Origin of the sequence: Methylobacterium sp. NMS14P (assembly GCF_028583545.1) — a bacterium.
Lineage (GTDB): Bacteria > Pseudomonadota > Alphaproteobacteria > Rhizobiales > Beijerinckiaceae > Methylobacterium.
The window spans coordinates 57,672-115,342 of the sequence record NZ_CP087107.1 but is presented as its reverse complement, the minus strand read 5'-3'; the positions used below and the strand labels follow the sequence as shown (position 1 = coordinate 115,342).

Here is a 57,671-nt window from a genome sequence, read left to right as displayed (position 1 = left end):
CTGGCCGAAGCCGTCGGCCCGGACGCCAAGGTGCTGCTGCTGAAGGGCCTCGCCGACGACGATGCGACGGTGCGGGCCGCGGCCGCCAAGGCCCTCGACGAGCACGACGGGGCGGACGTCGTCGAGGGGCTGGTTCGCTCTCTGGAAGACGCGGATGCCGATGTCCGACGCGTCGCCGCCGATACGCTCGCCGACAAGAAGGAACCCGCCTGCGGCCCGCTCCTGATCGAGCGCGCGGCCCATGCCGACCCCTTCGTCCAGGCCGCGGCGCTGCGGGCCCTGCGCGAGCTCGTCCTGCCGGACGCGCTCGCCATCGCGCTCAAGGCCCTGCGCAGCCCTTCGGCGGAGGTGCGCCGGGAAGGGCTCGGCGTCGTCGGCTACCTCAAGGCGGAGGCGGCTCTGCCGGCTCTCATCGCGACCGCGGGGGATCCCGATGCGGGCGTGCGCCGCGCCACCATGGTGGCCCTCGTCTTCCTGCGCCCGGGCGGCCCCGGTGTCGCGACCCTGATCGCCGGCCTCCGCGACGAGAACTGGCAGGTGCGCGAGGAGGCCGCGCGCTCCGCCGCCAAGATCCGCCTGCCCGAGGCGATCGAGGACCTGATCGCGCGCATGGATGATCCAGTCTGGCAGGTGCGCGTCAAGGCGGCGAACGCGCTCGGCCGTATCGGAGCAGTCGAGGCCGTTGAGGTGCTCGGCCACGCCCTCGGCGCGGAGATTGGCAACCTCCGCAAAGAAGCGGCGGCAGCCCTGGGCGAGATCGCCGACCCGCGCGCCCTACCCGCTCTGGAAGCGGATTACGACGATCCCGACCCGGACGTACGCAAGTTGGTGCGCTGGGCGATCGGCCGCTGCCGTGGAACGTGAACGGCGCGCGCTGGCCGCCCGCCTGCAATGCGACGAACACCGACTGAACTAAGGCGGACGTTCTGTCCCCGACCCGGCCGCGCGGACCGCCGTCGGCGCTTCTCCGAAGCGGTCGTTCGCCGGCCGTCCGGCACCTTCGGCTCGGGGTGGGGAGCGGCGGTTCATGGTGCGACGACAGGCAGACATGACCCAGTCTCGATCTGGGTTGTCGGCCCTGATCTGGATCAGTTGACGGGATCGGCTACGCCAGCCTCTTGAAGGGGCATGACGCACATTGATCCGCGCTGGCCTCGCGGTAGCGACGCGATGGCCGCGCACATTCGCGCCTTCGACTGGACCGCGACACCGCTCGGCTCGACCGCCGCGTGGTCGGAACGCCTCAAAGTCATGGTGGAGCAGGTGCTCGCCAGTCCGCTCGTGACGAGCCTCGTGTGCGGGCCCGAGCGCGTCCTGATCTACAACGATGCCGCCGCCAAGCTCTACGGCGACCGGCATCCGGCGGCTCTCGGCCACCCGCTGGCGGAGACCTTCCCGGAGGGCTGGGCGACGGTGGCGCCGTTCTACGCGCGCGCCTTCGCGGGCGAGACCGTGCAGATAGCAGGGCAGCCGCTCGACACGCGCGGCGAGGGCGAAGCGACCGATGTCTTCGACGCCCTGCTGACACCGGTGCGCGAGGCGGACGAGCGCGTCGCTTTCGTGCACATGACAGGCTTCGAGATCGGCGCGCGGGCGCGCGTGGAGGCGGCCTTGCGCGCGAGTGAGACGCGCCACCGCCTCCTGATCGAGAGCTGGGCGCAGGCGGTATGGGAGACCGACGGGAGCGGCGTCGTCATCGCCGACTGTCCGAGTTGGCGCGCCTATACCGGCCAGACCCTGGAGGAGTGGCTCGGCTACGGTTGGCTCGACGCGATCCACCCCGACGACCGCGCCTATGCCGAGCGGCAATGGCGCGAGGCTGTCGCGGTGCGCGGGCTCGTCAACGCCGAGTTCCGCCTTCGCGCTCCCGACGGCGGCTGGCGCTGGACCAACGTCCGCGCCGCCCCCGTACTCGATGCCGGCGGGCGCGTTGAGAAGTGGCTCGGCATGAACATCGACATCGATGTCCGCAAGCGCGCCGAGGCGGCGCTGCGGGACAGCGAGGAGCGCTACCGCACCCTCTTCGAGTCGATGGACGAAGCCTATGCCGTGGTCGAGGTCATAAGGGACGAGGCGCACGCCTGGAGCGATTTCCGCTTCCTGGAGGTCAACCCTGCTTTCATGCAGCACACCGCGATGCCCTACCCGGTGGGCAAGACCGCGACGGAGTTGCTCGGCACCCCCAACCCGCGCTGGACGCAGATGTATGGGCGGGCGCTCGACACCGGCCTACCCTTGCGGGTGCAGGAACCCGAGCAGAGTCTCGGACGCACCTTCGACCTCAACATCTTCAGCCTCGATCGCGAGCGCAATCGCGTGGCAGTCCTCTTCTCGGACATCACCGAGCGGGTGCGCGCCGAGGCGGCGCTGCGCGCGAGCGAGGAGCGATTTCGCGCCTTCGTCACCGCCAGCTCGGATGTCATCTACTGCATGAGCCCGGACTGGAGCGAGATGTGGGCCCTCGACGGGCGCGGCTTCCTGGCAGACACCACCTGCCCGAGCGGCGAGTGGCTGGGCGCGTACATCGACCCGGCTGACCAGCAGCAGGTTACAGCTGCCATTCGGGCCGCGATCCGAGCCAAGACCGTGTTCGAGCTGGAGCACCGTGTCCGGCGCACGGACGGCAGCCTGGGGTGGACGTTGTCGCGCGCCGTGCCGCTGCTCGACGCAGCGGGTGACATCCGGGAGTGGCTCGGCACGGCGAGCGACGCGACCGCGCGCAGGAGCGCGGAGGAAGCGCTTCGACGCAGCGAGGCGCAGTTCCGCACGCTCGCCGACACCGCCCCCGCCCTGATCTGGCGCAACGACAAGAACGGCGAGAACCTCTTCATCAACGGCTATTTCATCACCTTCACCGGCAAGTCGGCGGACGCGATCCGCGGCGAGGGCTGGCACACGCTCGTCCACCCCGACGATGTTGACGACTACGTCGCGGATTATCTGGCGGCGGTGCATCGGCGCCGGCCCTGGCAGAACCGCAACCGGATCCGGCGCTACGACGGGGAGTGGCGCTGGTTCGAGAACTACGCGCAGCCGCTGTTCGGCGAGGACGGCACCTATCTCGGCCATATCGGCGTCTCCACGGACATCACGGCCAGCGTCGAGGCCGAAGCAGCCCTGCGCGCGAGCGAGGAGCGGCAAGCCTTCCTGTTGAGGCTCGGCGACGCGCTTCGGCCTCTCTCCGATGCCGTCGTGATCCAGGACGTTGCCTGTCGCATCCTCGGGGCGCATCTCGGCGTCGGAGCGGCCCAGTACAGCGAAATCGATATCGGCCGGGGCGTGATCTCCAACGCGCGAGATTCCTATCGCGGCGCCATGCCGAGCCGCGTCGGAACGCATGACCTCAGCCTGTACCCGGTTCATGCCGAGGCATGGCGCGCCGGGCGCTCAGTCGCCATCGACGACATCGCGGCTGACACCGTGCTGAGCGCCGGCGAACGTCACGGCCTCCTCGCCTACGAGGTCCGAGCTGCCCTGACCACACCTCTCATCAAGGACGGCAAGGTGGTCGCCGCCATGGCCGCGCTGAGCAGCGCGCCGCTCGCCTGGCGCGCATCCGACATCGACCTGCTGGAAGAGACCGCGGATCGCACGTGGGCAGCCGTCGAGCGAGCCCGGGCCGAGATGCGCCTGCGGGACAGCGAAGAGCGGCTGCGGCAGTTCGGCGAGGCCTCCTCGGACGTCCTGTGGATCCGTGATGCCAAGACCCTGCAATGGGTCTACCTCACGCCGGCCTTCGAGCAGATCTACGGCCTCGACCGGGAGGCCGCCCTGCGCGGCGACAATTTGGCTGGCTGGCTCGATATGATCTTGCCCGACGATCGGCCCCACGCGCTCGCGGCGATCGATCGCGTGCGCGCAGGCGAGCGCGTCTCCTTCGAGTACCGCATCCGGCAGCCCAGGGGCGGGGCCGTGCGCTGGCTGCGCAACACCGACTTCCCGATGCGCAACGCAGCCGGGACGCTGTGCTGGTTCGGTGGCGTGGGCCGCGACATCACCGAGGAGAAGGCAGCCACCCGTCGGCAGGACGTGCTCGTCAACGAGCTGCAGCACCGGGCGCGCAACCTTCTGGGCGTCGTCACCGCCGTGGCAGACCGCACGGTCAAGCAGGGCGGCTCGGTCGAGGCGTTCGAGGAGCGGCTGCAGGCGCTCAGCCGGGCGCAGGCCCTGCTCAGCCAAGCGGGCAGCGATACCGTCGAGGTCGGCGCGCTGGTCAGGGCTGAGCTGGCTGCGCACGCGAATGGAGCCTGGGACCGGCTGACGATCGCGGGACCGGAAGTCTCCCTGAAAGCGCGACAGGTCCAGAACTTCGCCCTGGCCCTGCACGAGCTGACTACCAATGCGGTGAAGTACGGTGCGCTGAAGGTCGAGACCGGCCGGCTCGATGTGACCTGGGAAGTTGTCCTCGACCGGCGCGGTCGTCGGCGACTGACCCTGAGCTGGGTCGAGAGCGGCGTCGCCATCGATCCGGAGACGACCACGCGCCGGGGCTACGGCACGGAGTTGATCCAGGAGGCGCTGGCCTACGCGATGGAGGCCGAGGTCGACTACGCGCTGGGTACGGACGGTGTGCGCTGCCGGATCGAGATGCCCATCACCTGATCGATGTGAACGCGGGCTCTCTCGGCGGGGTCAGCGCGAGGGATCAGGTGGATCCTCGCGGAGTGCCGATGTCCGACGCTGCCCAACCGCTCGACGGCCGGCGCGTCCTTATCGTCGAGGATGGTCCCCGGCGTGGGGCGCGCCTTCGGCCGGATCGCGGACGCATCCTTCGCGGGAGAGCCAGAAGGCCTCACTTCTCACGGAAAGCGCGTCGGGCCTGATCGACGAGCGGCTTCGTGAGGTAGGAGAGAACAGTCCGGTCAGCGGTCCGGATGAAGGCCTCCACCGGCATACCGGGCATCAATTTGGCCCCGTCCAGCCGATTCAACTCCTCCTTCGTCACGCCCAGGCGAACAAGGTAGTAGAAGCTGCCCGTTCGCTTGTCTTCGCTCACGTCCGCGGCGATCCGGACGACCCGACCGTTCAGTTCCGGCGTTGTACGTTGGTCGAAGCTCGGGAAGCGAAGTCCGGCGGCTTGACCGGTCTGCAGCCGATCGATGTCTTGCGGCGCGACCCGAACCTCCGCGACGAGCGAGTCCGCATTGGGCACGATCAACATGATCTGCTCGCCCGGGGAGATCACGCCGCCGCGGGTGTGGACCGCGAGTTCGTGCACGTAGCCGGTCTGCGGCGCGCGGATCTCGATGCGCTGCAGCTGGTCGAAGGCCGTGATCCTCTGCTCGGTCAGCGTCGCGGCCTTCGCGCGGTTCTCGGCCAGTTCCTTGGCGACGTCGCTGCGCAGATTCTGCTCCAGCTGGATGATCTGCAGCTCGGTCTCCGAGACCTTGCCCTTGGTCTGCGCGATGTTGGCGACAAGGACGCCGCGCTCGCCCTTCAGGCGGGACATGTCCCGCTGGAGGCTCGTGAGCCGGGTCAGCTGGATGAGGTTCTTCTTCCAGAGATCCTCGACGCCTTCGTATTCCCGCCCGATGATCGCGGTCTCCTGCTCCTTCGCGGCGGCCTGCTCGGTCAGACCTTTGATCTCCTCGTTCAGCTGACCGATCCGCTCGCGGAGCTGCGCCTTCTGACCCTGGAGCGCGTCCCGTCGGAAGTGGAACAGCTTGCGCTCGCCGTCGACGATCCGGGCCACCTCCGGCCCGGCTCCCTCGAGCTCGGGGGCGACGGCGAGGCTCGCGCGGCCGTCGCGCTCCGCCTCCAACCGGGCGTTGCGGGCCGCGATCTCCCACAGGCTCTTGGTGACGCTGTCGTAGGTGGCCCTGGCTGTCGTCGCGTCCAGGCGCACCAGCAGGTCGCCCGCCTGCACGCGCGCGCCCTCCTGGATCGGCAGTTCGGCGACGACGCCGCCGGTCGGATGCTGGACCTTCTTGATGTTGCTCTCGACCACCAGCGAGCCGGTGGCGATGATGGCGCCGGACAACTCCGTCGCCGCCGTCCAGGCTCCCGCGCCCGTGGCGACCACGATCACGGCGGCGACGCCGGCGACGTGCCGCCGCAAGGAGCGCCGCGTCTCGGAGGTCGGATCCGACCCCGGCCCGATGGGCGTGTGACCCGTCGTCATGCGACCCTCGTGGGCGTCTGCCGCGTCAGGGCATTGAGCTTCGACAGAACTTCGTCGCGCGGGCCGTGCAGCTGCACGCGCCCGTCCCCGAGGACCAGGATGCGATCGACCGCCGCCAGGGCGCTGGGCCGGTGGGCGATCACCACGACGATGCCGCCGCGGGCGCGGACGCCCTGCACGGCGGCCGACAGGGCACGGTCGCCGTCGAGGTCGAGATTCGAGTTCGGCTCGTCGAGGACCACCAGGAAGGGATCGCCGTAGAGCGCCCGCGCGAGCGCGATCCGCTGCCGCTGACCGCCGGAGAGGCCCAGGCCGCCGGAACCGACGCGGGCGTCGTAGCCGCCCGGCAGGCGGAGCACGACCTCGTGCACGCCGGCGGCCTGAGCGGCCGCGAGCAGGGCCTCGGGGTTGGGCTCGGGATCGAAGCGCGTGATGTTCTCGGCGATCGTGCCGTCGAACATCTCGATGTCCTGCGGCAGGTAGCCGACCGCGCGCCCGAGAGCATCGGGGTCCCACTGTTCGATCGCCGCGCCGTCGAGGCGGATCACGCCGCGGCTCGGGCGCGCCAGTCCGACGAGGGCACGGGCGAAGGTGGATTTGCCGGAGCCGCTGGCCCCGATCACGCCGAGGGCGCTGCCGGGGGCGAGGGCGACGTTGACGTCGTGGAGCACCAGGGTGTCGGTTCCGGGAGCCGCGATCGACAGGGCCGTCACGCGGACGCTCTCCCGCGGCGCCGGGAGCGGGGTCAGGGCGGCGGGCTCCCGCCGGGGCAGGAACGCGACGAGGCGGCCCCAGGCCTGCCGGGCGCCCGAGAACGATTTCCAGTTGGCGATCGCCAGGTCGACCGGCGCGAGGGCGCGGGCGGACAGGATCGTGGCGGCCAGCATCACGCCGGCCGTCGCCTCCTCGCGCACCACCAGGAAGGCCCCCAGACCGAGGATGCTGGATTGCAGCACCGTGCGCAGCAGGCGTGCCGTCGTGCCGAAGCCGATGGCCAGATCGTTCCCGTACGCCGTGACGTCGAGGTTGCGCCGGGCCCGGACCTGCCAGAGTTCCGCGATGCGGGACCGCATCCCGAGGGCCGAGAGCAGCGGTGCGGTCCGGTGCGCCATGTCGGTGAAGGACCGGCGCTCGCCGGCCGTCCGGACGGCGTCCTGGGTGGACGCGGACGAGGCCCAGTCCGTGAGGACCGTCAGCACGCACAGGAACAGGGCGCCCCCGGCCACCGCCGCGCCGAGCCAGGGATGGAACAGGAAGCAGACCGCGACGTAGAGCGGCACCCAGGGCAGGTCGAAGAAGGCGCTGACCGCCATGCTCGACACGAAGCCGCGGACGGTGTCGAGATCGCGCAGGGCCTGGGGCCCGTCGTCGCTGCGCGGCATCTCGGCGCCGCGCGCCAGCAGGGCTCGGAAGATCCGCGGCCCCAGGCGCTCGTCGACGAGGCGACCGAAGCGCGCCAGGATCCGGGCACGGAAGATCTCGAAGACGCTCTGGATCACGAGCAGCATCAGCGTGATGCCGGCGAGACCGACGAGCGTCGCGATGCTCCGGCTCGGCAGCACCCGGTCGTAGACCTGCAGCATGAAGATCGGGGCCGTGAGCATCAGCAGGTTGATGAGACCGCTGATGATCATCACGGTGATCAGGCAGGTGCGTCCGGCCCGGACCGCGGACCAGAACTCCCGGCGCCTCGCGACACGCAGCACGCGTTCGTCGGTCACGATTCGATCCCTCGACTCTGCAGGTCAGCGAAGCGGTTCAGGCCGACGCGATGCGGGCCACAGCGGTGGGGAAGCCCCCGCCGCGGAAGCGGCGGGGGCCGAGTCTCACAGGCCGAGCAGGTGCAGGCCGCTCGTGGCCGTGTGGGGCGTCGGGTCCGTGTGCTGAACCTCGGTGTGGCCGCCGAGATCGATCGTGGCGATGCCGAGATCGACGCTCACGCCCTGAGAGGCACCCGCCCCGGCCGGAGCGGCGGATGTCGCCGACACCGCGTCCGCGAGGTGGCCGACGAGGGAGTCGGCGCCGCCGCCGGTCTGCGGCAGGTGGATGCTGTCGCTGCCGAGCAGGTTCGCCGTGGCCAAACTCGGCTGATCGGCACTCACCGCGATCGCGCTCACCTCGACGGCGTGGGCCGGATCGGCGGAGGGCGTGAGCACGGCAACGTCCGCCACCGGGGTCGCGGTCGTCGGGCCCGCCGACACGTCGATCAGCGGGTGCGTCCCGGCTCCCGCCTCACCCGACGTGTTGCCGGTGAGATTGCCGAGCAGGTTGCCGACGGCGCCGCCCGCCGCACCGGTATCGCCCGCGCCCAGGACCGTGGCCACGGTCGCGACGACGCCGTCGACCGGAGTGCCCGTCGGGTGGCCGTCGCCGCCGGCCGCAGGAAGGATCCCCGCGACCGAACCCAGCACGCTGCCGGCCGCATCCGTCACGGATCCGAGATCGCTCGCGACCTGCGCCACCGCGGGCCCCCCGTCGCCGGCCAGCACCGCGCCCGGCAGGTTGACGATATCGGTCACGAGATTGCTCGACTCGCCGAGTTCTCCCAGGCCGACCGCAGTTCCGAGGTTGATCACGGCGTGGAGCGGGTCGTTCAGGGCCGGCACATCGTGGCCGACCTGTTCCAGGCCCGCGTGGACGCCGTCGATCAGCGTATTGGCCACATCCCCGACCGGCTGCAGCGGCGCGCTCGGCCCGAGCAGCGCGCCGGTCGCGCCGGAGCCCGTACCTCCGTTCAGGCCGCCCAGGAGACCGTCGAGGGCACCGGTGCCCTGGTCCCCCGTGAGACCGCCGAGCGCGGAGGTGACCGGTGCCAGGAGGCCACCGCCCGGCAGGCCGGATCCGAGACCGCCGCCAGCCGTGTCGAGGAGACCGGTCGCCGAGCCGACAACGCCGCCCAGCGCGTCCGCGACGTGCCCGAGATCGCCGACGACCTGAGCCACGCCTGCAGGACCGTTTCCGGTCAGGAGCGCGCCGGGCAGGTTGATGGTGTCGGTGAGCAGGTTGTGGGTGTCTCCGAGTTCACCCAACCCGACCGTGTTGCCCAGCCCGATCACCGCATGGAGCGGACCGTTGAGGATCGGCACATCGTGGCCGACCTGTTCCAGGCCCGCGTGGACGCCGTCGATCAGCGTATTGGCCACATCCCCGACCGGCTGCAGCGGCGCGTTCGTCCCGAGCAGCGCGCCGGTCGCGCCGGAGCCCGTACCTCCGTTCAGGCCGCCCAGGAGACCGTCGACCGCGGCGGTGACGGGGGCGAGGAGACTACCCGTGCCCGGTGCTCCCGCACCACCCAGGTCGCCGACGATGCCGGTGACGCCGCCGAGCAGGCCGCCGGCAGCGCCGGCCACCGCGCCGACATCGCCGAGGACGGGGGATAATGCCCCGAGCCCCTGGCCGCCCAGGAGGGCACCGGGCAGGGCCGCGGCATCCGTCAGCAGGTTCCCGCCCTGGCCCAGATGGCCGAGGCCGATGGTCTCGCCGAGATTGGTCAGACCGTGGACAGCGTCGTTGAGCAGCGGGATCTCGTGCCCGAGGTTCTCGAGGGTCATGTGAACGTCGAGGACGGCGGTGTTCGCGAGGTTCGTGACCGGGGCGAGGAGGCCGCCCGACGAGAGCAGGCCGCCGGCCGTCGCGGCGCCCGTGACGGCGGTGATCAGCGTGTCGGTCGCGCCGAGAACAGGACCGAGATCCGTGAGAACCGGACTGGCCGAGGCGAGGCCGCCGCCACTCAGTATCGACCCCGGGACGGCGAGCGTGTCCGTCAGGAGATTGCCCGCCGCGCCGATGTGACCGAGGCCGACCGTCTCACCCAGCCCGGTCAGGGCGTGAATCGGCGTGTTGAGCACCGGGATCTGATGGCCGACATCCTCCAACGTCGTGTGCAGGTCGAGGACGGCTTGATTGAGGATACCCGCCGCGGGCGTCAGAGTCCCGCCGGAGCCGACAAGCCCGTTGCCGGCGACGGGCAGTGCCGTGACCGTATTCAGCAAGGTCCCGGCCGCCTCGGCGACCTGGGCGGCATCGCTCAGCACCGGAACAAGGCCGCCGGCATCGGTCGGGCTGGCGACAGCGCCGGACAGGTCCGTGATCAGGTTGCCGGCCTCGCCGATATGACCGAGCCCGACCGTCTCACCGAGATTGGTCAGGCCGTGGAGCGGGCCGTTCAGCGCCGCGATCTCATGACCCGTGTTCTCGAGCTGCGCATGCGTGTCGAGGACGATGCGGTTCGCGGTGTCAGTCAGCGCGTCGGGGAGCAGCGACCCACCCGCGTCCGCGGCACCGACATCGACGGCACTCTCGACGAGAGAGGCAATCGGGCCGAGGCTCGTCAATTGACCGGTCGAGAGCGCGGTGGAGGACAACAGCGCGCTGGACCCGACGAGCCACTCGAGCGAGCGTGACGACGGGTTGAGCGCGGTGAGAGAGGACGATGTCATGGGCACCTCCGGTTTTGATGCGTAACCAGCAGTGCAATTATGGGTTGCAAAATCGCGTGTCCGTAGTGATTACCGAGCCGGCGACGCTCCGTTGCTGCGCGCTACCCTTCGGAATGCCGGCACACGAAGCGGGTCGACCATCTTGGTCTTCGGCCTCAGCTCGAGAATGTCCGCCTCCTCGACGACGGGTTTCACTCCTGCGGGACGTCGCCGACGGGCGCGCATACTTGAGAATGGCGAGGCGATGTCCGCGCTTTGAGCAATCGAGAGCGACGCCCGTCGCCGTCAAGCCCATGTCCGCGCAGCACTCAAGATCTAATATACGCTCACATCGTCGCGCCTGAACTTCGCCAACATCTCCGATGTCATGCGGTCGTTTACAGATCAGACCAATGCCCGGAGAACGATGAGCTCCACAGACAACGGATGCATCGATACAACAACGGCTTACTCAAATGCGCCATGTCGCCCCGCGCGCATCGACAGCGGTGCCCGGCGCGTCGCGCCGTCACCGAAACGGTGCGCAGCACTCACTGCCGGAACCGGCGCACGGATTCCGTATTGCAGCTTATGATTGTATCGTCCGGTACAGTCACTTCGGTGAAGGCGGCGAATGGGCAGGTGACCCGTGAGTATCGATCCGAGCAATCTCGCCCAGACAGCGACCCTCACGTACAGCGAGGACTTCGACACGCTGAGGCTCTGGGACGGCACCGCGGGTCTCGACACCTCGGGCGGCCCGCAATGGAGCATCCACGTCACGTCGACCGGAACGCTCCCCTTCAATCAGGAGCAGCAATGGTATGTCCGCGCCGATCAACCCGCCGGCAGCGCGCTCCCGAGCCCGTTCAGCGTGCACGACGGGATCCTCAGCATCACGGCCGCACCGTCAGACCCATCTCGGCTCCAGGATCTGGGGGACCAGCCCTACACCTCGGGGATGATCAATACCTTCCACAGTTTCAGCCAGACCTACGGCTACTTCGAGATGAGGGCCGAACTGCCCGCCGGTCAGGGTTACTGGCCGGCCTTCTGGTTGCTCCCGGAGGACGGCTCCTGGCCGCCCGAGATCGACGTGATGGAGATGCTCGGGCACGATCCCGGCACGCTCTACACCACGGTGCACAGCCTGGCGCCGGGCCAGACACCCGGCAACCACACGATGAGCCAGGGGATCTCCAACGTCGCCGACATGAGCGGCGGCTACCACACTTACGGCGTCGACTGGCAACCGGACACCCTGACCTTCTACTTCGACGGACAGGAGATCTACCGGACACCGACGCCGGCCGGTCTGGACAAGCCCATGTACATGATCGCGAACCTGGCCGTCGGCGGCTCGTGGCCGGGCGACGTCGACGCGACGACGCCGTTTCCCGCGCAGATGAACATCGACTACATGCGCGCCTATCAGGCCAACCCGGGCTCCGCCACGGCGCTGGAGCCGGTCTTTCACTTCTATGACGCGGCCTCCGGGCAGCACTTCTACACGGCCAGCGCGGCAGAACGCGCGCATCTGGAGAGCACCCAGTCTGGATATGCCTATCAGGGCGTCGGCTGGGCCGCCCCGGCATCGTCGTCGGCCACCGACGACGTCTTTCGATTCACCAACCCGACGACCGGCGACCACTTCTACACGACCAGCACCGCGGAGCGCGACGGGCTTCTCTCGGACGGCTCCGGCTACCACTACGACGGCGTCGCGTTCGACGCCTACGCCAGTTCGACCACCGCCGGATCGAACGCGTTGAACATCGAGCGATTCGTCAACACCGAGAGCGGGCGCCACTACTACGCTTCCAGTGCCGACGAGATCAGCTACATCGAGCAAGGTCATGCCGGAAGCGGCTGGATCGATGAGGGCCACGCTTTCACGTTGCACGCTCCGACCGCGAACATGTTCGGCATGTAATGATCTGTCTCTGAGGCTCGATGAATTCGAATCGAAGGTGCTGCCGACGCGGGATCGAGATCGAGCCGCGAATCTCCGCCCTCTTCGGCAGCCGGGGATTACTCTACACCGGGGCACATCGGTCACGGCACCACCGGAGGCCGCAACGCCGCCAGTTCCCGGGGTGAGACCCGCCCGGGGTATGGCCGCTTTCGGAGATTGCAAAAGACCTCCGGAGCGGGTGGTATGGGCGCGAGGCCGAACGGCCACCCCGTGATGCGGCGAAACGGCCGACGCGGTCGGCACCGCGCCCGGACAGCGCATAGTGCGCCCGCGTAGACCGCCGCGCAGGATCCCTCGTGACCCCCGACGAGAACCACGACGAGGATGAGGGCGAAGATTGGCGCTCCGTCAGCACGCGCCGCCCTGACCCGAGAAGCCTCACCCTCGCTCAGAGCCGGGCGCGCGAACCGGGGCGTGGCCGAACCGCAGACGATCCCGCCCAGATCCCGGCCGCGGGGTGGAAGGACGTCCTCTTCAGGGTCCTGTACTCGTTCCCGCGCGATCGCGTACTCGCCACGGCCGGCGGCGTCGCCTTCTTCACCCTGTTGGCGACCTTCCCGGCGCTCGCGACCATCGTGTCGCTCTACAGTCTGTTCTCCGACCCGCACGCCATCAGCCAGCACGTGAGCCTCCTCATGGGCGTGCTGCCGAGCGGCGTCCTCGATCTCCTGTCGGACCAGCTCATCCGCGTCGCCCAGCAGAGCACCGGTGCGCTCAGCACAGCCTCGCTGGTGAGCGTGTTGATCGCCTTCTGGAGCGCGAATTCGGGGGTGAGCGCCCTCTTCGATGCGCTCAACGTCATCTACCGGGAGCGCGAGAAGCGCTCGCTGATGCGCTTCTACGCCACCACCTTCCTGTTCACGCTCAGCGGCATCCTGTTCGCCCTGACCGTCACCAGCCTGGTCGTGATCCTGCCGATCGCGCTCAACCAGCTCGGTCTGGGCGCCCTGACGGACACCGCGCTGCGTCTGTTGCGCTGGCCGGGACTGCTGATCCTCGTCAGCCTCGCCCTAGCCGTGACGTATCGGTACGGACCCAGTCGGCGCGAGGCCAAGTGGCGTTGGGTGAGCTGGGGTGGCGCCGCCGCGGCCGTCTCCTGGGTCTGCGCCTCGGTCTCGTTCTCGTGGTACGTCGCCAGCTTCGACAGCTACAACAGGATCTACGGCTCGCTCGGCGCGGGCGTCGGATTCATGACGTGGATCTGGTTCTCGGTCGTGATCGTGCTTCTCGGAGCCAAGCTGAACGCCGAGATCGAACGTCAGACGGCGCGCGACAGCACGACCGGGCAGCCGAAGCCGCTCGGGTCCCGCGAGGCCCACGCGGCCGATACCGTTGGCCCGCCGGAGGGCTGAGCGGGGAGCAGCCAAGCGCAGAGGTTGCCGCCACGACGTGGGGCGACAGCGCCAGCTGACCGAGGGCGGAATGGCCGTCCCCTTCCGGCTCGCTCAGGACAGTGACGCGAGCAGGCCGGTGAGGTCGGGCCGTCCATCGATCGCCCAGAGGGCGTCGAGGATGCGGCGAACCTCGCGCGGGTCGAGGCGCTTGCCGGCATTCATGCGGAACTTGCGCTCGACGTCGTCGCGGGTCATCGGCCGCGCCACGAAGCCCGGGACATCATCGACCTGGCGGACGATCTCGCGTCCGTCCGCCAGTGTGGCGGTCAAGCGGTTCGGCACCGCTCTCGGCTGCATGGCCGTCAGGGCGGGCTCCTCGGCGACGGTGATCCGGTCGATGAGCGCCAGCAGGGACGGATCGCGGAGCTTGTCGGGGGCGTAGCTGTCGTTGGTGATGGCACCGTCGAGCATCGCCCGCGCCGTGATGTAGGGCAGGCTGTGGTCGGCCGTGTCCTTCGTCGTCGGGCGCCATTTCTCGCGGTCGCGGCCGGCGGTGACGTAGCCGAGATGCGTCGTGTCGATGCGCAGGCTGCGGATCCTGTCGACGCCACCGGCTTCCGCGGCGATGGCGATGCCGGCCGGAATCGCCGTCAGGCAGTAGACCTGCGCCGGGTACGGCTTGATCCCGCATTGCGCGACGCGGAAGGGGCGTCCCTGGCCGCCGAAGGTCGCAACGTCGACGGTGAACGGGCCGGAGACCTGTTTGAAGAAGCCGGCACGGCCCTCGAAGATCGGCGCCGGCCCCGTCAGCCCGGCACGGGCGAGGCGCGCCGCGAACACCCCCGCGCGGGTCGCCTCGGCATCAGCCACGCCCTTCCAGTCCGAGAGGGTCTGGACGCGGGTCTGGTTCATGGCGATGTGGCCGTTGATCGCGAGGTTGACGGCCTGGGTCAGGGCCTCCGGCGCGAGCCGCATCAGCCGGCCCGCGGCCAGCGCCGAGGCGGGCAGGCTGTAGACCGGATGGTCCCAGCCACGCCCCGTCACTTCGGCGGCGTCGAGCAGGCGACAGGTGATCTCGTACGCGACGGCGATCGCCGCGATGAGGTCGCGACCCGTGGCGCCCTCGGCCTCGGCCACGGCGAGGCAGGCGGCGATGGTGTCGCTGGGATGGCCCGGCTCGCGCCCGACATAGACGTCGTTGAAATCCTCGTAGCGGATGGCGACGCCGTTGGAAGGCGGCGAGCTCCGGACTGGTCCGCCGGTCGGTGCCGAGGATGGTCGCGGAACCGACCCCGTCGCTGAGCGCGATCTCCCGGCAGATCCGCACCGGCCCGGCATCGAGGGCGACGAGCCCGCATCCCAGCGCGTCGATGAGGTGGACCTTCACCGTCTCGACCGTGGCCGGGTCGAGATCCTCGAACCGCAGGCGGTGGGCGTAGGCCGCGAGCCGGTCGGCGAGGGGAGGCTCCCCGCCGGGGGCGGCCCTCGCCGGCTCGGCGGCGAGGGCGAGGCCCGCGGCCAACCACGCGGCGACGCGGCGGCGGGAGGGCGAGGTCGAACTCCGCATCCGCGGCTCTCCCATCAGGCCGGTTCTCCGATCAGGCGAAGCCGTAGAGCTTGGCCGGGTTGTCGACGAGGATCCTGTCGCGCGTGGCCTCGCTGCCGGCCCAGTCGGAGAGCAGGTCGAACAGCACCGCGTCGTCGGGCTTGTGCGTCTCGGTGACGTGCGGCCAGTCGCTGCCCCAGACGAGGCGTTCGGGCGCGAGCTTCACGAAGGCCCGGGCGGTGCGGGTCGCGTCCGGATACTCGGGCGGGCCGGCTCGGGTGTTCAGGTAGGCGCCCGCGAGCTTCACCCAGGCCCGTCCTTTCTCGACCAAGCCGGCGATGGTCGCGAAGGCGGGGTCGTCGGGCCCCCTGGCGGGATCGAGGCGGCCCATATGGTCGAACACGATCCCGCAGGGCAGCCGGTTCAGCAGAGCCGCGTTCTCCCGGATCTGGTCCCCGGACATGTGCAGCTGCACGTGCCAGCCGAGATCGGCGACGCGCTTGGCCAGCGGCTCGATCGCGGCGATCGGGGCCACGGTGTCGTTGGGATTCCAGACGCTGAAGCGCAGGCCGCGCACGTTGCCGGCGTCGAGGCGCTTCAGCGCGGCGTCCGTGACGTCCGGGCGAAGGACGGCGATGCCGCGCCCGTTCCCGCCGAAGCGCGCGAGGGCGTCGAGGAGACAGGTCGGATCGGTGCCGTGGTTCTTCGGCTGCACCGGCACGGCGCGGGTCGTGCCGAGGCGCGCCTGGAGCAGGCGGTAATCGTCGACCGTCATGCCCGGGGGCTTCGGCGTGTCGGGGGGCGGGAAGCGCGCGTCGATGATGTGGAAGTGGCAGTCGCAGGCCCCGGCGGGCGCAAGACGGCGCGGCCCCTCGGTGCCGGCGGAGTTCGGGACCGGTCCGTCGGCGGCCAGCGCCCCGCGCGGCAGCGCCACGCCGGCCATCGTGGCCGCGACGAAGCCGCGGCGTGTCAGCATGGGCATTCCCATCCTCCCTGTCGTCGTCACCGGGTGTCGCCGCCGCGCACCACGCCCGCCTCGACGAGCCCGTCGAAGGCCGCGCCCGCGATGCCGATCCGGCCGAGCAGTTCGCGGTTGTGCTGGCCGAGTGTCGGCGCGGGGGTGCGGATCGAGCCCGGCCGATCGTGCAGGCGCGGCACGACGGCGTGCATGGGGATCAGCCCCATGTCCGGGTCGGGATAGTCGGCGACGAGTTCGCGCTCGACCACGTGCGGGTCGGCGACGAGCTTGGCCGCATCGTTGATCGGGCCGATCGTCACCTCGGCCGCCTCGAAGAAGGCGACGTTCTCGTCCTGCGTCCGCCGCGCGATGAATGCGCCGATGATCGCGTCGAGCTCGTCGACGTGGCGCAACCGGTCGGCGTTGGTGCGGAAGCGCGGGTCGTCCACGAGGTCCGGGCGCCCGATCGCCCAGAACAGGCGCTCGGCCATCTTCTGGATCGAGCCCGACAGGCCGACGTAGCGGCCATCGCTGCACCGATAGGCGTTTCGCGGCGCCGAGTTCGTCGAGCGCGAGCCGGTGCGCGGCTTCACCGTGCCGGTGAGCCGGTGATGCGCCGCCTGCGGGCTGAGGATCGCGAAGAGCGGGTCGAGGAGCGGCAGATCGATCACCTGCCCGCGGCCGCCATTCACCTCCACCTCGCGGAGCGCGATCATCGCGGCCGAGGCCCCGGTGAGGCCGGCGACCCCGTCGGCGAGGTACATCGGCGGCAGCACGGGCTCGCGATCCGCGAAACCGTTCATCGCCGCGAAGCCGGAGAACCCCTCGATCACGGTGCCGAAGCCGGGCCGCTGCGCGTAGGGCCCGTCCTGGCCCCAGCCGGAGATGCGGATGATGGTCAGGCCGGGATTGAGGGCGTGCAGGGCCTCGGGCGCCAGGCCCATCGCTTCGAGCACCCCCGGCCGGAAGCTCTCCACCAGCATCTGGCAGGACGGCACCAGGGCGCGGATCACGTCGACGGCGCGCGGATCGCGCAGCGACAGGCACAGGCTCTTCTTGTTGCGGGCGTAGATCTTCCAGTGGGTCTCCACACCCTCGGTTTTCCAGGCGCGCAGGGTGTCGCCCTCGGGGGGCTCGACCTTGATCACCTCGGCGCCGAAATCGCCGAGCATCTGAGTCAGCACGTTGCCGGCGAAGAGGCGGGAGAGGTCGAGGATGCGCACGCCGTCGAGGATGCCGCTGGCCTCGGGCCGGTAGTCGCGCCGGTGCAGGTCACGCATGGTCATCGGGCTTCCGTCCCGCTGTGGAGGTCGGACAGCGCCACGACGGCGCGGGCCCGGGCCAGGAAGGGCGGATCGATCATCCTGCCGTCCACGAGGATCGCCCCGAGCCCCCGCGCCTCGGCCTCGGCGGCGGCCGCCAGGATGCGGCGCGACCACGCCACCTCGTCCGGGCGCGGCAGGAAGGCGGCGTTGGCGATCTCGACCTGGCTCGGATGGATGCAGGTCTTGCCGGCGAAGCCGTGGCGGCGGGCGGCCTCGCACTCCGCGCGGAACGCCTCGGGCTCCTTCACCGCCGCGAACGCCCCGTCGTAGGCGGGCACGTCGGCCTCCGCGGCCGCGAGCCGGACGGCGAGGCGGATCTGGGCCAGGGCCGAGGCGTCGTCGCGGTCGATGCCGCAGGGCTCGAGCAGGTCTGCGTAGCCGATCTGCAGGCCGGCGACGCGGGGATGCGCGCGGGCGAGGTCGGCCGCCCGGCGCAGCGACCGTGGCGTCTCGATGTTGACGAGGAGGCGGATGCGGCCCGCCGGATCCAACCCGTCGAGGCGGGTGGCCGCCGCGGTGATGGCGGCCGGTTCCTCGACCATCGGCAGGTTGATGAGGTCCGTGCGCGGCAGGGCCACCGCCTCGAGGTCGCGCGCGAAATGCCCGGTGCCGGGGGCGTTGACCCGCACCACGACGGTCTGGCGCAGACCGGAGGGCGCTTCCCGCAGATAGGCCGCGAGAGCGTCCCGCGCCGCGTCCTTGCGGGCTTCCGGCACGGCGTCCTCGAGGTCGAAGGAGAGGGCGTCGGCGGGGCCGGCGGCGGCCTTCGCGAACAGTTCGGGCCGGGAGGCCGGGACGAACAGCTTCGAGCGCATCAGCACGGCGCGCCTCCGTCAGACGATCTTGAAATGGGCCATCGCGACGATCGCGGCGGTGACGGTGAGCGCCCCGCCGATCCGGGTCGCGACCTGGGCGAAGGGCATCAGTTCCATCCGCTCGGCGGCGGTCAGGATCATCACGTCGCCCGTGCCGCCGAGGCCGCTGTGGCAGGCGTTCACGATCGCGGTCTCGATCGGGTACATGGCGAGCCAGCGGCCGACGACGTAGCCGGTGCCGGTCAGCGCGAGCACGGTCGCCACGATGGTGACCAGGTTGGCCGGGTGGAACGCCTCGACCAGCTCGTGCCAGGGGGTGAGCGCCACCGCCGTGCTGAACAGCAGCGGGTAGGTCACCGCCACCACGAAGAAGCGGAACACCACGCGGGCGCCCTCCTCCAGCGGGGGCGGCACCGCCCGCAGCAGCTTGGCGAGCACCACGAGGAACAGCATCGCCATCGGCGCGGGCAGGCCGATCAGCGCGTGGATCAAGGTGCCGAAGACGTAGATGGCGATGCCGGTGATCCCGCCGGCCGCGACGGTGGCGACATCGATCGCGGACGTGTCGCGGTGGACGGCGCCGTGGTCGGCCTCCCCCTCCCCGTCTCCGGACGGTTGGAGCCGGCCGTTGCCGGTGAGGTCGGGGCGGCGCCTGCCCAGCGTGTTGAGGGCGCCGCAGCAGACGATGGCGACGAGGTTGCCGAAGAAGACCAGCGGCAGGATCTGTCCGAGCATCCCGCCGTGATCGAGGCCGAGCGCCTCCGCGTAGCCGACCGAGAGGGGGATCGCGCCTTCGCCGACGCCGCCGGCCATCACCGGCACCACGACGTAGAGGATCGACCGCCAGAAGCCGATGCCGACGAGCCAGCCGACGCTGCCGCCCGCGAGGAGGCCGGCGAGCGAGCCGAGCGCCAGGGGCACGAAGATCTTGGCGAAGCCCTGGATCAGCACCCGGCGGTCCATGCTCAGGATCGAGCCGACCACCACGGCGGTGATGAACAGGTAGATGAAGTTCGTCGACTTCGTGAAGGTCGTCACCGACTGCACGAGCGGTCCCGGCAGAAGCTGATGGGCGACGAGGAACGAGGGCAGGAAGATCGTCACCAGGGACGAGCCGCCCACCGCCCGCAGCACCGGGATGCGCCGGCCGATCTCGGCGCAGGTGAAGCCGCCCGCGACCAGGACGGCGATCATCACCGTCACCTCGCCCGAGATCTTACCCCTGACGGCGAAGGCGGCGATCAGGGCGAGCAGGAGAAGGTAGACGGGCAGCGGGATGATGCCGACCCGCACCTCCATGGCCCGTGTCCAGAAGGGTTTCGGCGACGTCGCCGAGCGGGTCGAGGTCGCGACCGGCGGCCCGGCAACGGCGTTCGCGCTCATCGTTTCCTCCGCGTCGCCCCGTTTCGGACGGGGTCGATTCGTGTCGGGCGGGCGTCGCCCCGCCCTCTCTTGTCTCCCCAGGTTCATCGAGTAAAATGAATTGATCTCATCAACTCATGACGTTTCGGCATGAAGCTTCCCGTGGACGGCGTTCAGGCGTTCGTGCTGATCGCGGAGCTTGGCAGCTACCGCCGGGCGGCCGAGAGCCTCGGGCTGACGCAGACGGCGCTCACCCGGCGGATCCAGAAGCTCGAGGGCTTCCTCGGCGCGGTGCTGCTCGACCGCACCACGCGGTCGGTGCGCCTCAGCGCCGTGGGCCACGAGTTCCTGCCGCTGGCCGCGCGGCTCATCACCGATTTCACCCACGGGATCGAGCGCCTGCGCACGACCTCGCGGCTGGGTGTCGGCGACGTCACGGTGGCGACCGTTCAGTCGATCGCCTTCCGCCGGATGCCGGCGGTCCTGCAGGCCTACGGGCGCGACTACCCGCAGAACCGGGTTCAGATCCTCGAACGCTCCGGCGCGCTGGTGACCGAGGCCGTGCGCAAGGGCGAGGCGGATTTCGGGATCCACATCCAGCAGGAGGCCGATGCCGATCTCATCGAGGATCGGCTGGTGCGGGATCCGTTCGTGCTGATCTGCCATTCCGGCCATCCCCTCGCCGGACGACGCGAGGTCCGGTGGACGGACCTCTCCGGTACGGATCTCGTGACCCTCGGAGGCGCCAGCGGCAACCGACCCCGTGTCGAGGCTCAGCTCACGGCAGCGGGCCTGCCGCCCCGCGGTCGGTTCGTGGTGGAGAGCACGCCGACCGCCTTGGCGCTGGTGTCGGCAGGCATCGGCGCCGCAATCCTCCCGGCGGCCCTGAAGGGCGCCTCTCCCCGGGACGATCTCAGAGAGGTCCTGCTGGCCGAACCCGTGATCTACCGCACGATCAGCCTCGTGCGTCGCCGCAACGCGTCGCTGACGCCAGCGGCCTCTCTGTTCTACGAGGCGTTGAAGTCCGCGCTGTCGACGGGCTGCGACGCGTTTGGACAGCGAGCGGATTCGGAGTGCGTCGCGACACTGCGCTGACCGGCACCAGGCCGCCGAGATCGCGCGTTTTCACAGATCGCCGCGCGACATCCGGGAGCGCGGCGCGGCGATGATATCAGGCGCGGCGTGGCGGGGTCCGCCGGCGATCCTCGAACGAGGCGGCGAGCGCCGTCGCCAGGGCCAGAGTGGCCAACAGGATCATCACGTCACTGGCCGCCCCCAACAGGGCTCGCTCGCTCACCCCCACCGTGCGTCCGTGAAGGCCCGTTGCCTGCTCCACGCGCCACGCGAGCAGCGCGGAAGCGGCCGCCACGCCCGTCGCCGTGCCGAACGCTCGCATGAGGTTCAGCAGACCGCCCGCCTGTCCGGCGTGCTCGGCCGGTGCGGCCGCGAGGGTGGCGCCGTTATTCGGGGCGATGAACAGGCCGAGCCCCACTCCGTACGCCGCCAGCAACAGCGTCATGGCCGGCTCGCCGCCGAGACCTCCCGTGAGCGTCTGGCTCAGCCCGAGGGCGGCGGCCGCGCACAGCCCCGTACCGCCCCGCGTCGCGAGGCGGGGCCATCGCTCCGACAGACGGCCGCTGAACGGTGCCACCAAGCCGAGCGCCACCGGTATGATGGCGAGCCGCAGCCCCGCCGACACCGGCGCGTCGCGGTAACCGCGCACCAGGGCGAAGGACATGGCGAAGAACATCCCGTACAGCATCGCGTAGGACAGCAGCGCGGCCACCGTTCCGCCGGTGAAGGCGCGCGACCGGAACAAGCCCAGGTCGATCAGCGGAGCCGGGGCTCGGCCATCCCACCAGACAAATCCTGCCAGCAAGGCGGCGGCCACTATCGCGCACGCCAGCACCGACGGCGAGAGCGGCCCCCAGGCGTTCAACTCGGTGAGCGTCATCATCAGCCCGCACAGGGCTGGGATCAGCAGCAACGCGCCCCGCCAATCGAAGGTCGCGTCCCTGCCAAGCGGCGTGCTGACCGGAACGAGCACCCAGCCCAGCGCCGCACCGAGTGCCGTGACCGGCACGGTCACCCAGAAGATCCAGTGCCAGCTGAGATCGTTCAGCAGCAGGCCGCCGAGCGCCGGCCCCGCAATCACGCCAAGTGCCTGGGCACTGGCGAACAGTCCCATCGCGCGCCCGCGCTGGGTCTGGTCAGTGACGGCCACAAGGATGACGATGCTGTTCGCCCCGAGGAGGGCTCCGCTCATGCCCTGCAGCACGCGAAAGGCGATGAGCCAGGGCAGGCTCGGCGCCAGCCCGCACAGGGCCGAGAACAGCCCGAAGAGCGCGAAGCCGAGGAGGTACAACAGCTTGCGACCGGCGATCTCGGCCAGCCGCGCGTAGGCGGGGAGCACGGCGGCGAACGCGAGGCTGTAGCCCACCGCGACCCAGCTCACCTGATCGAGCGAGGCGTCGAAGGCCTGCTCGAGGGCCGGCAGCCCGAGCTGTACGATGCTGGCATCGACTTGCCCGACGAAGGCGCCCAGGCAGGTGATGCCGACCACGAGCCAGGGGTAGGCAGCGAGCTGGGAGAGAGAGCGGCTCGGTGCCGGCTCCCGCAAGAAGAAGCTGTCGCGCCGAGCCCGCACGTCCGGCGTGACAGGACCCCGCCTTCCCATGTCGATTCCCCGGCTCAGATCTCGGCAGTAGAGACCGGCGGAGCGACCGGCTTCAAGTCGAAAGGATCCGCCCGGCGGGCTCTGGACTGGACTCATCCGGGCGCGCCGTCGTGCGGGGCAGCACCGCGCTGCCCAACGGCCTGTCGAGCGCGAGCCTCTTCAGAGCTGTGCGCCGAGCTCGGACGACAGGCGTTCACCGGCCTCCCGCAGCCGCGGCTTGAGGGTTTCGGCCTGCTCCCTCGTCAGCCTCGACGATGGGCCCGAGAGAGCGAGGGCGCCGATCAGCCGCTCCTCGGTCCCGAACACCGGCATCGCGATCGATGCCACGTGCGGGTCGGTGACGCCGGAGGAATAGACCGGGATCTCGACCGGCGCCCTTTCCGAAGTCCTCTGGTCGCTGAACGCCCTCAAGACCTGGGCGATGGCGGACTCGTCCATCGGCCGCATGTCGCCGGGGCGGACGTTCATCCGCAGCGGCGACGGCGAGTCCGCCCGGAACAGGCAGAGCCGCTGGTTGCCCCGGCGGATGTAGAACGAGGCCGTCTCCAGGGACTCGGCGGCGAGCCGCTCCAGGACCGGGACGATCCGCTCCTCCAGCGCGAAGGATTGCTGGTAGACCGAGCCGATCCGGGCCGCCTCGACGCCGAGTCGGTAGCGCCCGTCATCCAGCCGCTCGATCAGGTCGAATTTCTCCAGCGAGATGCACAGCCGCATGATCGTGCTCTTCACGAGCGACGTGCGGCGGGCGAGCTCGGAGAGTTCGAGGGCGTCGTCGCCCCGCCGGAACGCGGTCAGCACGGTCAGCACCCGATCGGCCGAGGCCACTCCCTCGAGATTGGGCCGCGCGCGCGCCTCCTTCGCCATCTCTTCGCACTCGTCCCAGCTTCGCGACCGTCGGATCCATAGCCATCAGCCCCCGGCTCACCAAGCCGTGACGCCGCCTTGCCCACGGCATCGTTGACAGCCCCGGCCGATTGCGCGAGTTAAAACGAAACGCCGTTTCAAAATCGGCGATTCGGGAGCGGACGTCATGGCGCAAGGGCAACAGGCCCAGGCTCCGGCCCACGCGGTCGATGAGCGGAACCTCCATCGCAAGATGATGCGGCGGATCCTGCCGTTTCTGTTCGTGTGCTACGTGGTCAGCTACCTGGACCGCGTGAATGTCGGCTTCGCCGCGCTCACGATGAACGCGCACATCGGGCTCACCGCGACGTCCTTCGGTATCGGAGCGGGGCTGTTCTTCCTCGGCTACTTCCTCGCCGAGATCCCGAGCAACCTGATCATGATGCGCGTCGGAGCCCGGCTCTGGATCGCGCGGATCATGATCACCTGGGGCCTCGTCTCGGCGGCGACCGCCTTCGTGACCGGCCCGATCCAGTTCGGCGTCGCGCGGTTCCTCCTCGGCCTCGGCGAGGCGGGCTTCGTGCCCGGCGTCTTCCTCTATCTCAGCCTGTGGTTCCCCTCCGCGGTGCGGGCGCGGGCGACCGCGCTGTTCCTCCTCGGCATCCCGGTCGCCAACATCATCGGCTCGCCGATCTCCGGGGCGCTGGTGCAGGTCGAGGGCTTCGGCCTCGCGGGATGGCAGTGGCTCCTCATCCTCGAGGCCCTGCCGGCGGTCCTCCTCGGCATCGTCTGCCTCTTCGTCCTCACGGACCGGCCCGAGAAGGCACGATGTCTCACGCGCGCCGAGCGCGACGTCCTCGTCGCCACGCTCGCGGCGGAGAAGGCGGCGATCGAGAAGAAGCATCCGATGACGCTGGCCCAGGCGCTGCGGAACTGGCGGGTGCTGACGCTGGCGGCGATCAACTTCTGCGCCATTATCGGCTCGCTGGGCATCGGCCTGTGGCTGCCGCAGATCATCAAGCAGCTGGGGCTCGCGACCTCGCTCATCGGAATTGTGACCGCGATCCCCTACCTCTGCGGTGCGGTCGCGATGGTGGTCTGGGGCCGCCTGTCGGACCGGGGCCGCGACCGCACGATCTACCCCGCCATCTCGCTGTTCGTCGGTGCCGCGGCCCTGACGGCGAGTGCCCTGACCCCGACGCCCCTCCTGACCATCGCGGCCCTCTGCGTCGCCGTGATGGGCATCAACTCCTTCGTGGCGACCTTCTGGGCGGTGCCCTCGGGCTTCCTGACCGGCCGGGCGGCGGCCGGCGGCATCGCGATGATCGTCTCGATCGGCAACCTGGGCGGCTTCGCCGGCCCCTACCTGATCGGCCTGGTCCGCGACGTCTCTGGCGGCTTCACGGCGCCGCTCCTCATGGTCGGGGGCATCCTGCTCGTCGGCGCCCTGACGATGCTGGCCTTCGGCCGGCAGGTCCGCCGGGACGCGATCCCGGCCGCGGTCCCGGCCTGATCGCCATGATCCCCCGTCTCTCCTCCGGGCCGAAGGCGCCGTCGCTCTACGCGGCCCTCTGCGCCGAGCTGCGCGTGCGCGGCTTCGCGGGCGACCTGACCCTGGCCGAGGCCGACCGCACCGTGCTCGCCACGGACAACTCGATCTACCAGATCACGCCGCGGGCCATCGCCTTCCCGCGGGGCCTCGACGACCTCGCGCGCATCGCCACGCTGCTCGCCGAGGAGCGGTTTGCCGAAGTCCGGATCGCCCCCCGCGGTGGCGGGACCGGGACCAACGGCCAGTCCCTCACGGACGGGCTCGTGGTCGACCTGTCGCGGCACATGAACCGCATCCTCGCCATCGACCCGGTGCGCCGCACGGCGCGGGTCGAGGCGGGCGTGGTGAAGGACCAGCTCAACGCCGCGCTGGCCGAGCACGGCCTGTTCTTCGCCCCCGAACTCTCGACCTCGAGCCGCGCCACCATCGGCGGCATGGTCGCGACGGACGCGTGCGGCCAGGGCTCCTGCCTCTACGGCAAGACCCGCGACCACGTGCTCGCCCTCACCACGGTGCTCGCCGACGGGACGGTCTGGCATTCCGAACCGCTCGACGCGGCCGGGCTGGAGGCCGCCCAGGGCCGGCCCGATCTCGCGGGTGCCATCCACCGGGAGCTGGACAGGCTGCAGCGCGAGAACGCGGCGCTGATCGACGAGACGTTCCCGCCGCTGAACCGGTGCCTCACCGGCTACGACCTCGCCCACCTGCGCCGCGGGGACGGACGCTTCGACCTCAACGCCGTGCTGTGCGGTTCGGAGGGGACGCTGGGCCTCCTCGCCGAGGCGACGCTCAACGTCCTGCCGCTGCCGAGCCACGTGGCGCTGGTGGTCCTCCGCTACGACGGCTTCGACGCGGCCCTGCGGGACGCCCGCGCGCTCATGGTCTTCGGGGCGGCCTCCGTCGAGACGGTGGATTCGACGGTGCTGGGGCTCGCACAGGAGGATCCCGTCTGGGAGAGCGTCGCCGCCTACTTCCCGGAGGATCGGGGCGAGCGGGCCCGCGGCGTCAACCTGATCGAGTTCGTCGGCGGCGCGGATGCGGTCGAGGCCGCGCTCGCCCGTCTCACGACGGCCCTGGACCAGGCCGGGACGGCCGACGGCCGGCGGGGCTACACGGTGGCCCGGGGCGAGGCGGAGGTCGGCCGCCTCTGGGCGATGCGCAAGAAGGCGGTCGGCCTCCTCGGCAACACCCGGGGCGACCGGCGGCCCGTCGCCTTCGTGGAGGACACCGCCGTCCCGCCGGAGCACCTCGCCGACTACATCGCGGAGTTCCGGCACGCGCTGGACCGGCGCGGCCTGGACTACGGCATGTTCGGCCACGTCGACGCGGGCGTGCTCCACGTCCGCCCGGCCATCGACATGAAGGCCCCCGGCGCCGAGGCGCTGGTCCGCGCGGTCACCGAGGACGTCGTCGCCCTCACGCAGCGCTACGGCGGCCTGCTCTGGGGCGAGCACGGCAAGGGCGTGCGCTCCGAGTTCTCGCCCCGGTTCTTCGGCGCGCTCTACCCCGTGCTTCAGGCGGTGAAGACCGCCTTCGATCCGCGCAACCAGTTCAACCCGGGCAAGATCGCCGCGCCCGAGGGCGCCGCCCTGCTGCGCGTCGACGGCGTGCCGACCAAGGGATCGCGCGACCGCGCGATCCCGGAGGAGGTTCGGGCCGGCTACGACGAGGCGCTCCACTGCAACGGCAACGGCGCCTGCTTCACCTGGGACCCGGACGAGGCGATGTGCCCGTCCTGGAAGGGCACCCGCGAGCGCCGGCACTCGCCGAAGGGCCGCGCCCAGCTGATCCGCGAGTGGCTCCGTCGCCTCGCCGCCGAGGGCCGCGACCCGCTGGAGGAAACCCGGCGCCTCCGCGCCCGCCCGGGCTGGCTCGCCTTCCCGGCCCGCCTCGCCGCGACCCTGCGCCGGCAGGAGGACTTCTCCCACGAGGTGCACGCGGCGATGGCCGGCTGCCTCGCCTGCAAGTCCTGCACGGGGTCCTGCCCGATCAAGGTCGACGTGCCGACCTTCCGGGCGAAGTTCCTCGAACTCTACCACGGCCGCTACCTGCGGCCCCTGCGCCACCACGCCGTCGCCGCCCTGGAGGGCGCCGTGCCGCTGCTGGCGAGGGCGCCCCGGCTCGCGAATGCCGCGACGTCCCTCGGGCTGACCGGGATGATCGGGCTGGTCCACGTCCCGGCGCTCTCGGGCCTCGATCTGCGCGGGGAGCTGAAGCGCCGCGGCGTGGTGCCGGCCGATGCGCGGACCCTGGAACGTCTCCCGGAGGCCGCGCGCCTGACGAGCGTCATCGTCGTGCAGGACGCCTTCACCAGCCACTACGACACACCGGTCCTCCTCGCCCTCCTCGACCTGTTGATCGGTCTCGGATTGCGGCCCTGGCTCGCGCCCTATCGCCCGAACGGCAAGGCGCTCCACGTCCACGGCTTCCTCGGCCGGTTCGGGCGGCTGGCGGCGGCCAACGCCGACCATCTCGGCCGGCTCGCCGCGACCGGCATCGACCTCGTGGGCCTCGACCCGTCGATAACGCTCACCTACCGCGCCGAGTACCGGCAGGCCCTGGCGGGACGGGACCTGCCGCGGGTCCACCTCGTCCAGGAATGGCTCGCCGGCCGGCTCGATCATCGACGCCTCGCCACCGGGACCGAGGCCTACTGGCTCCTGCCCCACTGCACCGAGCGGGCGACGGCGCAGCCGGCGCTGGCCGACTGGGTCAAGGTCTTCGCCGCCCTGGGCTTGCGCCTGTCGGTGCTGCCCTCCGGCTGCTGCGGCATGGCCGGCACCTACGGCCACGAGGCCGAGCACCGGGCGATGTCGGAGCGGATCTACGGCCTCAGCTGGGCCGCGCACGTCGCCGGGAAGGGCCGGTCGGGCCGCCTCCTGGCCGACGGCTACTCCTGCCGCGCGCAGGTGAAGCTCGTCGACGGCCTGCGCCTGCCCCACCCCGTCGAGATCCTCCGCGACCACCTCGCCGCCGGCCCGCTTCCGGCCCGGCGGACCACCAGCCTCGACGCGTAGCCCGACAAGGAGCACACCATGGCAGATCGCACGCAATTCCGGCTCGGCCTCGTCGGCTACGGCGAGATCGGCAGCACGCTCGGCGCCGGCCTGCGCGGCGCCGGCCTGGAATCGATCGCCTGCTACGACAAGTACGCGTTCGAGGGCCCTTACGCGGATCTCATCCAGGCGCGGGCGAGAGAGGCTGGCGTCACCCTCGTCCGCTCGAACGGGGAGCTCGCCGAGGCGGCCGACCTGATCGTCAGCGTCACGCCGGGCGCCGCCTCGCTGGAGAGCGCCGACGCCTTCGCGCCGGTGCTCACGGCGCGCCACACCTTCCTCGACTTCGCCTCGGCCACGCCGAAGATCAAGCAGACCGTCGCCCTGAAGCTCGACGCGACCGGCGCGCTTCTCGGCGACGCTTCGATCGAGGGCACGCCGCTGCACGGCTATTCCATGCGGATGCTGTCGAGCGGCCCGGCCGGCGAGCGGGTCCGCGACCTGCTCGTGCCCTGGGGCATGCAGATCGAGTTCACCGGCCCGGTGCTCGGCACCGCCTCGGGTATCAAGATCATCCGCTCGGTCCTGATCAAGGGGATCGAGGCGCTGACCGACGAGATGCTGCTGGCCGCCCGGCAATACGGGATCGACGAGGTCGTCCTCGCCTCGGCCTCCAAGACCCTCGCCCGGCCGTGGATGGACACGGTCCAGAGCCTGACCCCGTCGGGGGTGATCCACGCCAAGCGCCGGGCCGAGGAGCTGGAAATGTCGGCCGACGCCGTCGCCGATGCCGGGGTCGAGCCGATCATGGCCCGCGCCGTCGCCCAGCGCCTGCGCTGGAAGGAGAGCCTCGGCCTCAAGGATCACTTCAAGGGCGTCGTCCCCCGGACCTACCAGGAGGCCCTCGACGCCATGGCGCTCAAGGCCGGCCTCGAGCCGGTCGCCTGACGCCGCAGCCCCCCTCCCCCGCCTCGAAGGACGAACACCCATGGCCATCGGCTTCAAGATCCACCCGCGCGCCCGCACGGTCGAGCCCGCCACCGTCGAGAAGTTCAAGGCGATCGCGGTCGCCAACATCAGCGACTCCATGAGCCGCATGAGCCACGGCGGCGCGCGGATCCGCCCGCTCCATGCCGGCGGCGTGATGTCCGGCGTCGCCCTCACCGTCCGCACCCGTCCCGGCGACAACCTGATGGTGCAGGCCGCCCTCAACCGCGCGAGGCCCGGCGACGTGCTCGTGGTCGACGGCGACGGCGACCTGACGAACGCCCTCATGGGCGAACTCATGCTCTCCCACGCGCGGCAGATCGGCATGGCCGGCGTCGTCGTGAACGGGGCGGTGCGCGACTACGGCTGGATCCGCAGCGGTGCGTTCCCGGTCTTCGCCGCCGGCATCACCCATCGCGGCCCCTACAAGAACGGGCCGGGCGAGATGAACGCCACCATCGCCGTCGAGGGCATGGTGATCCAGCCCGGCGACCTGATCGTCGGCGACGACGACGGTTTCGTCTGCGTGCCCTTCGACCAGACCGAGGCGGTCTTCGCGGCCGCCGACAGGAAGCAGCAGGGCGAGGCGAAGACCATGGCGGCGATCAAGGCCGGCACCGTGGACCGGTCCTGGATCGAGCGCGCCCTCGCGGAGGCGGGCTGCGAGGGGATCTGACCCCGGAAGGCCGACCGGCGCACCGGTCATTGCGAGCCTGAGCGAGGCAATCCAGGTCAGCGCACCGTCTTAGAAGCGTCCCGCATCCCTGGATTGCTTCGCTTCGTTCGCGATGACGACGAGACAACTCAACAACGGGAGGGAAATCGATGGCGGCTACAGAACACGCCGAGCATCCGCTCGAGGCAGCGACCATGCGCCGGGTCATCCTCCGGCTCGTGCCGTTCCTGATGCTCTGCTACTTCTGCGCCCTTCTCGACCGGGTGAACGTGGGCTTCGCCGCCCTGCAGATGAACAAGGATCTCGGGTTGACCCCGGCCATGTTCGGCTTCGCGGCGAGCCTGTTCTTCGTCTCGTACTTCCTGGTCGAAGTCCCGAGCAATCTCGCCCTGCAGAAGGTCGGCGCCCGGCGCTGGATCGCCCGGATCATGATCACCTGGGGCCTCGTCACCATGGGCATGGCCCTCGTGACCGGGCCTCACTCCCTCTACGCGATGCGCTTCATCCTGGGTGCGGCGGAGGCCGGGTTCTTCCCCGGCGCGATCCTCTACCTGACCTACTGGCTGCCGAGCGCGTACCGCGCGCGGATCCTGGCGACCTTCGCGGTCTCGATCCCGCTGGCGACCTTCCTCGGCTCGCCCCTGTCCGTGTCGCTCCTCGAACTCGACGGCCTGCTCGGCCTCAAGGGCTGGCAGTGGCTGTTCGTGCTGGAGGGCCTGCCCACGGTCATCCTGGGCATCACCTGTCTGTTCGTCCTGACCGACCGGCCCCGCGATGCGAAGTGGCTCCGCGACGACGAGCGCGCCTGGCTCGTCGGGCGCCTCGACGAGGAGGCGGCCAAGCGCAAGCCGACCGGCCACATCTCGCTCTGGCAGCTCGCCCGCAACAAGTACTTCCTGACGATGGCCCTCGTCTGCTCGGGCGCCTCGGCGACGGGAAGCGTCCTGTCGGTGTGGCAGCCGCAGATGATCAAGTCGTTCGGGCTGACTAACCTGCAGACCGGCTTCGTCAACGCGATCCCCTACGGCATCGCCACGGTGCTGATGGTGCTCTGGGGCCGCCACTCCGACCGCCAGGGCGAGCGGCGCTGGCACACGGCGATCCCGCTGCTGCTCGCGGCCTTCGGCCTGTCGTACCTCAACCTCACCGGCAGCATCGCCACGGCCGTCATGGCGGTGTCCTTCGCCCTCGTCGGCGCCTACGCGTTCAAGGGCCCGTTCTGGGCGCTCTCCGCCGGGTGGCTCTCGCCGGCGACGCTGGCGGCGGGACTCGCCGGGATCAACGCGATCTCGAACCTGATCGGCGGCGGCCTGATGGTGAACATCGTCGGCCTCGTGAAGGACGCGACCGGCAGCTTCCCCCTCGGCATGCTCCCCGTCGCCGCGCTCGACGCCGCCGCCGCGCTCAGCGTGATCCTGCTCAGCCGCGCCCATGCCCGCGAGACCAGGACCGCGGCGCTGCCCGCCTGAACTGCCGTCCCCGCTCCCTCACCGAGGACCCGCGATGTCGTTCTTCGCCCCCCCGCCGACCGTGACGGCCGAGATCTTCACGCGCCTGCCCGACCGCTTCCGCAAGGCCCGGCCGACCGCCTGGGCGAACGCCAACCGGGGCGGGCACGCCATCGACTCGTTCCTGGAAGGTCCCGTCTTCGACCGGGCCGGCCGCCTGTACGTGGCGGACATTCCCTTCGGCCGGATCTTCCGCATCGACCAGGCCGGCGAATGGGACCTCGTGGCGGAATACGACGGCTGGCCGAACGGCCTGAAGATCCACCGGGACGGGCGGATCCTCATCACCTGCTACAAGCGCGGCCTGATGCGCCTCGACCCCGGCACCGGGGCGGTGACGCCGTTCCTGGAGAATGCGGGCTCGGAGGGGTTCCGCGGGGTCAACGACCTGACATTCGCCAAGAACGGTGACCTCTACTTCACCGACCAGGGCCAGACCGGGCTGCAGGACCCGACGGGGCGCGTCTACCGCCTGCGCCCCTCCGGCGAGCTGACCTGCCTCGTGGACACCGTGCCGAGCCCGAACGGCATCGTCATCGACGATGCGATGGGCAGCCTGTTCGTGGCCGTGACCCGCGCCCAGCAGATCTGGCGCATCCCGCTGAACGGCAGCGGCCTCGTCGCCAAGGTCGGCGTGTTCGCGCAGCTCCACGGCGGCCTCGGCGGCCCGGACGGCCTCGCGCTGGATGCCGAGGGCTGCCTGATCGTCGCCCACACCGGGTTCGGGTCGATCTGGCGCCTGTCGCCGGTCGCCGAGCCGCTGCTCCGGGTGAGGTCCCCCGCCGGGATCTCGACCACCAACGTCGCCTATGGCGGCCCGGACGGCGCGACCCTGTTCATCACCGAATCCCAGACCGGCAGCATCCTCACGGCGCGGATGCCGGCCGCCGGCCAGACCCTCTTCTCGCACCACTGAACGGACCGGACGGATGACCCCCTCGATGACCCGCCGCGCGCATCTCGCGGCCCTGGTGGCCGGCGCCGCGTTCGGCGCCGGGCCGCGCTCCGCCTCCGCCCAGACCGTGCCCTGGTCCGCGGGCACGGAGCGGCCGACGATCACCGTGCCGCCGGGCGCCACCGACTGCCACCACCACATCTACGATGCGCGCTTCCCCGCCTCGCCCGGCGCGACCCTGCGGCCGCAGGACGCGAGCGTGGCCGATTACCGCCTCCTGATGCAGCGCCTCGGCCTCACCCGGCACGTCGTGGTGCAGCCCTCGACCTACGGGGTCGACAACGGCCTCCTCGTCCAGTCCGTGACGGCGTTCGGCCCGACCGCCCGGGGCATCGCGATGCTCGACGCCTCGGTGACGCCCGAGGAGCTGAAGCGCCTGGACGGGGCGGGCATCCGCGGTGTGCGGTTCGGGACGCGCCTGCCGGGCGGGGCACCGATCACCGACATGGTGCCGGTCGCCCGCAAGATCGCCGATCTCGGCTGGCACATCCAGCTGGTCTCCGACGGCGACAAGATCGTGGAGCTGGCCGACACCCTGAAGGGCATGCCGGTGCCGGTCGTGTTCGACCATATGGGGCACCTGCCCGAGCCCGCCGGGCCCGACCATCCGGGCTTCAGGGTCATCGCCGACCTGATCGAGACGCGCGGCGCCTGGGTGAAGCTCACCGGCGCGTATCTCGCTTCGAGAGTCGGGCCGCCGACCTATGCGGATCGCGGACGCCTCGCCCGCGCCTACGTGGCGCTCGCCCCGGAGCGCCTGGTCTGGGGGACCGACTGGCCGCATCCGACCGCCCCGGCCGACGCGAAACCGGACGATGCCCTGCTCCTCGACCTCCTGGCGCGCTGGGCCCCCGATGAGGCGGTGCGCAACCGAATCCTCGTGGCCAATCCGGCCGCGCTCTACGGCTTCTGAACGCGCGCCCCCGCGGAGGCTCCCGACGATGGACCCCACGCCCCGAACACGGCGGAGTCTTCTGGGCAGCGGCGGCGCCCTCGCCCTCGCGGCGCTCGGCGCCGGCGGCCGGCCGGCGGACGCGGCGGATGCCGCCCCGTTCTCGGCCGGGACGGAGGCGCCCGCGATCCCCGTGCCGCCGAGAGCCTGCGACTGCCACATCCACATCCTGTCGACCCGCTTCCCGGCCTCGCCCCACTGGAAGGGCCAGCCGGTGCTGGACAGCGACGTCGCCGCCTACCGCCGCCTGCAGGCGCGCCTGGGGACGAGCCGGGCGGTGGTGGTGACGCCCTCGACCTACGGCACCGACAACCGCGCGACCCTCGACGGCGTGGCGCAGCTCGGCCCCGCGGCCCGCGCGGTGGTCGTGGTCGATCTCGACATCGGGGTCGCCGAACTCCGGGCGATGGCGGCACAGGGCGCGGTGGGCATCCGGGTGAACTTCGGCACGCCGCAATCCTGGGGACCGACCACCGCGGAGCGTCTGGAGGCGATGGCCCGCAAGGTCGCGCCGCTGGGCTGGCACGTCCAGATCTACGCGACCGGCGATCAGATCGTCGGGCTGGAGCCGGTGCTGCGGCGTCTGCCGACGCGCCTCGTCATCGACCACCTGGCGCGGCTCCCGCCGGACCGGGGCGTGAGCCATCCCGCCCACGCCGTGGTGCGCCGGCTGCTCGACGGCGGTGGGACGTGGATGAAGCTGTCGGGCGCCTACCTCAACACGGCGAGCGGGCCGCCCGCCTACGCCGACGCCACGACGGTGGCGAAGTCCTTCGCGGCGGCCGCCCCGGAGCGGATGCTCTGGGGCAGCGACTGGCCGCACAGGGGCGAGACGCACGTGCCCGACGACGCCCGGCTGCTCGACCTCCTGGCGGACTGGGTGCCCGACGAGCGGCCGCGGGCGCGGGTGCTGGCCGACAATCCCGCAGCGCTCTACGGGTTCGACTGAACGGATGTGATGGCTGTGCTCGGGCCGGGAGGCTCCGCGCGCATGGCCGCTCCCAGCGGGTGTCCATGCCGGGTCGCGCGACCGCACTGGGCGCACGTCTGTCGGGTCGTCGCAGCGGCCGTTGTGCGGTGACCCGCTGCCGTGTGAGGCGGGTCTCGACGCGGGTAATGGAGTCTCGGCACGCCGAACCGGGAGCCCGCCTCCACGGTTCGACGAGCCGCCTCACCCCGTCCTCGAGGGGATGATCGTCGGGCCGATCCTCGGCGACTGCCGCTTCTAGTCCCGGCACGCGCATGCAGGCGCCGCATGCCTGGCGTGAGGCATGTGGCATACCAAGACCGCGCGTGCAGTGCGATATCGCTTCTCACGCACCGCACAACAGGACGCCCCCGATGACCCTCCTCGCCGCTCTCGCCCTTCTCCCCTTCGCCGCGATCGCCAACTTCGCCCTCGTGGTGGCGCTGGCCAATCACTTCGACGACGACCGGCCGGCCGCGGGCTTCCCCGGCGCCGTCCCGACCCTGGCCTGAGCCGTGCCGAGCCCGTCTCGCGCGGGCGAGATCTAGGCTCTCCCGGATCCTGGTCCGGGTGGAAGGAAGCCTCCAGATCTGCTGGAGTCGCTCCTGTCCGCGGCCCGCGCGCGTTCGCGGGCTGTGGCATCTCGGTCGGAAGGCCCGGGGGCGTCCGGCCGCCGAGAGCCGTATCGGGGCGATCATCGCTGTCGTGGCGCCTCGGGTCCTCGACGCGCTCACGGGGATCGGCCAGCGACAGGCACCGCGCGGCGTTCCGGCACGCCGCCCGCGGGCGGCCGGCAGACGCCGGCTCATTGACCCCGCAGGCTCTCGGGCTGCCCTCCCCCGCAGCCGGGCCACCGCGACCAGGGCCTCGGTCACCGGCATGGCGCGGAAGTCGCCTCTCGGATTGAGCGGGAGCGGCGCTCGCGTGTGGCGATCGACGATCGTCAGGATCCGGAACCGACGCCCGTCGAGCAGGCGGTCCGACCTGAAGTCCATCGCCCAGACCGCGTTGGGGCCGCCGGATCTCCGGCAAGGCCCAAGCCGACGAACGGCTTCCTCCAGAGGGAAAAGATCGGCGCAGGCGCGCCCGTCGCCCGGCAGACCGCGTCCACCGTGGCACCATTATTCCCCGCCTGCCGCAGGGCAGAGGCATGGCATCCACAATCCATCAGGATCCAGCCATCAGGATCCAGAATGCTCGAAAACTCGGGCTCGGCGCCAACAGGTTTGCCGCGTCAAGGCCAGGAGCGTTCCCGGACGCAGATCTAGCTGGCGTCTCTATCGCGACGTGGTTGTCTTCGCGGCAGGCAGGTCGGAGCCTACGTCCGAAGCGTAGGCGTTGATGATCCCTGCCAGCAGACCGGGAAAGCGCGCCTCCACCTCGATCCAGCGGGAATGGTTGCGCACCTCGACGCCGTGTCGTTCGCTCCGGATCAATCCGGCCTCGCGCAGAACCTTGAAGTGGTTGGACAGCGAGGATTTCGGGATGACCCGGTCCCCGACCGCCGAGACGGCCGAGCAGGCCTCGACGCAGCCCGCCCGCATGATCTTGGCGAAGATGGCGGCCCGGCTCGGGTCGGCGAGCGCGTGCAGGATCGCCTCTGGACGCACGTCCTCGATCGCGGGGTGAAACAGCGGTCTCATATTTCGTCCATATGGGGTCTTGAACGACGCTCCGTTAGTTCCGAAGTTCCGAACTATGGGTCGATGGCTGCCATCCCGGAGCCGGCCCGTATCGGAGATAGCACACATGTCGAAGCTTGCGGGCAAGGTCGCCGTCGTGACCGGAGCATCCAAGGGCATCGGTGCGGGGATCGCCAGGGCGCTGGCGCAGGACGGCGCCGCTGTGGTGGTGAACTACGCGTCCAGCAAGGCCGGGGCCGACGCCGTCGTGGCGGCGATCACGTCGGCCGGCGGCAGGGCCGTCGCGGTCCAGGGGGACGTCTCCAGAGCGTCCGAGGCGCAGGGTGTGATCGAGGCGGCGGTGCGGGAATTCGGGCGGCTCGACGTGCTCGTCAACAACTCCGGCATCTACGAGTTCGCGGCGATCGAGGAGGTCACCGAGGAACACTATCGCCGCCAGTTCGACGTCAACGTGCTCGGCATTCTGCTGGCGACCCGGGCGGCCGCGAAGCATCTCGGCGAGGGCGCGAGCATCGTGAACATCTCCTCGGCGATCACGCACGTGCACACGCCGACCGCGGCGGTGTACGCCGGCACCAAGGGCGCGGTGAACGCCATATCGGGGGTGCTCGCCAACGAGCTGGCCCCGCGCAAGATACGCGTGAACGTCGTCAGCCCGGGCTTCGTGGTGACCGAGGGCACGCACACGGCGGGCGTCGTCGGTTCCGAGATGGAGACAGGTCTCGTCGCGCAGACGCCGCTCGGCCGTGCCGGTCAGCCGGAAGATATCGCCACGGTCGTGGCATTCCTCGCGTCCGACGACGCGCGCTGGCTCACCGGCGAGAACATCACCGCCAGCGGCGGCATTCGCTGATATACGGCGACGAGACCTGCGCGCATGGTCCAGCCAGACGGCGCGCAGGAGCGAAACGCGGGACGAGCGGTGTCGAACGACGTCGATCGTTCGACGCCGTGTGCTCCCGTGTCTCTCGCACCGGAGGTGGACCTCCGGCTTTCCGCGTACCGTGCCCGTTGGGCGCCGATGAGCGGCCTGGTGCCGAGGACCACCCTGAGTCGCACGGTGCGCCCGAACGGGTCCACAGCGTCAGAAATCCAACGATGCCGAGAGCAGGAACGTCCGCGGCGTGCCCTGGCTCAGGATGCCCCTGCCGGTCGACGCCCAGTAGTTGTTGCCCGACAGGTTGACGACGTTCGCCCGCAGGGTCAGCGGCCGGTCCTGCAACGTGGTAGCGTAGCGCAGGCCGACGTCGAGGGTCGCCCAGTCCGGGATCTTCTGGCTGTTGGCGAGGTCGTAGTACTGGGCCGACGTGTAGATCACCCGGCCGGTGACCGTCAGGCCTGGAATGAGGCCCGGCGGCAGGTCGTACTCGCCGTAGAGGTTGAGCTGCACGTCCGGCACGCCGACCGCGACGCGGCCGACATTGCGGGGATCCTGGGCCCGCACCTGCACGCCGTCGAGCAGGCTGACCCCGCCCAGGACGCGGATGCCCGGCACCGGTTCGCCGAACACGGTGAGCTCGATGCCGCTGTTGCGCTGGCGTCCGTCGACCGAGAACACGAGGGTGCGGGCGTCGAGGAAGCCGGAGGGCTGCTCGATCTCGAAGGCGGCGAAGCCGACGCCGACGGCGCCGAAATCGTACTTGGCGCCGACCTCGGTCTGGCGGGAGACGAAGGCCGGGAAGGCGGCGGTGGCGTTGGCGGCGTTCACGGGCGGAGCCGGGGAGGTCAGGCCCTCGATGTAGTTGGCGTAGAGCGAGAGCCGCTCCCACGGCTTCACCACGAGGCCGATCCCCGGCGAGAAGGCGCCGCTCTCGCTCGCACCGGTCCGGAATCCCGTGACCGGGTTGTACGCGTTCACGTCGAGGCTCTGCCAGCGGCCGCCGAGGGTGAGCAGCACGCGGTCGTCGAGGACCGACAGGGTGTCGGCGACGGCGATGCTGCGGTTGATCCGGCTCGACGTGCGCGGCGTCGCGTCCGACAGGCCGAGGGTCGAGCGCGGGGGGAGATAGACCGGGGCGTAGAGGTTCGAGACGATCGGCGCACCGACATTCTGCGCCGGCGGCTGGGCGAGGTCCTGCCAGAACCCGACCGTCGCCAAGCCGAAGCTGTGCTTGATGGGTCCGGTCTCGACAGTGCCGCGCAGTCCCGCCTCCGCCGTCTGGTTGACGATGTGGAACGGCAGGTAGCTGACCGGGTCGCGATAGTCGCCGCGGGCGTTGAAGATAGTCAGGACGCCGCCGAAGTATTCCTGCCGGAAATTCGAGACGCCGTAGGCGCCGTAGACGGTGAGATCGGGCGTGAGGTCGTACTCGATCCGCGTGGCGAGCTGCTGGTTGGCGCTGTCGCGATACTCCCACGGCTGCTGCTGGTTCAGGTTCAGGTCCGGCGCGCGGGGGATGCGCACGCCTGCCGCCACGTTGCGGTTGCGCAGCGGCGAAGTGAAGTCGAGTTCCTGGTATCCGAGATCGAGGCTCGCCCGCAGGCGCTCGCCGCGATAGTCGAGGGCGAGGGCCGCGACGCCGAAATGTACGCTCTGATTGTCGATCGGGGTGTTGCCGTTGTTGAAGGCACCGTTGAAGCGGATGCCCCACTCCTTCGCGTCGCCGAAGCGGCGGCTCACATCGACGGCCTTGTAGACCTGGGCGTCCGAGCTGTAGCCGAGGGTGACGCGGTTGAGCGGCTCCTCACCGGCGCGCTTCGGGATCAGGTTGATGATGCCGCCGATATTGCCGAAGGGCGGGACGCCGGAGAGCAGCGTGGACGGCCCGCGCAGCACCTCGACGCGCTCGATCGGCTCGATCGCCGGGTTGAACGCATCGGCGACGCCGAACAGGCCGTTGAAGGCAATGTCCTGGGCGAAGACCGGAAATCCGCGGATGAAGAAGCCGAGGATGCCGGAGAAAGCCGGTACATTGGTGCGGATGGACGGATCGTTGTTGACCACGTCCTGAACGTTGCGGGCCTGCTGGTCGCGGATGAGCTTGTCCGTGTAGCTGGTCGAGCTGAAGGGCTGATCGAAGACGTTGCGGTTGCCGAGCAGCCCGAGCCGCGAGCCTGAGCCGACGACATCGCCGGGATAGGTCGGCGGCGGCGATCCGATGATCGCCGTCGGGGAGGTCACAGGGGCCTGTCCGCCGCCGCGGGCTTCCACCGAGAGTTCGTCGAGCCGGACCTCGCTCTGGGCGGACGCATCGGACACGGCGCCGATAGCGATCAGCAAGGTGAGGGAGAGGATGACGGAACAGTTTCCGTGACTCGACATGCGAACGCGGTTCCAGGGTATGCAGCGTTGCGGGACAACTGGCACCCGCAGCCCCACGCGCTCCCATTCGACAGATATTGGACATTGACAATAGGCGGCGCGCGGCAATCTCGAACGAGATGGTCCATGTTGCCACAATGTAACTCAGTGAGATTGGAATAAATAAAATTTCAACTCTGCCGCGACGCGTATGGTTTGAAGGAGATGTATCCTGCCGTCGATTTACATTATCGCCACGAATATTTCTAAATTTAACTGTATATTGCCGGCCAAGTGACGAAGGTTGTAGAGACGTCCGTTCGAAATCGTGCGCGGACTTGGCGGCAGCGTCGCCTTCCGCGCTTCGTCGCTCAGGAGCGGACCGGCAGACCCCTCCCTGAACGGCCATCCCGATGGCGGCCCGACCCGGGCTTGAAGGCCGCTGCCAGTGCGGCCCGAAGCGGACGCAAGCGACGGCGCCTGAATCCAGACGTCCCACCGTCGAGACCGAGAGCTGTTCCCGATCGTGCTGCAAGGACTTGGAAGGACGACGACTCCGGTCGAGACAGCCGCGCCATGCCCCCTCTCCCGTGCGTGAGAGGGCTGGGGTGAGGGATCAGGTCCTTCCGGCTAGGGCGAACCCCTCACCCGGCTTTCTGCGAAAGCGGACCTCTCCCGCACAGGAGAAGGGACGCGCGCCACGCGCGCCGAGGGCTCGACGAGCGCCGCCGTCCCAATCCGGTCGGGAACGGCGCCAGCCCTAGCCCGATGAGATTTTCGAAGCGCGTTTCCATGTCAGGTTCGACACGGCACCCGGACCTGATCGGCGAGGCGGCGCCCAGTCCGGGAACAGGGCCACGAACATCGAGGGGGTGAGATGGCGTCGCAACGTCCGACCTCCGGGTGCGCCACGTTCAACCGCTCGAGGGCCGGCACGCACTCTTGAATGATGCATCACTAATTGATAGTCTGCTATCAATATACGCGCCGGGCCGCAGGGCGTGATCCCTCGCCGTCGACCGGGAGAAGCGAGATGGCAGCCGAGACCCTGCGCCAGCTGCGTCTGGCCTACACCCACAGGCTGCTCCTGTCCGGACGCCAGTGGCGGCGGCTCGCCAACGCGTCGACCGAGGCGCACGGCCTCTCGGAGGCCAAGGCCCTGCCGCTGGTGCTGATCGCCCGCATGGGCGGCGCGCCGCGTCAGACCATCCTGGCGGACGCGATCGGCATCGAGGGCCCGTCGCTGGTGCGGCTCCTGGATCAACTGGAGAAGGCGGACCTCGTCGCCCGCCGGGAAGACCCCACCGACCGCCGCGCGAAGGTGCTGACCCTGACGCCGGCGGGGCAGGCGGTCGTCGCGCGGATCGAGGCGGATCTGGAGCGTCTGCGGGACGCGGCCTTCGCCACGGTGAGCGCCGCCGACCTGGAGGCCGGGCTGCGGGTGTTCCAGGCCCTGCAGGATCATGTCCGCGGTGCGGTGGAGCCCGGGGACGCCGGGGCCGGCGCGCGGCACGGCGAGGCCGCGGAATGACCCTTCCGGGCTGGCGCGACTGGGCCTTCGCGCTCAAGACCTTCGGGGCCGGCATGCTGGCCCTGTTCCTGGCGTTCTGGATCGACCTGCCGAATCCCTACTGGGCGCTCGGCACCGTCTACATCACCAGCCAGGTGCTCGCCGGCGCGACCCGCTCCAAGGCGCTCTACCGGGTGCTCGGCACCCTGCTCGGGGCCGTGGTCACAGTGGCCCTCGTGCCGAACCTCGTGAACGCGCCGGAACTCCTGACGCTCGCCATCGCGACCTGGGTCGCGACGTGCCTGTACGTCTCCCTCCTCGACCGCACCCCGCGCAGCTACGTGATGATGCTCGGCGGCTACACGGCGGCGCTGATCGGCTTCCCGGCCGTCGGCGATCCCGGGACGATGTTCGATATCGCCGTGACCCGGGCCGAGGAGATCACCCTCGGCATCCTCTGCGCCAGCCTCGTGAACACGATCGTGCTGCCGCAGTCGGTGGCGCCGGTGATCTCCGGCCGGCTCGACCTCTGGCTGCGCGACGCGAGGGGCTGGGTCGTCGACGTCCTCGGCCGCACCCGCACGACGAAGGACACGCAGGCGACCCGGCTGAAGCTCGCCTCGGACGCCGTCGCGTTCGATGCCCTGGCGACGCCGCTGCGCTACGACATGACCGGTGCGGAGCGCTCGGCGGATGCCATGGCGACCCTGCGCCAGCACATGCTGATGTTCCTGCCGATCGCCTCCGCGGTCTCGGACCGCATCGAGACGCTGGAGCGGGCGAACGCGCTGCCGGAGCGTCTGCGCGCGCTCCTCGACGCCATGGCGGCCTGGCTCGCCTCCGGAACCACCGAGCAGTCGCAAGCCGACCGCCTGAAGGCCGAGGCGGACGCCCTCGAATCCGGGCTCGGCGAGCGGCCGTCCTGGGACGCCCTCGTGCTGGCGAGCCTGCTGGCGCGGCTGCGCGACTTCATCGACCTGCGCCAGGACGCCCGCATCCTGCAGCGGCACATCGCGGACGGCACGCCGGTCACCGAGGACCTGACCTTCCGGTACACCGCGGCGGCGCGCACGATCCGCCACCGCGACCACGGCATGGCGCTGCTGTCGGCTCTGGGCGTGTTCCTGACCATCCTGGTCACCTGCGCGATCTGGATCGCGACCGGGTGGCCGCACGGCTCGGCCGCGCCGATGATGGCCGCGGTCGGCTGCTCGTTCTTCGCAGCCCAGGACGACCCCGCCCCGTTCATCGTCAGCTTCGCCAACTCGGCCATCCTCGGCGCCCTCGGGTCGGGGGCCTACCTGTTCGCGATCCTGCCGCTGGCCACCTCCTTCGAGATGCTCGCCCTGGCGCTGGCCCCGGCGCTCCTGATCTGCGGGGTGTTCATGGCCCAGCCGAGGACGGCGCCCCTGGCGATGGGCGCGGCGGTCAACGGCTCGGCCATGATCGCCCTTCAGGGCAGCTACACGGGGGACTTCGCGGCCTTCACCAACGCGTCCGTCGCGGTCATCGTCGGGATGTGGGTCGCGGCCATCGTCACGCGCCTCGTCCGCTCGGTCGGCGCCGGCTGGTCGGCGCGGCGCCTGCGGACCGTCAACCGCCGCAGCCTCGCCCGCGCCGCCGGGCGCCAGGGCGCGCAGAACGGGCTCGAACTCGCGGCCCTGATGCTCGACCGGGTCGGCCTGATCGCGCCGCGGCTCGCCGCCCTGCCGTCCGACGACGCGGAATGGACCGCCGACCTCCTCGCCGAGGTCCGGGTCGGCATCAACGTCGTGGAACTGCGGCGCGACCGGCGGCGACTCTCGGAGCCGGCCCGGCAGGCGGTCGAAGCGCTGCTCGCCGCGCTGGCGCGGCACTTCGGAGCCGAGCCGGACAGGCCCGCCCCCGGCCTGCTCGACACCGTCGACGGGGCGCTCGACGCCGTCTCCCGCGATGCGCGGCAGGCGCCCGGCCGGGCCGCGCTGATGGCTCTCGTCGGCATCCGGCGCGGCCTGTTCCCGGACGCGCCGCCCTACCGGCCGACCCGGCCCACCACCACGCTTCCGGAGCTCGCGGCATGACGGGTGAACTCGACCTCTACGGGGTCTTCGTCCCGAGCCTCGCGGCCTGGATGCTGATCGCCTTCGCCCTGAGCTTGCCCCTGCGGTGGCTGCTGGCCCGGACCGGGTTCTACCGCATGGTCTGGCACCGGCCCCTGTTCGACCTCGCCCTCTACGTCGTGCTCCTCGGCGGCGTCGTCTCGGTCGCGGTGCCGCTCACCGCCTGATCGGCCGCCCCGCCTCGCCCTGCCCACACCTTCCGGACCCACCCATGCCCCGGCTGCTCGCCCTCTCGTTCCGCCTCCTCGTCACCCTCGGGATGGTCGCCGCCGCGATCGTCGTCGGGCTGGCGCTGTGGGACTACTACATGGAGGCGCCCTGGACCCGGGACGGGCGGGTGCGGGCCGACGTGGTGGCGGTGGCGCCCGACGTGTCCGGCCTCGTCACCGAGGTTCTCGTCGCGGACAACCAGGTGGTGAAGCGGGGCGACGTGCTGTTCCGCATCGACCCCGAGCGCTTCGACCTGGCCCTGCGCCAGGCCGAGGCGATGGTCGAGGGCAAGCAGGCGACCGCCGAGCGGGCCGCCGCCGACTACGTCCGCTACCAGAAGCTCAGCGACGCCGCCGCGTCCCAGCAGAGGGTCGAGGCGGCCCGGGCGACCGACCTGGAAGCCAAGGCGGCCTACGGACAGGCGGTGGCCGACCGCGACCTCGCCAGGCTCAACCTCGAACGCTCCGCGGTGAAGGCCTCGGTCAACGGCCGCATCACCAACATGGAGTTGCGTCCCGGCACCTACGTCTCCACCGGGCGCGGCGTGATGGCGCTCATCGACAGCGACACGCTGCGCGTCGAGGGATACTTCGAGGAGACGAAGCTCCCGCGCATCCGCGTGGGCGACAGGGCCAGCGTCCGCCTGATGGGCGAGAATGCCGCGCTGACCGGTCACGTGGAGAGCTTCGCGGGCGGCATCGAGGATCGCGAGCGCACGGCCGGCTCGAACCTGCTGGCCAGCGTCAACCCGACCTTCGCCTGGGTCCGGCTGGCCCAGCGCATCCCGGTGCGGATCAGGCTGGACGGCGTTCCCGACGAGACCCGCCTGGTCTCGGGCCGCACCGCGACGGTCGCGGTCGAACCCGGGGGCGAGAGGCCGCATTTCAGCCTGTTCGGGACCTGGCGCGGGGCGCCGGAGCCCGCCGCCCGGGAGGCGAGGCCCCGCTGAGGGCCGACCGGCAATCGCATCTCTCGAACGGGCAGAGCACTCTGGAGACGGATCATGGCGAAGCCAACTTCGAACCGGCCCCAGGTCGGACCGGACCGCGTCCTGGCCGAGGCGCCGTACCGGATCGGTGCGGTGACCCTCGCCGTGCGCGACCTCGATAGGCTCACGCGGTTCTACCGGGACCTCCTCGGGCTCGACATCCGCTCGGAAGCCGACAGTGCCGTGCGGCTCGGGACGGGCGACGCGACGCTCCTCGTCCTTCGGCACAGCCCGAATGCGCGGCCACGGCAGCCCCGAGAGGCCGGCCTGTTCCACACGGCGTTCCTGCTGCCCGGCCGGGGCGACCTCGGTGCCTGGCTCCGGCACGCGGAGGAACACGGCGTCGCGCTCACGGGCGGCGCCGACCACCTCGTGAGCGAGGCCGTCTACCTCGACGATCCGGAGGGCAACGGCATCGAGATCTACGTCGACCGGCCCGCCTCCGCGTGGCAGCGGGCCCCGGACGGCACGGTCGTGATGCGCAACGAGCGGCTCGACCGTGCCGGCCTCGTCGCTGCCGCGACAGGTCCCTGGTCGGAGATGCCGGCCGCTGCCCGCGTCGGGCACATCCATCTCCAGGTGGGCGATCTGGATGCGGCGGAGCGCTTCTACGCGAGCCTGCTCGGCTTCGACGTGATGTGCCGCTATCCCGGTGCCCTGTTCCTCGGCTCCGGCGGCTACCACCACCAGCTGGCCGGCAACGTCTGGAACAGCCGCGGTGCGGCCGTCCGATCCGAGGGGCTGACGGGCCTCGCCGAGGTGGCCCTGCTGGTCGATGGACCGACCCTGGCATCGACGAGAGACCGCCTGCGCGAGGCCGACGTGGTCCTCGACGAGGACGGCGGCGCGCTCGTCGTCCGGGATCCCTGGAGCATCCCCGTGCGGCTCGTGCCCGCGACTTGACAGCATCGTCGGCGCGCGGTCGGGCGGATATACGCACCGCAAGATCTGAGTATTTTTCTGCTTGGAGGATGCAAACGAATAAAGCCCTATATCCTAGCGATCTGCGCCTCTGCTCTCTTCGCACGAATTGTCCTGGTGGTGACTTACTGGTCGAAGATCACCCCTGTTCATCCCGGTGAGACGCCCGAGCCTCCCGTCTCGTCGACGTCGAAGCCGCCGTCGCGTCGAAGCACGGTCCCGCGCCGGACCCGCAGCGAGCGACGGCCCGCGCGACGTTCGTTCGGCTCGATGGCGCGATGCTGAAGCGGCACGCCGAGACGCATCGGCAAGAGGGGCGTGAGACCGGCGCGGGCAACAGCCGGAGATATCTGGCGAGCGAGAACACTGGCCGCTCCCGCGATCCTGTGATCCACCTTTCCATACATCTCAGCATCATGTGATTGTGCTTGCCTTATAGAGGCCGCGCCGCCCGTCTAGCGTCCATAATATCTGTCGTTAACTCAAAATTCGTGGTTGGCTTATAGATCTCTGTAGAGTTCAGGGCCCTGATCTGCATGGATTTCTACTCCCTTTGAGGGGAGATGATGATCCGGGCAGTGCAGCGGGTGTCCCGATCTCGGTAGAGCTCGCGCGGATCGGCATCGGAGACATCCGCTCGCTGCAGTCCGCGCGCGCCACTCTGTCAGTGCATTCCGTGTTCGGGGGTCCGATCGTCCCATGACTGCTCTGGATCCGGCGGAGATCTTCCGCGCCGAGGCCGCCGAGCTGCTCGCCTGCCTGGAGACGACCCTGCTCGACCTCGGCGACCGGCCCGAGGACCGGGCCCTGATCGACACCGCCTTCCGCGCCCTGCACACCATCAAGGGCTCGGGCGCCATGTTCGGCTTCGAGCAGGTCGCCGCCTTCACCCACGACTTCGAGACCGCCTTCGACCGCGTCCGCCGCGGCGAGGTCCCGGTCGGCCGCGACCTCGTCAACGTCTCCCTCTCGGCCAAGGACTTCATCCGCGGCCTCATCGAGGAGCCCGAGGCCAGCGCCCCGATCATCGGCGAGGCCATCCTGGCCGAACTCGAGCAGCTCCTCGGCGCCACAGCACACCGTGGCGCCCACGCGGCCGCCGACACCACCGCCGACACCGCCGCCCACGCTGCCGCCCACGCTGCCGCCTCGTCCGACGCCTCTTGCGACGCCTCTTGCGACGCCCCGGCCGCCGAGGCCGGCTGGCGGATCGGCATCGCCTTCGCCCCGGACGTCCTGCGCAACGGCACCAACCCCCTGGCGCTCCTCGACGAGCTGCGCGACCTCGGCGCCTGCACGGTCGTGCCGCGGCTCGACGCCCTGCCCGAGCTGGCCGGCCTCGATCCCGAGAGCCTCGCCCTCGTCTGGGACGTCACGCTGCGCGGGCCCGTCAGCCGCGCGGCGGTCGAGGACGTGTTCCTGTTCGTGCGCGACGAGATGGTCCTGACCCTGCAGCCGGAAGGCCCGGCGCTGCCGGACGCCACACCGGACGCCGTCCCGCCGGAGGCCGCCCCGATGGTGCCGGCCGGGGCCGAGGCGCTCGCCCCCGCTCCGGGCGCCGCCGCTCCGGTCCCGGTGGAGCCGGTCCCAGCCGAGCCGGTGCCGCCGGCCGCGCCCGCCGCCCCGTCCGTCGCCCCGTCCGTCGCCCCGTCCGTCGCCCCGCCCGATGCCCGGGTGCCGGCGGCGGCGCGGCGGACCGAGGACCGGCCGGCCAGCAGCGTGCGGGTCGAGGCGGAGCGGCTCGACGAGCTGATGGACCGGGTCGGCGAGCTCGTCATCGCCCAGGCCCGCCTCGGCCAGCTCGCCGGCCTGCACGCCGACCCCGGCCTCAAGACCGTCGCGGAGGAGATCGAGCGCCTCTCGGCCCGCCTGCGCGACACCACGATGAGCATCCGCATGGTCGCCATCGGCGCCCTGTTCGGCCGCTTCCGCCGCCTCGTCCACGACCTCTCGCGCGACCTCGGCAAGCCGGTCGAGTTCGTCACCGGCGGCGAGGAGACCGAGCTCGACAAGACCGTGATCGAGCGCCTGGCCGACCCGCTCGTCCACCTGATCCGCAACGCCATCGACCACGGCATCGAGGCGCCCGCGCGCCGCGCGGCCGGCGCCAAACCCGCCACGGGGCGGATCACGCTGACCGCCGAGCATGTCGGCGCCCAAGTGCTGGTGAGCGTGCGCGACGACGGCGCCGGGCTCGACGCGGCGCGCATCCGCGCCAAGGCCGAGGAGCGGGGCCTGTGCGCGCCCGGCGCGGTGCTGACCGACCAGCAGATCTACCAGTTCCTGTTCGCGCCGGGCTTCTCGACCGCGGCGACGATCTCGGCGCTGTCGGGGCGCGGGGTCGGCATGGACGTGGTCAAGAAGACGATCGAGAGCCTGCGCGGCACGATCGACATCACCACCGAGCCGGGGGGCGGGACCTGCGTGGCGCTGCGCCTGCCGCTGACGCTGGCGATCATCGAGGGGCTGCTGATCCGGGTCGGGGCGGGGCGCTACGTGATCCCGCTGGCGGCGGTGGAGGAGTGCGTCGAGCTGCCCGCGGGCGCGCGCGGCGGGCGCGGGCGGGACTTCCTGAACATCCGCGGCGCGCTGGTGCCGTTCCTGCGGCTGCGGGACCTGTTCGGGGCGTCGGGCGAGCCGGAGGAGCACCAGAAGGTGATCGTGGTGTCGGCGGGCGAGGCGCGGGTCGGCCTGGTGGCGGACCAGATCATCGGCAACCACCAGACGGTGATCAAGTCGCTGTCGAAGCTGCACGCGGACGTGGCGACGTTCTCGGGGGCGACGATCCTGGGCGACGGCACGGCCGCGCTGATCGTCGATGTCGGCCGGCTCGTGAGTGGCGGCGAGCGGGCGCGCGAGACTTCGCGCGAGAGCCCGCGCGCGTACCAGGAGGTGGCGTGATGAGCGGCGGCGTGACGGGCGGCGCGGCGAGCGGCGTGATGGGCGGCGTGCCGGGCGGCGTGCCGGGCGGGCCTCCTGGGCCAGGGCCGCGGGCGGGCCCGCAGGTCGGCGGACCGGCGGGGCAGCGGGGCGGCCGGCAGGTGGTGATGTTCCGGATCGGCACGGAGAGCTTCGCGCTGGAGGCCGGGATGGTGCGCGAGATCATCGACCCGATCCCGGCGACCCGCGTGGCCGGGGCGCGGGCGCACCTCGACCGGATCGTGAACGTGCGCGGCAACGTCGTGCCGCTGGCCGACATCCGCGGTCGGTTCGGGATGCCGGCGGCGGCCGACAGCCCGGACACGCGCTTCCTGGTCCTGGAGGTGGTGGTGGCGGGCGATCCGGTGGTGGTCGCGCTGGTGGCCGACAAGGTGTTCGCGGTGACCGAGGTCGACCCGGCCGACTGCGAGGCGGTGCCACCGGTCGGGACGACGTGGCGGCCCGAGTACATCCGCGCGATCGTCAAGGCTGGGGACGACTTCATCATCGTCCCAGACCTCGAACAGATCCTCAACTGAAGACCTGTCCGATTCCTGTCCGGATCCCGCTTCAGTTCCGTTCTGATCGCTTCAAATACTGTTTACACACGGGGGCAAGTACGATGCGTTTCACGATCAAGGCCAAGCTCGGGATCGCCTTCGGGTTGATCCTGCTGCTCCTGGGCGGCGCCGGCTACCTCGCCGTGTCGAGCCTGAGCAGCTCCAACGATCGGATGCAGGCCTTCGCGGCCCGTCCGTTCACCCAGGTCCAGCGCGTCCTGCGCTTCGAGGCCATGTCGTTCGATGCGGCCCGCATGTTCGCGCGGTCGATGCTGGAGCCGACCAACGCGGCCCGCGAGAAGCTGTTCGCCGATTTCCGGGCGCACGACGCGAAGTTCCAGTCCCTGTTCAAGGATTACCTGGATCTCGTCCCGGCCGACGAGCGTGCCCGTATCCAGCCCCTGCGCGACGACTGGTCGAAGCTCAGCGAGGCGGTGACCAAGGGTATGGAATTCGCCGTCCAGAACGGCAACAACACCGCCAACGCGCTCGCCACCGGTGAGCAGCTGGCCGCGTTCACCGCGGTGATGGCCAAGATCGACGACATCAAGGCGCGCCCGGACCTCTCGACCGAGGACCGCGGCCAGATCAACGTCATCGAACTCAAGATGGTCCGTCTGCGCGGCGAGATCTACCGCGAGATCGTGATCACCGACGACGCGCTGCTCGCGAAGATCGCCGGCGAGTTCAAGGAGACCCTCAAGGTGCTCGAGCGCGATCTCGCCACGTTCACCGAGACGTCGCGCGGTACGGGTTTCGCCGATGCGACCAGCGCGCTGAACGCCGCCGTGAAGGCCTGGACCCCGTCGGCCGAGAAGGTCTTCGCCCTGGGACTGGCGAACACGGACGCCAAGGCGCTCCAGTATTACGTCGGCCCGTTCACGGATGCCCGGAAGGCCGTGATCGAGGACGTGGCCAAGCTGCGCACCTACGAGGAGAGCGTGGCGAACGGCTTCGTGCAGAGCACGCAGGCAGCCTTCGAGTCGACCCGCACGATCATGATCGCCGTCGTGACCGGCGCCGTGGTGCTCGGTCTCGCCATGGCACTCTGGATCGCGATCACGATCTCCCGCGGTCTGTCGACGGCGGTCTCCGCCGCTCAGAGCGTCGCCGCCGGCGACCTGACCAAGGACGTGGCCGTGACCGGTCGGGACGAGGTGTCCGACCTCCTGCAGGCGATCCAGGCGATGAACGTGAAGCTGCGCGAGGTGGTCGGTCTGGTGGTCAACGCCGCGAGCAACGTGTCTGCGGGTTCACAGGAGCTTTCGGCCTCGGCCGAGCAGCTGTCGCAGGGCTCGACCGAGCAGGCCGCCTCGACCGAGGAAGCCTCGGCGTCGATGGAGGAGATGGCCTCCAACGTGAAGCAGAACGCCGAGAACGCCAGCCAGACCGAGACGATCGCCCGGCAGTCGGCCCAGGACGCCGAGGCCAGCGGGGTGGCGGTCGGCCGCGCCGTCGAGGCCATGCAGACCATCGCCCAGAAGATCACCATCGTGCAGGAGATCGCCCGCCAGACCGACCTGCTCGCCCTCAACGCCGCCGTCGAGGCGGCCCGGGCCGGCGAGCACGGGCGCGGCTTCGCGGTGGTGGCCAGCGAGGTGCGCAAGCTGGCCGAGCGCAGCCAGGCGGCCGCGGCCGAGATCGGCACGCTCTCGTCCGACACCGTCAAGGCCGCCCAGCAGGCCGGCGACATGCTCGGGCGGCTCGTGCCCGACATCAAGAAGACCGCCAGCCTGGTCGAGGAGATCACCGCCGCCTGCCGCGAGCAGGATGTCGGCTCGGGCCAGATCAACCAGGCGATCCAGCAGCTCGACAAGGTCACCCAGCAGAACGCCAGCGCCTCCGAGCAGGTCTCGGCCACCTCCGAGGAACTGGCCACCCAGGCCGAGAAGCTGCAGGCGACGATCGCCTACTTCCGCATCACCGAGGCGTCCGCGCCGGGCGCGTCCCTGGCCGGTGCTCCCTGGCGGGCGTCGATCAGGCGGTGACGCGGCTGCGGACGACGGCGGCGCGGATGGGCACGGCCGCGGGGGGCATGGCCTTGGGGGGCATGGCCTCGGGGGGCGCGTCCTCGGCGGCGATCCGCTCGCCGAGCCCGAAGCGGGCGGGCGGGCGCGGCCCGGCCGGGGGCGGCGGCTTCGCCCTCGACATGGGCGAGGGCGACGCGCAGGACGCCGCCTTCACCCGCGTCGCCTGACGCGTCGCCCCAGACCCGGATCCGCGCGGCGCCAGGCCCCGCGCGGATCCCGCCGTCGGCGCCGGGCCGCAGCCGCAGCCGCAGCCGCAGCCGCAGCCGCAATCCATCCGGAGATCCCGCATGTCCAGTGTGTGGCAGTACCTGACCCTCGGCCTCGGGGCCGAGACCTTCGGGATCGACGTCGAGCACGTCCACGAGATCCTCGACTACCGGGTGCCGGCGGCGCTGCCGCAGGCGCCGGCGTTCCTGCTCGGCATGATCGACGTGCGCGGGCAGAGCTACCCGGTGGTCGACCTGCGGACCAAGCTCGGCCTGCCTTCGGTGGCGCGCACGCCGGCCACCCGGATCATCCTGCTCAACGTGCCGATGCCGGGCCGGGCGCTGCGGGTCGGGTTCGTGGCCGACCGGGTGATCGAGGTGACGGAGCTCGACCGGGCCGAGATGGAGGCGGCGCCCGAGGTCGGCGGGCGGTGGAACGCGCGCTACATCGCGGGCATCGGCCGCCGGGGCGAGGCGTTCGTGGTGGTGTTCGACCTCGTCGCGCTGATGGACGGCGACGGCCCGGCGCTGGCCGCAGCCCCGCAGGCCGCAGCCCCGCAGGCCGCCTGAGGAAGCCGCTCCGGCCCGGGCTCACGCCGTCGGGGCCTCGCGGTCCAATTCACGGACGAACATCTCGGCCTGATCGATGAGCAGGTTCAGATGAGCCGCGCTGCCGCTCATCTGGCCGACCAGCTCGGCGGTGAGCTCGGTCAGCCGGGTGTCGGCACGCGGCTGCACGCTCTGCAGGTTGGCGATCTGGGCCGCCAGCTCGGTCCGTCTCCGATGCAGCACCTTCAGGAGCGCCTCGATCCGAGCCGCGACCCGATCCGCGGTGAGCTCGTCCGTCCGTGCCCCGCCGGCGGTGCCATCCTCCTCGGAGCGCAGTGGGATGATCGTTCCGGTCATGGCAACCTTGCTTTGCCTCAGGACGAACGGCTTAGGCCGTGACGCAGTCCTCAGGCTGACCGGCGCTGGCGATGAACGCTCCGGTGGCTGAGCCTTCCGCTCACCCGACCCGGCCGCTCTCGCGCGGCCGGGGCCCGGTGTCCGCGTCGGGGCTCGAGCAAGTCTCAGGCCGCCCGGACGGTCGCGAGGAAACGTGCCACCTCCGCACCGAGATGCCCGGACTGGCGGGACAGCCCGTCCGCCGCGTCGAGCACCTGGGCCGCGGCCGCACCCGTCTCCTCGGAGGCCTCGGCCACGCCGGCGATGTTGCGCGTCACCTCGTCCGTACCCGTCGCCGCCTGAGCGACGTTGCGCACGATCTCCTGCGTGGCGGCGGCCTGCTCCTCGACCGCCGCCGCGATGGTGACCGCCACGCCGTTGATCTCCCGGATCCGCCCGGTGATCGCCCCGATGGCACCGACCGCCTCGGCCGTCACGCCCTGCACGCGCGCGATCTGGCCCGAGATCTCCTCGGTCGCCCTCGCCGTCTGCGCGGCGAGCGCCTTGACCTCGGCGGCGACCACCGCGAAGCCGCGCCCGGCGGCACCGGCGCGGGCCGCCTCGATCGCGGCGTTCAGCGCCAACAGGTTGGTCTGCCCGGCGATCCATGAGATCAGCCCGACCACATCGCCGATCCGCGCGACCGTCCCGCTCAGTTCCTGCACCAGAGCCGCCGTCTGATCCGACTCGTCCACCGCCGCTCGCGCGAGCTTGGCCGAGCCGTCCACCTGCCGGCCGATCTCCTGCACGGACGCGCCGAGCTCCTCGGCGGCGACCGCCACGGTGTTCACGTTGCTCGCGGCCTGCCCGGCCGCGGAGGCCACGGTGGTGGACCGGCCGGCTGTCTCGGTGGCCGTGGCGGTCATGGCCTGCGCGGTGGCCTGCAGTTCTGCGGCCGAGGACGAGACTTGGCCGACGACGCTCCCGACCGCCCGCTCGAACCCGTCGGCCAGCTCCAGCACGGTGCGCTTGCGCGGCTCCTCGACGGTGGCCCGAGCTCGCGCAGCCTCTCGCTCCAGGTGTCGGCTGCGGATCAGATGATCCTTGAAGACCTGCACGGCCGCCGCCATCGCGCCGATCTCGTTCTTCGTGGCCGTATCGGGAACGACGATGCCGGTATCACCGTCCGAGATCCGGCCCATGACCTGGGCCATGCGCCGGATCGGCATCGAGATTGTCCGGACACACACCACGATCACGCCGCCGCACATCATGAGCACCGTGCCACCGCCCAGAAGGAACAGGACGAAGCGCGCCCGAGTCGCGGCGATGCGGGCATTGATCAGGTCGAAGACGCGGACGAACAATCGATCGTGAAGTTCGACGATGGAGCTCATGGCCGGAACATAGCGGTCGGCAAAATCCTGCACCGTCAGGGCAGCCGTCCGGCCGGCCGAGTTCTGCGCCACGACGTCGGCGGCCAGCTTCTGGCCGCCCTCGACATAGTGAGACCGCATGGTCCGCATGAGCTCATCGACACGCGTGTCATCGCCGATTTCCCCGCGGGCCAGCAGGATCTGCCGCATCTGCGCGTCGACGTAGCCGCTCAATCGATTGTACTGCCCGATCTCATCCTCCGTCATACGCCGCCTGATCACGAGAGCAGGGGTGAAGACGGAGCCGATCTGACCGGCGAAGTCGCGCAGCGCCGTCGCCGTCCGGGCCATCGTCAGCCAGGAGCCCAGGTTCCGATCGGCCGCCGTTGTCGCATCGTCGACAGCATTCAACGCTTCGTCGAGCGTCGGCGGGACGGCGACCAAGGCCTGCACGATCCCCGCCACCTCGTTCGCGAGCGCTGTGCCAGGGGGTGAGCCGTCACGGCATCGGCACGCTGCCGCACGGCGGCGAGGCGCCGAACGGTTTCGGAGAGGGCCCGGCAGCCTTGCTCCCCCGGCGCTCCGGCAGCGTGGACACGGCGAGGTGGCCGGCAACGGGAGGGCAACGAGGGCGCGGGTCAGCGGTCCTCGCCGGCCAGAACCGGAACATGGAGTGCCGGGACCGCGATCGTAGCAACAGGTTCGTGCCGAGCCGACGGGCTGGATCTCGGCCGAGACATGGCGGACTATCCCCGGAGACAGAGGCGCGCCTGAGCGTGCCCGGACCAGGGAGGGATCGATGGGCTCGCTCGGCGCGAAGGGGGTCGCGACCGTCGCCATAGCGGCGGCGATCGGAGGATGGCTCGCGGCGCAGACATCGCGGGGTGCGTCCGCTCATGAGCCGCGCTTCCCGCAGCTGACGCTGGATCAGCTCACGCCCGCGCAGCGCCCCCTCGGCGAGAAGATCGTGAAGATCTCGAGCGTCGGTCTGGCGGGACCCTACAACCCGATGATCCGCAGCCCCGAGATGGCGCAGCGGATGTACGACCTCCTCGACTACCTGCGCTGGCATACATCCGTGCCGACGCGTCTGAACGAGTTCGCCATTCTGATCCAGGGTCGGCTCTGGCGCTCGCAGGTCGAGTGGTACGCCCACTATCCGCTGGCGATCAGAGCCGGACTCTCGGAGGCGGTGGCGGCCGACCTGAAGGCCAACAGGCGTCCCGCTGCCATGAAGCCCGACGAGGCCGCCGTGTACGATTTCTGCATGGAGCTCTCCACGCAGCGCGCGGTCTCGGATCAAACCTTCGCCCGTGCCAAGGACGTGCTCGGTGAGCAGGGCGTCGTCGACCTGACCGCGCTGACCGGCACCTACGTGACCGTCGCCATGCTGCTGAGCATGGCCGAGGAAGGCGTGCCGCCCGGCAAGGAGCCGCCGTTCAAGCCCGGCGACTGAGCGCGACACGGTGCGGCGGCCCGCGTCGAACGGCGCGATCGGGGAGCAGGCACTCTCGAGCCGCGCCTCATGGGTGTGCGACCGCGCCGTGCGGCGTCGCGGCGCCCTCGAGCACGCGGACCGGGAGACGGCGGTGTCGCCGGCCTGCGGGCAGAAAAAAGGCCGCCCCGGTGGAGCGGCCCGAAGTCTTGGGAGGAAACGCCCTCGGAGAGGGCTGCAGGATCGCGACGCCATCGCGACCTGGCACGACTGATCTGGGCAGAGGTCGCGCCGTGAACAACCGTGCGCAGGCCGGATCGCGCGCATAAGCGGCGCTGTTCGGCCCGCCGGGTGCGCTTCCGCACCACGGCGCGGTCCGCCCACCGGTCGGGCCGACACGGGCGCCGGGATCGAGGCCCGGGCAGAGTGGCGGCGGAGGCGCAGACAGTCGCGGACCGTGCCGGCCCGGTGTCCGGATCGGGCCTGCCTCACGGCGGGATCAGCTGCCCATCCCACGCCAGGGTGTGACCGGAATCCTCGGCCCGCAGCCCGGACACCACCTGCAGCAGCCGAGCCGCACACTCGTCCGGCGCGAAGACGCCGGGTGTGCCGGCATCCGGGCGAAACGGCCGGGACAGAGCCGTCCGCACGGTTCCGGGATGGAGACCGACGACGATCAGCTCCGGATGGGTGCGCGCCGTCTCGACGGCGAGCGTGCGGAGGATCTGGTTGAGCGCCGCCTTCGAGGCTCTGTAGGCGTACCATCCGCCCAGGCGATTGTCGCCGATCGATCCGACGCGCGCCGAGAGCGCGGCGAAAACGCCGTGCCCAACACGCGGCATCAACGGAATGAAGTGCTTGGCCACGAGGGCGGGGCCGACGGTGTTGACGGCGAACACCGCGGTCATCGCGGCCGGATCGAGCGCGCGGATCGCCTTCTCCGGCGCGATGCCCGGCCCGTGCAGCAGACCGCTGGCGACGAGGACCAGCCCGACCGGTCCCGCCGCGCCGACAGCCTCGGCCGCCGCCGCGATCGAAGCCTCGTCCGTGATGTCGACGGACAGGGACTGCACGGGATCGGGCTGAAACACCTGCGAGCGCGAGAGGGCGAAGATGCGCTTGTACGTTCCGGCCTCCGCGAGGGCTGCGACGAGCGCCTGACCGATACCGCCCGAAGCTCCGAAGACGACTGCACTGCTCATTCGGCACACCGCGAACGGGATGTCTTCCCGGGCTGCCCACTCAACGGATCCCCGACGCCACCCGCAAGGCCTGTGAACCCTCATCGGACGGCTGTACCGCGCTCGGAAGGGGGATTTGAGGACCAGCCGGCGAGATCGATGCCGTCGTAGGTGCGCAACGCGACGTTTGGCGAGTCATCGCAACCGGTGGCACGGACAGTCGCGGCCGCGCCCGCCTTCGCGCATGACCACGGAGGTCATCACGGGGTTCACCACGGTGGTGGCCACCGGCATCTCGGGGGCCGGCATCGGCGTGCCGACGTCGCGCATCACCGTCGGGGCGGGCCGCACCGCCTGGGCGACTGGCATCACGGGTGGCGCAGCGTCCGCACCGCGGTGATGGCTCGCCAGCGACAGGAGGCCCTCGCCCGGCGCGACGCCGCTCAGACCCAGACGGCGCAGCGTCGACAGCAGGTCCAGGCCGCGCGCCAGCAGCAGGTGGCCCAACGGCAGCAGTAGGCCGCCCAGCGGCAGCAGATGATGGCGCGACCACACCCGGCGCCCCCACGGGCGGTTCATCCGGGTCCGCAGCCCTCCCGCGGCAATCCGCGACCGGCCTGCCCACCGGGACATCCCTGCCGCTAGAGCCGCACCCGATCATGTCGCAACGGTCTGGAGGGAGAGCGACTCCGGTCGAGACAGCCGCACCATGCCGCCGCTGCCATGCCCCCTCTCCCGTGCGGCGTGGGCACTCGGCGACAACCCCGCCTCAGTTCGATCGGGAACGACTCTAGAAGGCCGCGCCCGCGGCGTCACGGTTCGATCGGGCCGAGCCCGACTCGACCAGCACCTCTTGGATCAGCTCGACCATGGCCGCGTCGTCCTCGACGCAGTGGCTCCGCGGGCTCACGGCACCGCGCCCGGCAGATGGAGCCGGACCACCGTCCCGCGTTCGGCCGCGCTCTCGATCTCCAGCTCGCCGCCACGCGCCTGGGCGTAGCGGTGGACCGGCTCTGTCGACTTCAACCAGAGCATGCTCTCGCCGACACCAAGCTGGAGACCGGCGCCTCCTCCACCTACCGCGCGCAGACGCAGCACGTGCTGCCGATCAAGTTCTCTAAGCGCGGGCGGGACCTCGGAGGAACCGTCGCGGAGGCGCAGGACCGGGTCCGGCGCAACGTCCCGCTGCCGCACGGCGACCGGGCGATCTGGGCCGGCGAGTTCGACGACCTGCAGAAGGCCGAGGCGCGCCTGATGGTCGTGGTGCCGGTCTCGCTCGGCCTCATCCTCGTGCTGCTCTACAGCCTGCTCAATTCGCTGCCGGTGCTGACGGGCATCCCGTTCGCGGTGGCTGGCGGGATCCTGGCGCTGGGGGTCACGGGCCTCAGCGTCTCCGTCTCGGCGGGGATCGGCTTCGTGTCGCTGTTTGGCGTGCCGGTGATGGACGGCATCCTGATGCTGACCGACTACAACGAGGCGCACCGGGCCGGTCTGCCGGTGCGGCAGGCGATGTACCACGCACGCCGCCGAGCAGCGGATGCGCCCGATGCTGATGGCGGCGCTCTCGGCCAGCATCGGCCTGTTCCCGGCGGCCCTCTCGAACGGCATCGGCTCGCAGGTCCAGAAGTTGCTGGCGACCGTGGTCGTGGGCGTGATGATCGTCCACCCGGCGATGCTGTTGCTGGTCGTCCCGGCCCTTCGGCTCGTGCTCCTGCCCGCGGATCCGGCGACATCGCGCGGCCCGTCGTGACACGCAGAGCGAGGTGCGGCCGTCGGGCGACGCGTCCGCCCGCCGACGCGCCGAGACGCGCGCCTGTGGCCACGAGAACCGGATCTCGGACAGGCGTCACGAAGCGGCGAGCCGCCGGGGATGCGCGGCCGGCGCGCTTGACCGAGCGGTGGCCCCGTGGCTTCTGGCGAGGGCGCGAACGGCCGCTCTCGGCTCCGCGCTTCACCGTCAGGATTCCTGAACCCCATGCCCAGCGACAGTCACAGTCGATTGTCCGCGCCGTTCGCGCCGGCCGCCTCTCGCATGGACGCCTGACCGGCGCGCCTCGGGACACGGCCGCGCGAGCGGCCGGACGCCTCCGAGGTGCAGTATGAAGACGATCGTCTCTCACAGCGCAGGCGCGCGCCTCGCGCCATTCGCCGCGCGCCGGCAAGCCCCGTGCGACACGCACCGCGTCCAGGTTCCGAGGTTGGTCGAGCACCGCCTCCGCGCTCCTCTGCGCGCAGTCTGGTCGATCGATCCCGCCGGCGGGCGGTTGGCGTGCAGATGGGTGCCGGACGACGAGGTGCCGGACAGTCCCCATCGTCGGAACCGCAATCTGGTGAGCGACGCCTCCGATCACGCCGCGCTCGACCGGTTCGCCGCCTAGCGCGTCATCCTGTCGATGGGACGACCGCCGCTCCGTCGACGGGCCTGGCGCTGCGGGACGTTCGAGGGTGCGAACCCACCGGGCCGAGCGCCGTCCGCGTCCGAGCGCGCGGCTCACTTATC

At 70.8% G+C, this 57,671-nt stretch carries 40 protein-coding genes and 4 pseudogenes (1 of these 44 only partly in view); 27 read left to right on the top strand and 17 right to left on the bottom strand.

Annotation, left to right across the window (positions count from 1 at the left end; genetic code table 11):
- Together LOK46_RS30335 and LOK46_RS30330 are read left to right on the top strand one after the other, a co-directional pair.
- A protein-coding gene (locus LOK46_RS30335; RefSeq protein WP_273565214.1) for a HEAT repeat domain-containing protein crosses the window boundary here: on the top strand, nucleotides 1-864 show its 3' portion. The gene continues 96 nt to the left of window position 1, outside the view; 864 of the gene's 960 nt are visible here — the last part of the coding sequence; its start codon lies beyond the left edge, outside the window; it ends in the stop codon at nucleotides 862-864.
- Nucleotides 865-1,170: 306 nt separating this feature from the next.
- Entirely contained in the window at nucleotides 1,171-4,602 is a 3,432-nt protein-coding gene (locus tag LOK46_RS30330; RefSeq protein ID WP_443192928.1) for a PAS domain S-box protein, read from the top strand.
- A gap of 190 nt (nucleotides 4,603-4,792) precedes the next feature.
- Here LOK46_RS30330 and LOK46_RS30325 read toward each other — a convergent pair whose 3' ends face one another.
- From LOK46_RS30325 to LOK46_RS30315, 3 genes are all read right to left on the bottom strand, one after another.
- Nucleotides 4,793-6,121: an HlyD family type I secretion periplasmic adaptor subunit gene (locus tag LOK46_RS30325; protein ID WP_273565055.1), complete on the bottom strand. Its 1,329-nt coding sequence runs from the start codon at nucleotides 6,119-6,121 to the stop codon at nucleotides 4,793-4,795.
- Complete coding sequence (locus LOK46_RS30320; protein WP_273565054.1) at nucleotides 6,118-7,842, bottom strand: type I secretion system permease/ATPase; 1,725 nt, start codon at nucleotides 7,840-7,842, stop codon at nucleotides 6,118-6,120. Before LOK46_RS30320 ends, LOK46_RS30325 begins: the two co-directional genes overlap by 4 nt.
- 105 nt (nucleotides 7,843-7,947) lie before the next feature.
- Nucleotides 7,948-10,560, bottom strand: a complete 2,613-nt coding sequence (locus tag LOK46_RS30315) for a hypothetical protein (RefSeq protein ID WP_273565053.1) — start codon at nucleotides 10,558-10,560, stop codon at nucleotides 7,948-7,950.
- A 628-nt stretch (nucleotides 10,561-11,188) separates the two neighbouring features.
- Here LOK46_RS30315 and LOK46_RS30310 point away from each other — a divergent pair.
- Together LOK46_RS30310 and LOK46_RS30305 are read left to right on the top strand one after the other, a co-directional pair.
- Nucleotides 11,189-12,472, top strand: coding sequence for a family 16 glycosylhydrolase (locus LOK46_RS30310; RefSeq protein WP_273565052.1), 1,284 nt, complete (start codon nucleotides 11,189-11,191; stop codon nucleotides 12,470-12,472).
- A gap of 338 nt (nucleotides 12,473-12,810) precedes the next feature.
- Nucleotides 12,811-13,866, top strand: coding sequence for a YihY/virulence factor BrkB family protein (locus tag LOK46_RS30305; protein WP_273565051.1), 1,056 nt, complete (start codon nucleotides 12,811-12,813; stop codon nucleotides 13,864-13,866).
- A gap of 93 nt (nucleotides 13,867-13,959) precedes the next feature.
- Here the strand turns inward: LOK46_RS30305 and LOK46_RS30300 are convergent.
- From LOK46_RS30300 to LOK46_RS30280, 5 genes and pseudogenes are all read right to left on the bottom strand, one after another.
- Nucleotides 13,960-15,415: pseudogene (locus LOK46_RS30300) on the bottom strand (MmgE/PrpD family protein).
- Nucleotides 15,416-15,446: 31 nt separating this feature from the next.
- Nucleotides 15,447-16,376: an amidohydrolase family protein gene (locus tag LOK46_RS30295; RefSeq protein WP_273565050.1), complete on the bottom strand. Its 930-nt coding sequence runs from the start codon at nucleotides 16,374-16,376 to the stop codon at nucleotides 15,447-15,449.
- A 20-nt stretch (nucleotides 16,377-16,396) separates the two neighbouring features.
- A complete protein-coding gene (locus tag LOK46_RS30290) occupies nucleotides 16,397-17,638 on the bottom strand; it encodes a CaiB/BaiF CoA transferase family protein (protein ID WP_273565049.1) in 1,242 nt (413 codons plus the stop codon).
- Complete coding sequence (locus LOK46_RS30285; protein ID WP_273565213.1) at nucleotides 17,635-18,492, bottom strand: HpcH/HpaI aldolase/citrate lyase family protein; 858 nt, start codon at nucleotides 18,490-18,492, stop codon at nucleotides 17,635-17,637. The genes LOK46_RS30290 and LOK46_RS30285 overlap by 4 nt, the downstream gene beginning before the upstream one ends.
- 18 nt (nucleotides 18,493-18,510) lie before the next feature.
- Nucleotides 18,511-19,875: a 2-hydroxycarboxylate transporter family protein gene (locus tag LOK46_RS30280; RefSeq protein ID WP_273565048.1), complete on the bottom strand. Its 1,365-nt coding sequence runs from the start codon at nucleotides 19,873-19,875 to the stop codon at nucleotides 18,511-18,513.
- Between the two features lie 129 nt (nucleotides 19,876-20,004).
- On the opposite strand from LOK46_RS30280, the gene LOK46_RS30275 reads away from it, so the two are divergent.
- Nucleotides 20,005-20,949 carry a LysR family transcriptional regulator gene (locus tag LOK46_RS30275; RefSeq protein ID WP_273565047.1) on the top strand — a complete coding sequence of 315 codons (945 nt, stop codon included), beginning with the start codon at nucleotides 20,005-20,007 and terminating at the stop codon, nucleotides 20,947-20,949.
- Nucleotides 20,950-21,025: 76 nt separating this feature from the next.
- Here the strand turns inward: LOK46_RS30275 and LOK46_RS30270 are convergent, their stop codons facing one another.
- The gene (locus LOK46_RS30270; RefSeq protein ID WP_273565046.1) at nucleotides 21,026-22,417 is read right to left on the bottom strand and encodes an MFS transporter; all 1,392 of its coding nucleotides are present in this window, start codon (nucleotides 22,415-22,417) and stop codon (nucleotides 21,026-21,028) included.
- A gap of 273 nt (nucleotides 22,418-22,690) precedes the next feature.
- On the bottom strand, nucleotides 22,691-23,395 hold the full coding sequence (locus tag LOK46_RS30265) for an IclR family transcriptional regulator (protein WP_273565045.1): 705 nt from the start codon (nucleotides 23,393-23,395) through the stop codon (nucleotides 22,691-22,693).
- A gap of 166 nt (nucleotides 23,396-23,561) precedes the next feature.
- Here LOK46_RS30265 and LOK46_RS30260 point away from each other — a divergent pair, with 166 nt between their 5' ends.
- The 9 genes from LOK46_RS30260 (at nucleotide 23,562) to LOK46_RS30220 (ending at nucleotide 34,479) form a co-directional block, all read left to right on the top strand.
- Nucleotides 23,562-24,887 carry an MFS transporter gene (locus tag LOK46_RS30260; protein WP_273565044.1) on the top strand — a complete coding sequence of 442 codons (1,326 nt, stop codon included), beginning with the start codon at nucleotides 23,562-23,564 and terminating at the stop codon, nucleotides 24,885-24,887.
- Nucleotides 24,888-24,892: 5 nt separating this feature from the next.
- The gene (ydiJ, locus tag LOK46_RS30255; protein WP_273565043.1) at nucleotides 24,893-27,943 is read left to right on the top strand and encodes a D-2-hydroxyglutarate dehydrogenase YdiJ; all 3,051 of its coding nucleotides are present in this window, start codon (nucleotides 24,893-24,895) and stop codon (nucleotides 27,941-27,943) included.
- Between the two features lie 18 nt (nucleotides 27,944-27,961).
- Nucleotides 27,962-28,870 carry a DUF1932 domain-containing protein gene (locus tag LOK46_RS30250; RefSeq protein WP_273565042.1) on the top strand — a complete coding sequence of 303 codons (909 nt, stop codon included), beginning with the start codon at nucleotides 27,962-27,964 and terminating at the stop codon, nucleotides 28,868-28,870.
- A gap of 40 nt (nucleotides 28,871-28,910) precedes the next feature.
- Complete coding sequence (locus LOK46_RS30245; protein WP_273565041.1) at nucleotides 28,911-29,585, top strand: RraA family protein; 675 nt, start codon at nucleotides 28,911-28,913, stop codon at nucleotides 29,583-29,585.
- A 149-nt stretch (nucleotides 29,586-29,734) separates the two neighbouring features.
- Nucleotides 29,735-31,054: an MFS transporter gene (locus LOK46_RS30240; protein WP_273565040.1), complete on the top strand. Its 1,320-nt coding sequence runs from the start codon at nucleotides 29,735-29,737 to the stop codon at nucleotides 31,052-31,054.
- A gap of 34 nt (nucleotides 31,055-31,088) precedes the next feature.
- Nucleotides 31,089-32,009: an SMP-30/gluconolactonase/LRE family protein gene (locus tag LOK46_RS30235; protein ID WP_273565039.1), complete on the top strand. Its 921-nt coding sequence runs from the start codon at nucleotides 31,089-31,091 to the stop codon at nucleotides 32,007-32,009.
- 13 nt (nucleotides 32,010-32,022) lie between these two features.
- Nucleotides 32,023-32,961 (top strand): amidohydrolase family protein, encoded by a 939-nt coding sequence (locus LOK46_RS30230; RefSeq protein WP_273565038.1) that lies wholly within the window; start codon nucleotides 32,023-32,025, stop codon nucleotides 32,959-32,961.
- Between the two features lie 28 nt (nucleotides 32,962-32,989).
- Complete coding sequence (locus LOK46_RS30225) at nucleotides 32,990-33,949, top strand: amidohydrolase family protein (protein WP_273565037.1); 960 nt, start codon at nucleotides 32,990-32,992, stop codon at nucleotides 33,947-33,949.
- Nucleotides 33,950-34,341: 392 nt separating this feature from the next.
- A complete protein-coding gene (locus LOK46_RS30220) occupies nucleotides 34,342-34,479 on the top strand; it encodes a hypothetical protein (protein WP_273565036.1) in 138 nt (45 codons plus the stop codon).
- A 148-nt stretch (nucleotides 34,480-34,627) separates the two neighbouring features.
- Here LOK46_RS30220 and LOK46_RS32985 read toward each other — a convergent pair.
- Together LOK46_RS32985 and LOK46_RS30215 are read right to left on the bottom strand one after the other, a co-directional pair.
- Nucleotides 34,628-34,986: pseudogene (locus tag LOK46_RS32985) on the bottom strand (IS3 family transposase); the annotation flags it as partial.
- Between the two features lie 258 nt (nucleotides 34,987-35,244).
- The gene (locus LOK46_RS30215) at nucleotides 35,245-35,610 is read right to left on the bottom strand and encodes an ArsR/SmtB family transcription factor (protein ID WP_273565035.1); all 366 of its coding nucleotides are present in this window, start codon (nucleotides 35,608-35,610) and stop codon (nucleotides 35,245-35,247) included.
- Nucleotides 35,611-35,716: 106 nt separating this feature from the next.
- Between LOK46_RS30215 and LOK46_RS30210 the strand changes: the two genes are divergently transcribed.
- Entirely contained in the window at nucleotides 35,717-36,463 is a 747-nt protein-coding gene (locus LOK46_RS30210) for a glucose 1-dehydrogenase (RefSeq protein ID WP_273565034.1), read from the top strand.
- 231 nt (nucleotides 36,464-36,694) lie between these two features.
- On the opposite strand, the gene LOK46_RS30205 is transcribed toward LOK46_RS30210, so the two are convergent.
- The gene (locus LOK46_RS30205; RefSeq protein ID WP_273565033.1) at nucleotides 36,695-38,872 is read right to left on the bottom strand and encodes a TonB-dependent receptor; all 2,178 of its coding nucleotides are present in this window, start codon (nucleotides 38,870-38,872) and stop codon (nucleotides 36,695-36,697) included.
- 1,012 nt (nucleotides 38,873-39,884) lie between these two features.
- Between LOK46_RS30205 and LOK46_RS30200 the strand changes: the two genes are divergently transcribed.
- From LOK46_RS30200 to LOK46_RS30155, 9 genes and pseudogenes are all read left to right on the top strand, one after another.
- The gene (locus LOK46_RS30200; protein WP_273565032.1) at nucleotides 39,885-40,382 is read left to right on the top strand and encodes a MarR family winged helix-turn-helix transcriptional regulator; all 498 of its coding nucleotides are present in this window, start codon (nucleotides 39,885-39,887) and stop codon (nucleotides 40,380-40,382) included.
- On the top strand, nucleotides 40,379-42,421 hold the full coding sequence (locus LOK46_RS30195) for an FUSC family protein (protein ID WP_273565031.1): 2,043 nt from the start codon (nucleotides 40,379-40,381) through the stop codon (nucleotides 42,419-42,421). The genes LOK46_RS30200 and LOK46_RS30195 overlap by 4 nt, the downstream gene beginning before the upstream one ends.
- A complete protein-coding gene (locus LOK46_RS30190) occupies nucleotides 42,418-42,627 on the top strand; it encodes a DUF1656 domain-containing protein (protein WP_273565030.1) in 210 nt (69 codons plus the stop codon). The genes LOK46_RS30195 and LOK46_RS30190 overlap by 4 nt, the downstream gene beginning before the upstream one ends.
- Nucleotides 42,628-42,671: 44 nt before the next feature.
- Complete coding sequence (locus LOK46_RS30185) at nucleotides 42,672-43,619, top strand: efflux RND transporter periplasmic adaptor subunit (protein ID WP_273565029.1); 948 nt, start codon at nucleotides 42,672-42,674, stop codon at nucleotides 43,617-43,619.
- A 54-nt stretch (nucleotides 43,620-43,673) separates the two neighbouring features.
- Nucleotides 43,674-44,561, top strand: a complete 888-nt coding sequence (locus LOK46_RS30180; protein ID WP_273565028.1) for a VOC family protein — start codon at nucleotides 43,674-43,676, stop codon at nucleotides 44,559-44,561.
- 717 nt (nucleotides 44,562-45,278) lie between these two features.
- Nucleotides 45,279-47,480, top strand: a complete 2,202-nt coding sequence (locus LOK46_RS30175; RefSeq protein ID WP_273565027.1) for a chemotaxis protein CheA — start codon at nucleotides 45,279-45,281, stop codon at nucleotides 47,478-47,480.
- Complete coding sequence (locus tag LOK46_RS30170; RefSeq protein WP_273565026.1) at nucleotides 47,480-48,037, top strand: chemotaxis protein CheW; 558 nt, start codon at nucleotides 47,480-47,482, stop codon at nucleotides 48,035-48,037. The genes LOK46_RS30175 and LOK46_RS30170 overlap by 1 nt, the downstream gene beginning before the upstream one ends.
- An 83-nt stretch (nucleotides 48,038-48,120) precedes the next feature.
- Nucleotides 48,121-50,255 (top strand): annotated as a pseudogene (locus LOK46_RS30165) (methyl-accepting chemotaxis protein).
- Between the two features lie 120 nt (nucleotides 50,256-50,375).
- Nucleotides 50,376-50,864, top strand: a complete 489-nt coding sequence (locus tag LOK46_RS30155; protein ID WP_273565023.1) for a chemotaxis protein CheW — start codon at nucleotides 50,376-50,378, stop codon at nucleotides 50,862-50,864.
- A 21-nt stretch (nucleotides 50,865-50,885) separates the two neighbouring features.
- Here LOK46_RS30155 and LOK46_RS30150 read toward each other — a convergent pair whose 3' ends face one another.
- On the bottom strand, nucleotides 50,886-51,200 hold the full coding sequence (locus LOK46_RS30150) for a hypothetical protein (protein ID WP_273565022.1): 315 nt from the start codon (nucleotides 51,198-51,200) through the stop codon (nucleotides 50,886-50,888).
- 164 nt (nucleotides 51,201-51,364) lie between these two features.
- Nucleotides 51,365-53,170 carry a methyl-accepting chemotaxis protein gene (locus tag LOK46_RS30145; RefSeq protein WP_273565021.1) on the bottom strand — a complete coding sequence of 602 codons (1,806 nt, stop codon included), beginning with the start codon at nucleotides 53,168-53,170 and terminating at the stop codon, nucleotides 51,365-51,367.
- Nucleotides 53,171-53,354: 184 nt separating this feature from the next.
- On the opposite strand from LOK46_RS30145, the gene LOK46_RS30140 reads away from it, so the two are divergent.
- On the top strand, nucleotides 53,355-54,011 hold the full coding sequence (locus tag LOK46_RS30140) for a carboxymuconolactone decarboxylase family protein (protein WP_273565020.1): 657 nt from the start codon (nucleotides 53,355-53,357) through the stop codon (nucleotides 54,009-54,011).
- 467 nt (nucleotides 54,012-54,478) lie between these two features.
- On the opposite strand, the gene LOK46_RS30135 is transcribed toward LOK46_RS30140, so the two are convergent.
- A complete protein-coding gene (locus LOK46_RS30135) occupies nucleotides 54,479-55,192 on the bottom strand; it encodes an SDR family NAD(P)-dependent oxidoreductase (protein ID WP_273565019.1) in 714 nt (237 codons plus the stop codon).
- 174 nt (nucleotides 55,193-55,366) lie between these two features.
- Entirely contained in the window at nucleotides 55,367-55,750 is a 384-nt protein-coding gene (locus LOK46_RS30130) for a hypothetical protein (RefSeq protein ID WP_273565018.1), read from the bottom strand.
- Nucleotides 55,751-56,197: 447 nt separating this feature from the next.
- On the opposite strand from LOK46_RS30130, the pseudogene LOK46_RS30125 reads away from it, so the two are divergent.
- Both LOK46_RS30125 and LOK46_RS30120 read left to right on the top strand, forming a co-directional pair.
- Nucleotides 56,198-56,921 (top strand): annotated as a pseudogene (locus LOK46_RS30125) (efflux RND transporter permease subunit); the annotation flags it as partial.
- A 349-nt stretch (nucleotides 56,922-57,270) separates the two neighbouring features.
- Nucleotides 57,271-57,549 (top strand): hypothetical protein, encoded by a 279-nt coding sequence (locus LOK46_RS30120; RefSeq protein ID WP_273565017.1) that lies wholly within the window; start codon nucleotides 57,271-57,273, stop codon nucleotides 57,547-57,549.
- Nucleotides 57,550-57,671 lie beyond the last annotated feature (122 nt).

Excerpts from the sequence above, each read along its gene's own strand:
- LOK46_RS30330 (WP_443192928.1), top strand. The coding sequence starts at position 1,171 with ATGGCCGCGCACATTCGCGCCTTCGACTGGACCGCGACACCGCTCGGC.
- LOK46_RS30325 (WP_273565055.1), bottom strand. The coding sequence starts at position 6,121 with ATGACGACGGGTCACACGCCCATCGGGCCGGGGTCGGATCCGACCTCC.
- LOK46_RS30315 (WP_273565053.1), bottom strand. The coding sequence starts at position 10,560 with ATGACATCGTCCTCTCTCACCGCGCTCAACCCGTCGTCACGCTCGCTC.
- LOK46_RS30295 (WP_273565050.1), bottom strand. The coding sequence starts at position 16,376 with ATGCCCATGCTGACACGCCGCGGCTTCGTCGCGGCCACGATGGCCGGC.
- LOK46_RS30290 (WP_273565049.1), bottom strand. The coding sequence starts at position 17,638 with ATGACCATGCGTGACCTGCACCGGCGCGACTACCGGCCCGAGGCCAGC.
- LOK46_RS30285 (WP_273565213.1), bottom strand. The coding sequence starts at position 18,492 with ATGCGCTCGAAGCTGTTCGTCCCGGCCTCCCGGCCCGAACTGTTCGCG.
- LOK46_RS30280 (WP_273565048.1), bottom strand. The coding sequence starts at position 19,875 with ATGAGCGCGAACGCCGTTGCCGGGCCGCCGGTCGCGACCTCGACCCGC.
- LOK46_RS30275 (WP_273565047.1), top strand. The coding sequence starts at position 20,005 with ATGAAGCTTCCCGTGGACGGCGTTCAGGCGTTCGTGCTGATCGCGGAG.
- LOK46_RS30265 (WP_273565045.1), bottom strand. The coding sequence starts at position 23,395 with ATGGCGAAGGAGGCGCGCGCGCGGCCCAATCTCGAGGGAGTGGCCTCG.
- LOK46_RS30260 (WP_273565044.1), top strand. The coding sequence starts at position 23,562 with ATGGCGCAAGGGCAACAGGCCCAGGCTCCGGCCCACGCGGTCGATGAG.
- ydiJ (WP_273565043.1), top strand. The coding sequence starts at position 24,893 with ATGATCCCCCGTCTCTCCTCCGGGCCGAAGGCGCCGTCGCTCTACGCG.
- LOK46_RS30250 (WP_273565042.1), top strand. The coding sequence starts at position 27,962 with ATGGCAGATCGCACGCAATTCCGGCTCGGCCTCGTCGGCTACGGCGAG.
- LOK46_RS30245 (WP_273565041.1), top strand. The coding sequence starts at position 28,911 with ATGGCCATCGGCTTCAAGATCCACCCGCGCGCCCGCACGGTCGAGCCC.
- LOK46_RS30240 (WP_273565040.1), top strand. The coding sequence starts at position 29,735 with ATGGCGGCTACAGAACACGCCGAGCATCCGCTCGAGGCAGCGACCATG.
- LOK46_RS30235 (WP_273565039.1), top strand. The coding sequence starts at position 31,089 with ATGTCGTTCTTCGCCCCCCCGCCGACCGTGACGGCCGAGATCTTCACG.
- LOK46_RS30230 (WP_273565038.1), top strand. The coding sequence starts at position 32,023 with ATGACCCCCTCGATGACCCGCCGCGCGCATCTCGCGGCCCTGGTGGCC.
- LOK46_RS30225 (WP_273565037.1), top strand. The coding sequence starts at position 32,990 with ATGGACCCCACGCCCCGAACACGGCGGAGTCTTCTGGGCAGCGGCGGC.
- LOK46_RS30220 (WP_273565036.1), top strand. The coding sequence starts at position 34,342 with ATGACCCTCCTCGCCGCTCTCGCCCTTCTCCCCTTCGCCGCGATCGCC.
- LOK46_RS30215 (WP_273565035.1), bottom strand. The coding sequence starts at position 35,610 with ATGAGACCGCTGTTTCACCCCGCGATCGAGGACGTGCGTCCAGAGGCG.
- LOK46_RS30210 (WP_273565034.1), top strand. The coding sequence starts at position 35,717 with ATGTCGAAGCTTGCGGGCAAGGTCGCCGTCGTGACCGGAGCATCCAAG.
- LOK46_RS30205 (WP_273565033.1), bottom strand. The coding sequence starts at position 38,872 with ATGTCGAGTCACGGAAACTGTTCCGTCATCCTCTCCCTCACCTTGCTG.
- LOK46_RS30200 (WP_273565032.1), top strand. The coding sequence starts at position 39,885 with ATGGCAGCCGAGACCCTGCGCCAGCTGCGTCTGGCCTACACCCACAGG.
- LOK46_RS30195 (WP_273565031.1), top strand. The coding sequence starts at position 40,379 with ATGACCCTTCCGGGCTGGCGCGACTGGGCCTTCGCGCTCAAGACCTTC.
- LOK46_RS30190 (WP_273565030.1), top strand. The coding sequence starts at position 42,418 with ATGACGGGTGAACTCGACCTCTACGGGGTCTTCGTCCCGAGCCTCGCG.
- LOK46_RS30185 (WP_273565029.1), top strand. The coding sequence starts at position 42,672 with ATGCCCCGGCTGCTCGCCCTCTCGTTCCGCCTCCTCGTCACCCTCGGG.
- LOK46_RS30180 (WP_273565028.1), top strand. The coding sequence starts at position 43,674 with ATGGCGAAGCCAACTTCGAACCGGCCCCAGGTCGGACCGGACCGCGTC.
- LOK46_RS30175 (WP_273565027.1), top strand. The coding sequence starts at position 45,279 with ATGACTGCTCTGGATCCGGCGGAGATCTTCCGCGCCGAGGCCGCCGAG.
- LOK46_RS30170 (WP_273565026.1), top strand. The coding sequence starts at position 47,480 with ATGAGCGGCGGCGTGACGGGCGGCGCGGCGAGCGGCGTGATGGGCGGC.
- LOK46_RS30155 (WP_273565023.1), top strand. The coding sequence starts at position 50,376 with ATGTCCAGTGTGTGGCAGTACCTGACCCTCGGCCTCGGGGCCGAGACC.
- LOK46_RS30150 (WP_273565022.1), bottom strand. The coding sequence starts at position 51,200 with ATGACCGGAACGATCATCCCACTGCGCTCCGAGGAGGATGGCACCGCC.
- LOK46_RS30140 (WP_273565020.1), top strand. The coding sequence starts at position 53,355 with ATGGGCTCGCTCGGCGCGAAGGGGGTCGCGACCGTCGCCATAGCGGCG.
- LOK46_RS30135 (WP_273565019.1), bottom strand. The coding sequence starts at position 55,192 with ATGAGCAGTGCAGTCGTCTTCGGAGCTTCGGGCGGTATCGGTCAGGCG.
- LOK46_RS30130 (WP_273565018.1), bottom strand. The coding sequence starts at position 55,750 with ATGAACCGCCCGTGGGGGCGCCGGGTGTGGTCGCGCCATCATCTGCTG.
- LOK46_RS30120 (WP_273565017.1), top strand. The coding sequence starts at position 57,271 with ATGAAGACGATCGTCTCTCACAGCGCAGGCGCGCGCCTCGCGCCATTC.